39 protein-coding genes and 2 pseudogenes (1 of these 41 cut by a window edge) are annotated in these 57,671 nt (G+C 70.1%); 16 read left to right on the top strand and 25 right to left on the bottom strand.

Annotated features, from left to right (window positions below; all coding sequences use genetic code 11):
- The 3 genes from WMF24_RS44245 to WMF24_RS44235 form a co-directional block, all read right to left on the bottom strand.
- A protein-coding gene (locus WMF24_RS44245) for a GNAT family N-acetyltransferase (protein ID WP_437733509.1) crosses the window boundary here: on the bottom strand, positions 1-216 show its beginning. 261 nt of this gene lie to the left of the window's left edge; 216 of the gene's 477 nt are visible here — the first part of the coding sequence; it begins with the start codon at positions 214-216; its stop codon lies off the left edge, out of view.
- Between the two features lie 48 nt (positions 217-264).
- Positions 265-921, bottom strand: coding sequence for a hypothetical protein (locus WMF24_RS44240; RefSeq protein ID WP_437733508.1), 657 nt, complete (start codon positions 919-921; stop codon positions 265-267).
- 243 nt (positions 922-1,164) lie between these two features.
- A complete protein-coding gene (locus WMF24_RS44235; RefSeq protein ID WP_437733507.1) occupies positions 1,165-2,904 on the bottom strand; it encodes an ABC transporter substrate-binding protein in 1,740 nt (579 codons plus the stop codon).
- 711 nt (positions 2,905-3,615) lie between these two features.
- Here WMF24_RS44235 and WMF24_RS44230 point away from each other — a divergent pair.
- Positions 3,616-6,795, top strand: a complete 3,180-nt coding sequence (locus tag WMF24_RS44230) for a hypothetical protein (protein ID WP_437733506.1) — start codon at positions 3,616-3,618, stop codon at positions 6,793-6,795.
- Between the two features lie 236 nt (positions 6,796-7,031).
- Complete coding sequence (locus WMF24_RS44225; RefSeq protein WP_437733505.1) at positions 7,032-7,487, top strand: GNAT family N-acetyltransferase; 456 nt, start codon at positions 7,032-7,034, stop codon at positions 7,485-7,487.
- A 146-nt stretch (positions 7,488-7,633) separates the two neighbouring features.
- Here WMF24_RS44225 and WMF24_RS44220 read toward each other — a convergent pair whose 3' ends face one another.
- On the bottom strand, positions 7,634-8,344 hold the full coding sequence (locus WMF24_RS44220; RefSeq protein ID WP_437733504.1) for a glycoside hydrolase family 11 protein: 711 nt from the start codon (positions 8,342-8,344) through the stop codon (positions 7,634-7,636).
- On the opposite strand from WMF24_RS44220, the gene WMF24_RS44215 reads away from it, so the two are divergent.
- Both WMF24_RS44215 and WMF24_RS44210 read left to right on the top strand, forming a co-directional pair.
- Positions 8,343-8,693, top strand: coding sequence for a hypothetical protein (locus WMF24_RS44215; protein WP_437733503.1), 351 nt, complete (start codon positions 8,343-8,345; stop codon positions 8,691-8,693). The two genes, WMF24_RS44220 and WMF24_RS44215, sit on opposite strands and share 2 nt — an antisense overlap.
- A 655-nt stretch (positions 8,694-9,348) precedes the next feature.
- Positions 9,349-11,232: a hypothetical protein gene (locus tag WMF24_RS44210; RefSeq protein ID WP_437733502.1), complete on the top strand. Its 1,884-nt coding sequence runs from the start codon at positions 9,349-9,351 to the stop codon at positions 11,230-11,232.
- Between the two features lie 109 nt (positions 11,233-11,341).
- On the opposite strand, the gene WMF24_RS44205 is transcribed toward WMF24_RS44210, so the two are convergent.
- Genes WMF24_RS44205 through WMF24_RS44195 form a run of 3 tightly spaced genes read right to left on the bottom strand, consistent with a single transcriptional unit; the run spans position 11,342 to position 16,806 of the window.
- The gene (locus tag WMF24_RS44205; protein ID WP_437733501.1) at positions 11,342-12,751 is read right to left on the bottom strand and encodes a c-type cytochrome; all 1,410 of its coding nucleotides are present in this window, start codon (positions 12,749-12,751) and stop codon (positions 11,342-11,344) included.
- Positions 12,748-15,099: a PKD domain-containing protein gene (locus tag WMF24_RS44200; protein ID WP_437733500.1), complete on the bottom strand. Its 2,352-nt coding sequence runs from the start codon at positions 15,097-15,099 to the stop codon at positions 12,748-12,750. Before WMF24_RS44200 ends, WMF24_RS44205 begins: the two co-directional genes overlap by 4 nt.
- A gap of 3 nt (positions 15,100-15,102) precedes the next feature.
- Positions 15,103-16,806 carry an Ig-like domain-containing protein gene (locus WMF24_RS44195; protein ID WP_437733499.1) on the bottom strand — a complete coding sequence of 568 codons (1,704 nt, stop codon included), beginning with the start codon at positions 16,804-16,806 and terminating at the stop codon, positions 15,103-15,105.
- Between the two features lie 549 nt (positions 16,807-17,355).
- On the opposite strand from WMF24_RS44195, the gene WMF24_RS44190 reads away from it, so the two are divergent.
- Positions 17,356-18,642, top strand: a complete 1,287-nt coding sequence (locus tag WMF24_RS44190; protein WP_437733498.1) for a glycoside hydrolase family 43 protein — start codon at positions 17,356-17,358, stop codon at positions 18,640-18,642.
- On the opposite strand, the gene WMF24_RS44185 is transcribed toward WMF24_RS44190, so the two are convergent.
- From WMF24_RS44185 to WMF24_RS44165, 5 genes and pseudogenes are all read right to left on the bottom strand, one after another.
- Positions 18,594-18,944 carry a hypothetical protein gene (locus WMF24_RS44185; RefSeq protein WP_437733497.1) on the bottom strand — a complete coding sequence of 117 codons (351 nt, stop codon included), beginning with the start codon at positions 18,942-18,944 and terminating at the stop codon, positions 18,594-18,596. The two genes, WMF24_RS44190 and WMF24_RS44185, sit on opposite strands and share 49 nt — an antisense overlap.
- Before the next feature lie 89 nt (positions 18,945-19,033).
- The gene (locus WMF24_RS44180) at positions 19,034-22,051 is read right to left on the bottom strand and encodes a fibronectin type III domain-containing protein (protein WP_437733496.1); all 3,018 of its coding nucleotides are present in this window, start codon (positions 22,049-22,051) and stop codon (positions 19,034-19,036) included.
- 340 nt (positions 22,052-22,391) lie between these two features.
- A pseudogene (locus WMF24_RS44175) lies at positions 22,392-22,553 on the bottom strand (pectinesterase family protein); the annotation flags it as partial.
- 244 nt (positions 22,554-22,797) lie between these two features.
- Positions 22,798-23,322 carry a hypothetical protein gene (locus WMF24_RS44170; RefSeq protein WP_437733495.1) on the bottom strand — a complete coding sequence of 175 codons (525 nt, stop codon included), beginning with the start codon at positions 23,320-23,322 and terminating at the stop codon, positions 22,798-22,800.
- A 134-nt stretch (positions 23,323-23,456) separates the two neighbouring features.
- Positions 23,457-23,651 carry a hypothetical protein gene (locus tag WMF24_RS44165; protein WP_437733494.1) on the bottom strand — a complete coding sequence of 65 codons (195 nt, stop codon included), beginning with the start codon at positions 23,649-23,651 and terminating at the stop codon, positions 23,457-23,459.
- Positions 23,652-24,209: 558 nt separating this feature from the next.
- On the opposite strand from WMF24_RS44165, the gene WMF24_RS44160 reads away from it, so the two are divergent.
- The 3 genes from WMF24_RS44160 (at position 24,210) to WMF24_RS44150 (ending at position 28,595) form a co-directional block, all read left to right on the top strand.
- Complete coding sequence (locus tag WMF24_RS44160; protein WP_437733493.1) at positions 24,210-25,340, top strand: PEGA domain-containing protein; 1,131 nt, start codon at positions 24,210-24,212, stop codon at positions 25,338-25,340.
- Between the two features lie 212 nt (positions 25,341-25,552).
- A complete protein-coding gene (locus WMF24_RS44155) occupies positions 25,553-27,001 on the top strand; it encodes a hypothetical protein (RefSeq protein ID WP_437733492.1) in 1,449 nt (482 codons plus the stop codon).
- Positions 27,002-27,038: 37 nt separating this feature from the next.
- Positions 27,039-28,595 carry a hypothetical protein gene (locus WMF24_RS44150; RefSeq protein WP_437733491.1) on the top strand — a complete coding sequence of 519 codons (1,557 nt, stop codon included), beginning with the start codon at positions 27,039-27,041 and terminating at the stop codon, positions 28,593-28,595.
- Between the two features lie 117 nt (positions 28,596-28,712).
- Here the strand turns inward: WMF24_RS44150 and WMF24_RS44145 are convergent, their stop codons facing one another.
- Entirely contained in the window at positions 28,713-29,198 is a 486-nt protein-coding gene (locus WMF24_RS44145) for a hypothetical protein (protein WP_437733490.1), read from the bottom strand.
- 27 nt (positions 29,199-29,225) lie between these two features.
- Between WMF24_RS44145 and WMF24_RS44140 the strand changes: the two genes are divergently transcribed.
- Positions 29,226-29,417, top strand: a complete 192-nt coding sequence (locus tag WMF24_RS44140) for a hypothetical protein (protein WP_437733489.1) — start codon at positions 29,226-29,228, stop codon at positions 29,415-29,417.
- Positions 29,418-29,965: 548 nt separating this feature from the next.
- Positions 29,966-30,412 carry a DUF2147 domain-containing protein gene (locus WMF24_RS44135; protein ID WP_437733488.1) on the top strand — a complete coding sequence of 149 codons (447 nt, stop codon included), beginning with the start codon at positions 29,966-29,968 and terminating at the stop codon, positions 30,410-30,412.
- 59 nt (positions 30,413-30,471) lie between these two features.
- On the opposite strand, the gene WMF24_RS44130 is transcribed toward WMF24_RS44135, so the two are convergent.
- The 3 genes from WMF24_RS44130 to WMF24_RS44120 all read right to left on the bottom strand — a co-directional run bounded on the left by WMF24_RS44130 (position 30,472) and on the right by WMF24_RS44120 (position 39,377).
- Positions 30,472-31,071, bottom strand: coding sequence for a hypothetical protein (locus tag WMF24_RS44130; RefSeq protein WP_437733487.1), 600 nt, complete (start codon positions 31,069-31,071; stop codon positions 30,472-30,474).
- A gap of 91 nt (positions 31,072-31,162) precedes the next feature.
- The gene (locus WMF24_RS44125; protein WP_437733486.1) at positions 31,163-37,231 is read right to left on the bottom strand and encodes an AAA family ATPase; all 6,069 of its coding nucleotides are present in this window, start codon (positions 37,229-37,231) and stop codon (positions 31,163-31,165) included.
- 178 nt (positions 37,232-37,409) lie between these two features.
- Complete coding sequence (locus tag WMF24_RS44120) at positions 37,410-39,377, bottom strand: RecQ family ATP-dependent DNA helicase (RefSeq protein ID WP_437733485.1); 1,968 nt, start codon at positions 39,375-39,377, stop codon at positions 37,410-37,412.
- A gap of 106 nt (positions 39,378-39,483) precedes the next feature.
- Between WMF24_RS44120 and WMF24_RS44115 the strand changes: the two genes are divergently transcribed.
- Entirely contained in the window at positions 39,484-40,905 is a 1,422-nt protein-coding gene (locus tag WMF24_RS44115) for an IS701 family transposase (RefSeq protein WP_437733484.1), read from the top strand.
- 305 nt (positions 40,906-41,210) lie between these two features.
- On the opposite strand, the gene WMF24_RS44110 is transcribed toward WMF24_RS44115, so the two are convergent.
- The 5 genes from WMF24_RS44110 to WMF24_RS44090 all read right to left on the bottom strand — a co-directional run bounded on the left by WMF24_RS44110 (position 41,211) and on the right by WMF24_RS44090 (position 47,642).
- A complete protein-coding gene (locus WMF24_RS44110) occupies positions 41,211-42,650 on the bottom strand; it encodes a serine hydrolase domain-containing protein (protein ID WP_437733483.1) in 1,440 nt (479 codons plus the stop codon).
- A gap of 177 nt (positions 42,651-42,827) precedes the next feature.
- Positions 42,828-44,312: a hypothetical protein gene (locus WMF24_RS44105; protein ID WP_437733482.1), complete on the bottom strand. Its 1,485-nt coding sequence runs from the start codon at positions 44,310-44,312 to the stop codon at positions 42,828-42,830.
- Between the two features lie 8 nt (positions 44,313-44,320).
- Positions 44,321-44,959, bottom strand: coding sequence for a hypothetical protein (locus tag WMF24_RS44100; protein WP_437733481.1), 639 nt, complete (start codon positions 44,957-44,959; stop codon positions 44,321-44,323).
- Positions 44,949-46,409: a hypothetical protein gene (locus WMF24_RS44095; protein WP_437733480.1), complete on the bottom strand. Its 1,461-nt coding sequence runs from the start codon at positions 46,407-46,409 to the stop codon at positions 44,949-44,951. Before WMF24_RS44095 ends, WMF24_RS44100 begins: the two co-directional genes overlap by 11 nt.
- Before the next feature lie 201 nt (positions 46,410-46,610).
- Positions 46,611-47,642: an AraC family transcriptional regulator ligand-binding domain-containing protein gene (locus tag WMF24_RS44090; RefSeq protein WP_437733479.1), complete on the bottom strand. Its 1,032-nt coding sequence runs from the start codon at positions 47,640-47,642 to the stop codon at positions 46,611-46,613.
- A gap of 224 nt (positions 47,643-47,866) precedes the next feature.
- Between WMF24_RS44090 and WMF24_RS44085 the strand changes: the two are divergent.
- A pseudogene (locus tag WMF24_RS44085) lies at positions 47,867-48,073 on the top strand (DapH/DapD/GlmU-related protein); the annotation flags it as partial.
- A gap of 95 nt (positions 48,074-48,168) precedes the next feature.
- Positions 48,169-48,510, top strand: coding sequence for a hypothetical protein (locus WMF24_RS44080; RefSeq protein WP_437733478.1), 342 nt, complete (start codon positions 48,169-48,171; stop codon positions 48,508-48,510).
- Positions 48,511-48,525: 15 nt separating this feature from the next.
- Here WMF24_RS44080 and WMF24_RS44075 read toward each other — a convergent pair whose 3' ends face one another.
- Positions 48,526-49,095, bottom strand: coding sequence for a TetR/AcrR family transcriptional regulator (locus WMF24_RS44075; RefSeq protein ID WP_437733477.1), 570 nt, complete (start codon positions 49,093-49,095; stop codon positions 48,526-48,528).
- 120 nt (positions 49,096-49,215) lie between these two features.
- Between WMF24_RS44075 and WMF24_RS44070 the strand changes: the two genes are divergently transcribed.
- Entirely contained in the window at positions 49,216-50,331 is a 1,116-nt protein-coding gene (locus WMF24_RS44070; RefSeq protein WP_437733476.1) for a hypothetical protein, read from the top strand.
- Here WMF24_RS44070 and WMF24_RS44065 read toward each other — a convergent pair.
- On the bottom strand, positions 50,217-50,729 hold the full coding sequence (locus WMF24_RS44065; protein WP_437733475.1) for a MarR family winged helix-turn-helix transcriptional regulator: 513 nt from the start codon (positions 50,727-50,729) through the stop codon (positions 50,217-50,219). The two genes, WMF24_RS44070 and WMF24_RS44065, sit on opposite strands and share 115 nt — an antisense overlap.
- 111 nt (positions 50,730-50,840) lie before the next feature.
- On the opposite strand from WMF24_RS44065, the gene WMF24_RS44060 reads away from it, so the two are divergent.
- Positions 50,841-51,341 carry an SgcJ/EcaC family oxidoreductase gene (locus WMF24_RS44060; RefSeq protein WP_437733474.1) on the top strand — a complete coding sequence of 167 codons (501 nt, stop codon included), beginning with the start codon at positions 50,841-50,843 and terminating at the stop codon, positions 51,339-51,341.
- A 62-nt stretch (positions 51,342-51,403) separates the two neighbouring features.
- Here WMF24_RS44060 and WMF24_RS44055 read toward each other — a convergent pair whose 3' ends face one another.
- Positions 51,404-53,209, bottom strand: coding sequence for a CotH kinase family protein (locus WMF24_RS44055; RefSeq protein ID WP_437733473.1), 1,806 nt, complete (start codon positions 53,207-53,209; stop codon positions 51,404-51,406).
- A 415-nt stretch (positions 53,210-53,624) separates the two neighbouring features.
- Here WMF24_RS44055 and WMF24_RS44050 point away from each other — a divergent pair, with 415 nt between their 5' ends.
- Positions 53,625-53,972: an antibiotic biosynthesis monooxygenase gene (locus tag WMF24_RS44050; protein ID WP_437733472.1), complete on the top strand. Its 348-nt coding sequence runs from the start codon at positions 53,625-53,627 to the stop codon at positions 53,970-53,972.
- A 225-nt stretch (positions 53,973-54,197) separates the two neighbouring features.
- On the opposite strand, the gene WMF24_RS44045 is transcribed toward WMF24_RS44050, so the two are convergent.
- Positions 54,198-57,665 (bottom strand): AgmX/PglI C-terminal domain-containing protein, encoded by a 3,468-nt coding sequence (locus WMF24_RS44045; protein WP_437733471.1) that lies wholly within the window; start codon positions 57,663-57,665, stop codon positions 54,198-54,200.
- Positions 57,666-57,671 lie beyond the last annotated feature (6 nt).

The raw sequence follows: 57,671 nt of genomic DNA, 5'->3' as shown, positions 1-57,671 counted from the left end.
GGCGGCACACCCGCGCGGGATCTCGTCGACCGTGGCGAGCAGGAGCCTGCCGGACGGCGGCGCATACGAGCCCGGCAATCCGGCGAGCTCGTCGGCGAACCCCTGGAAGCAGAGGTCCACATCGAGCGAAGCCTGGTACTCCAGGAAGAGCGCCCGGACCTGCTCGATCTGCTCTGTGCCGTGGGCGTACTCGATCTCGATCATCGCACCTTTCACCGCGCGAACGTCGGCGCGTCCCGACGTTGCCCCGTTATCGGCCGAGCTTCAGCGCACCGGCTCGTACTCGAAGGTGGCCGTCGAGCCAGCGGCAACATCATACGAATCCCCGAGCACCCGGAGCCGGTAGAGCGCAGCATGCTCGGCATCCCACACAAGCAACCCGAGCCCGATGCGGTACGACTCGTCGCTCACATGGATCGATGTCGCGCTCAGGTAGGCGACAGGAGCCCACTCGGAGCAAGCAGCCACGTCGCTCGGGATGTCCGCCAGGCTGGCAAAGGACGTCCCCACCTCGCAGATTGAGCCGTCCGCAGGAGACCGAAGCGCGATCACCCTCGAGCTCTGGACACCGAGGTCTCCAGCATCGGACACGGCCCCATCCGAAAGGCGCACGTGTTCGCCGATCTCGCCGATGCCCTGCACCGCCAGCGTGACAGTCCTTGGCCACGCGGCAGTATCGGAGGGCGATGTCGTCCCGGGTTCGTCCTCTCCCTCCCCGATGGTCGAGCCGGGTTCGTCCTCTCCCTCTCCAACGGTCGAGCCGGGTTCGTCCTCTCCCTCTCCAACGGTCGAGCCGGGTTCGTCCTCTCCGATCACGGCCCCTCCACACCCCACGGTCACCGCCAGCAGCGCGAGGCATGCTCCAGTGCACAGCCGGCCGGCGTATGTTCTCGGTGTAGGCTTCATCGTCGGCGTCTCCATCTCTCTTCAGGACCGCTCGGCCTGTCCAGGTCTGTTGGTCGTGGCGGGACAACGAGAGCCCGCGCAAGGGCCTCCGCGCCGGCAGCAGCACGCGAGGGGAGCGCTGCGTCGAGCTCGGACCCACCACGTCGTTCCGCGCCCACGCATCGCATCGTGAAGGGATAGCGTAATCGACGGCCACCCCGCCCTGTCAAGGACGCCGCACAGGCGCGTACGGGCTGCACGCCGGACGAACGCGCACGCCTACGGGGCCGGCCTCGGCCTGAGCTCGGTGAGCACGAGCAGGTAATCCGGCGGGCTGCTGGGCGACAGGTCGGCGTAGGGGTTCTCCGGGCCTGGAAAGCCGATGAAGCGGCGGGTGTTCGACTCGCCGTACGACGGGCTGAGGAAGAGCGGGATCGCCGGCGCGGTCTGCACGAAGAGCATCTGGAGATCGTTCGCGATGCGCTTCCGCTGGGCCGGATCCGACGTCGATGCGAGCGCGCGGAGGAGCCTGTCGGCCGCTTTGCTGCCATAACGGTGCCAGTTCACCTGCGCCAGCTCGCCGACGGGCTCGACCCCCTCGGAGCCCATGAGATGACGGTACAGATGGTAGAGGTCGGGGCTCGTATCCGACCAGCTCATCGATAGATCGAAATTGCCCCGCTGGAGCGCGTCGAAGTAGTCCTGGAACGCCATGACCTGGAGCGTCACGTCCACGCCCAGCCGCCCCATCTGCTGTACCACCAGCTTGCCGGCGTAGATCCAGTCGCCCCAGCCGTCGACCACGTGGAGGTCGAGGCGCAACGGCGCGCCGCCCTTCGCGCGGCGCCCGTCCTTCCCCGCTACATAACCCGCCTTGTCGAGCAGCGCGCTCGCCCTGGCCAGATCGAGCTTCACCCAGTCGCCGGCCGCGACGGCCTGTGGATTGCGCCATCGAGCGTGGGCGTCGCTCAGCCCGGTCGCGTCCACCGCGCGGCTGTGGCCGCTCATCGCCAGCTCGGCCATCTGGTCGCGGTCGAGCGCCATGCTCAGCGCCTTGCGCACACGCACGTCGTCCAGGGGCTTCCGCGTGACGTTCGGATAGAGCATCACCGCTCCCTGGACGAGCGGGAACCAGTAACGGGGATGCGCCGGGTCCTTGTCCACGAACGTCCTCTTGATATCCGGGACGAAATTGCCAGCCCAGTCCACCTCTCCCCGCAGGAGCGCCGAGTTCGCCGCGCCGATGTCCGGGTACGCCGGGAACCGGAGCCCTGCGACCGCCGGCTTGCCGGGTTGCCAGTACCTCGGATTCCGGCCGAGCTCGTAGACTTTGTCGGTGAAGACCTTCACCTCGGTGAAGGGCCCTGTCGCCACCGGGTGCTCGTTGTCGAACGTCAACGGGTCGTCGACGTGCTTCCAGATGTGCTCGGGCACGATCGGCTGGTGCCCGATGCCGGCGAGCCCGGGGACGAAAGGACGCTGGAGCACGAATTCTACCGTGACATCGTCCAGCGCATGGACCGAGGCGACGAACATCCAGACGTCGTGCAGGTCGAGCACGCGGTGCTGCCTGAGCAGGTCGAAGGTGAACGCCACGTCCCTCGCGGTGAAGGGCCGGCCGTCGGACCAGCTCACCCCGCGGCGGAGCGTGAACGTGAGCCGTCGGTTCCCGTCGCTCCACGTGTAGCCTGTCGACAGCCACGGCGCGTAGTCGTCCCGCATCCTGTTGTAGACGATCAGCGGCTCATAGATGCCCGCCGTCGTGGGCCAGCGAGCGAGGGCTGGCGCCAGCAGCGGATTGAACTTCCGCTCCCATGAGGGGTACATCTCGGCCGCGACCGTGAGAAAGCCGTCCTGCCCTGCAAGGACCGGCGCGCTGCCGTAGGACGGCGCGCTCGCCGCAGAGGCGCCGGCCGGCGCCGCTTCCTCGATCGAAGGGGACGAGGACGCGGCCTGCGGCCGAGGCGCCGCCGCCTCCCTGCCCGTGAGCCCGTCGCCGCACGAGGCGGCAACGCACATCGAAACAAGCAGCGCCGGAATTCCGAGCGCCGGCCGTGACAAGGTCGTCATTCTCATGAGGTCGCGTCCCTTCGATATCTCGCCGGTGCGAGCGACGTATCACACCACCGCACGAAGACGGTAGCGCCGAGCCCGGGCGCGACGCGCAGGGACGGCCGACGCGCGCCTGCTCCCGGCCTCTGCTCGCCCCGGCGCTGCTCCAGCGAGCGGCGCCTCCCGTGGCCCGTAGCGACATGGCCAGCGCACGAGGCGCGCCGGGACGGATCGCCGCGCGCGGCGATGCCGCTGCGCTGTTTGAGCAAGCGCTTGCTCAAGATGCGCGGCGCTGCGCAGCCGCCTCTCGCCCCCCTCGCCGCGAAGAGAGGCCGCCGGCGCCGCGGTATGCGGCATTTCGCGCGCCTGGACGGTGCAAGCGCCGGAGGGACAACGCCCCGGAACGCCCCCGGAGCGCGCTGGAACGGGCCGTGCAATGCGCGACGCGCAGCCACCGGAGCTCGCTGCGCACGGTGCTCCCGACGCCCCGCGCGCCTCGCCAATTCCCACGTTCGGGCAGCGCGCGCCGGACGCGCCGCGACGGAGACCGGCGTCGAGGACGCACGGAGGCTGCGCTCTCACGCCGAGATCCATCGATCGGCATGCAGAGGCCCGCTGTCGCGGGTCGAGACCACCCCCGTTTCTCTCCGGCCCGAGCGCCGGAAGAGGTGAATCGACATGAGCCCTCGAATCGACAGTATCTCCCCTATCCCCGTCCCCCTGTTCCCCTCCCGCCGCCCGCCGGCGCGCCGCTTCACGGCCCTCGCGGCGCTCCTCGTCGCGGCCGGCGTGTCGTGCGCCCCGCCGCACGACGCCGACGATCTCGACACCGCCGAGGCAGGCGACGCCGCCGCCTCGCGGGCGGCCGGCGCCGATGCCCGCGGCGGCACGGGCCGCGCGCGGTCGGCCCTCGTGACGACCGCCGCGGTCCTCCCCGCGGCGGAGCTCGATCGGGTCGCGTACGCGGCCGCGGCCGCGAAGGTCAACGATCCAGGGCTCGACCTCCTCGCCGACGCCACGAGCCGGCTCGCGGCGCGCCACCCGGGAATGACGGCGGCGGAGTACCAGGGCGCCATCGCCGAGATGTGGACACGCATCGAGGCGAGCCAGCCGAACGCGCTGCACGACCTGAGCGGCCAGGAGATGCGCTTCATCACCCGGACGCTCGCGCGCCTGGTGCCCGCGCTCGGCAGCGGCGCGCCCGCGGACGCGCTGCGCGACGCCGCGCGGAGCTACCTGTCCGCCCTGCGCAGCGATCTCGACGAGATCCGCAAGGTCTCTCCCCTCGACTCGCTCCACGACCAGCACGGCGCGGCCCAGCGGTTCCGCGAGGCGTCCTGGGAGCGCCTCCACGCCGCGGCGCGGGACAGCGGCGCCCTGGCCACCGCCGTCGACGGCAGCGTCCTCCAGGAGCGCCTCGCCGTGAGCACGAGCGACCCGGCGAGCCACATCCTCCGCGTCCACCCCGTCGAGCCGCTGCGGAGCTTCGTGCTCGCCAACGCCCAGGCGGACGGGAGCCTGTTCGCCAGCCAGGGCGCCGTCGAGACGCTGATCGAGGCGGCGGGCGGCGCGGCGCTCGCGCAGACGAGGGCCTACGCGGACAACCTCTTCGCCCTCGACGCCGCCGAGCGGCAGTACCTGAGCGCGAGGCCGCCGGTGGGCCAGGCCGGCGCCGGCCCGTCCGCGCTCGCCGCGAGCGACGCGGAGGCCAAGCTGAAGAAGGCCATCGAGGACGCGACGAAGAAGCAGAAGGAGCTCGCCGACAAGCTCGACGACGTCAAATCCGGCGCCACCGGCGCCCTGCGGATGGCCGCGAAGCTGGCGTCGATCTCCAACGACCCCGACTTCGCAAAGGACATCGAGATCCTGAGCAAGACGACCTCGATCCTCCTCGACACCTTCTCCAAGCAATCGAAGGGCGCGATCGAGACGGCGTCGAAGCTCGCCGGCCTGCTGAAGCTGGGCGAGACCGGGTTCAAGGTCATCGGCGCCGCCGTGTTCACCGGCGACCTGATCGGCGCTGTCCTCCAGATCGCCTCGCTGTTCAACCGGGACGACAGGCCGTCGATCAACCAGAAGATCCTCGAGAACCTGCGCGACATCCGCGAGCTCATCGGCGATGTCCGCACCGAGATGCACGCGCGCTTCGACCGCCTCGATCGGAGGCTCAACGACATCTACGACGCGGTGATGGAGCAGTTCGAGCACATCAACTTCGAGCTCGGCGAGCTCGAGGTGGATCTCGAGGAGGTGCAGCTCGCCCTGTACACGGTGCAGGCCGACCTCAACCGGCTGGATCGCAACCTGTATGCGTTCCTCGACGCGGCGGAGCGGCAGCCGCTGGTCGAGGGGATCGCCGGCTTCCTCGATTACAAGCAGCGCACGGGGCTCGATATGGCGTACAGCCCGACCTACCTCGACGGCGAGAATCGCTTCTACACCTGGAGCTATTTCACCTCGAAGGACGCCATCCAGGCGGGCCCGGCGAACCGGAGCTTCGACGACGCGCAGATCGCGACAGAGCTCGGGAACTACCCGCTCGCGACGAACATCAATTACCTGAGCGAGCTGTCGGCCGTCCGGTTCGGCCTCTCGCGGCTCTCGTCGGAGCGGCTGGCGAACCCGCTCACCTGGATGACGGCGGCGGAGAGCTACGCGCAGCTCGGCGAGGAGTGGCCCGTGCACGCGGGCGAGATCGCCCCGGACCGGCTGGAGCGCGTCATCGACGCGGGGGAGGACGTGGCGGCGGGCCTCGACCGGATCGCCTCACCGGCGCTGATGCGACAGCTGTCGGAGCACTACCGCGGCAAGGTGACCGCGCTGCGCGACGCCATCGCGCAGCTCGAGACGACGTTCGAGAGCGCCCCGGCCCGCAAGCTCCACGGCATCGACCTGTGGAGCGGCGCCGACCAGGTCCCGACCACACACGACATCACGGGGAACAAGCCGCTCCCGTCGTGCCGGAACAAGGCCTTCAACGGCGGCCGGACGTCGTTCGATCTCGATCTCGGCCCCTTCGCCGCCGACTACGCGCCGCTCGCGCCGCTCATGATCGCGGACAACCTGGGCGGGCTCTCCGACCTGAAGCCGTGCATCCACGCGACGTGGGCCTGGGAGAGGGCGACGGAGGCCCCCTGGGGGTGGTTCTGGACCTTCCGGCTCGATTTCGCGGTCCGGGTGAGCTACGGCGCGACGGCGGTCCACGACGTCTGGTTCACGACGAACACGCGGCGGCAACGGCTCGTCCGGAGCTCCGAGACGTCGTTCGATCCCGACACCTTCTGGCCGCCCGAGAGCTCGCTGACCGAGGAGGCGTGGAACCAGCGGACGCTGTCCACGCGCCGCCTCCTGGCCACCTCGACGCTCCTCAACCAGGCGCGCACCGCGGTGCAGGGCAAGCTGGAGGACCTGCAGCGCGCGTTCTACGGCCAGGTGGCGGCGAGGCTCGGGCAGCTCGGCGATCCGATCCAGGTCGCCGGCAGCCAGCTCAGCGGCTCGAAGGCGCTCTGGGAATCGTACGTTGCCCTCGGGTTCCCGCTCTCGCTCGAGCAGAACGACGCGCTGCGCTCGCTCCTCTACGGCGGCGAGTCGCTGCTCACCGGCGCCGGCGGGGACGCGGGCTTCATGAACAGCGTGCGCAACATCTATGCTCACATGAGCCAGTCCGACGACCTCCCGGCGGACAACATCCTGCCGGCGGTCGTGTCGCTCGCGACGGGGCGCTCCGATCGGCTGCTGACGACGCTGAACGACGTCAACGCGGAGATCCGCGCGGCCCAGGAGCTCGAGGGCAGCGCGCTCGTCCGCGGGACGCTCACGCGGCTGTACCTGCTCAAGGCCCAGACGCCGGACGGCTGAGCGGGTGCGGCGCGGGGCGAATGCTGAGCTGGAGCCCCCTGAACCTGGCCCTCGGCTGCTTTCGTTCGTCGCTCACGCCCGCCGAGACGCACGAGCCGGGCAAAACGGATCGTCAAGACCGAGGCGCGGCACTAGAATGCCGGGGCCATGCCCTTGCGCCAGCAGACACCGCCCGGCGGAGACCGGCGCGCCGCCGTCCCCGGCGCGCCCGGCCGGCTCGCCTGCCTGAGGTCCCCGTGATCCGGGCCGCTCGCGCCGAGGAGGCTGAGCTCCTCGGCGCGCTCGCCCTCCGTTCCAAGGCGCACTGGGGCTACACGCGCGATTTCATGGAGGCGTGCCGCGCGGAGCTCTCGATCTCGCCGGCGTACGTGGCGCGGCACCCGACCTTCGTCCTGGTGCGCGGAAACGAGGCGCTCGGGTTCTACACGCTCGAGGCCCTGAGCCCGACCCGGGTGGAGCTCGGCCACCTCTTCGTCGAGCCGGAGGAGATCGGGCGCGGTCATGGCCGCGCGCTCCTGGCGCACGCGCGCGACGAAGCGCGGCGACGCGGGTACCGCGTCCTCGTGATCCAGGGCGATCCGAACGCCGGGCGGTTCTACGAGGCCTGCGGCGCGCGGCGCGTGGGCGAGAAGGCCTCTGCCAGCATCCCTGGCCGGATGCTCCCGCTCTTCGAGCTCGACCTGTCGCGCTGACGCGCCGTCGCTCGCGCTGGCCGAGCCTCCACGACATTGGCCACGTGCATCGATCTCCGGATCCTGTTCGTCCTCGGTGCTCCTTCTTCGCGTGCTCGGGTAGCCGGACGGCGATGGCGCCGTCGTCGATGGCCCCGTACGCTGATCTACCACACCGTCAGGTTGGAGCTGCCGCTGCTCGAGGGGTTGAACACCTCTGTTGCCATCACCTGGTAATTGTGCGCGCCAAGGTTCCACCCCTTTGACGCCCAGGCATTCACGTGATTGGAGAACGTGATGGTGCTGTTGGTCCCGGTGGGCCTCTTCGTCCTTCGGACGCTCCAGTACTGATAGAACGTCGCAGTGCCAATGATGGAGGGCGCGTTGACTCGCTGCATCCTGTACAGGTCGTAGGTGCCCCCGTCCGTGGTGACTGTGCCCGCCGACGCTCCTCCCGGCGGTCTCCAGCTGCCCCAGCTGTCAACGACGTAGTATTCCACGAGCGGGTTTGTCGTCCACCCGTAGAGGGTCAGGTATGCATTGCTGCTGCCCGTCGACCAGACGCCGGCATTGTAGCCAATGTTCCTGTTCGACGACCCAGTGCTCCAGCCCTTGCCGCCAACAAAATTATAGTTGCCGTTCGCCCAGTTGACGGCGTAGTTCCCGCCGCCGTTCAAATTCATGCTGACGGAACCGCCATCTTTCCAGAAAGTGTACCACCGGCCGTCCGTCCCGGTTTGATTCGTGGTTACCGTGAGAGCGCTTTGATCCGTGTCCAGATCGGTCTCGGTCGTGCCCACTTCTGCGCCATCCATGACGCAGTTGGTCAGTAGAAGCCCAAGGGCGGAGCACATGCTGAGCCGGATGATGTTGTTCATGGCGATCGCCTTTCTTGGCCTATCTATTGTTCGTGACTGGCAGTTACGTCAAGCCGATTGCGCATCGCAACCGGGCCTGGCCATCAAGAAGGTGCGATATTATCAGATGCAGAGTGACGAGGATGGCTCGACGCCGACAGCGGGGCCGAGGCCTCGACGGGCGCGACCGCCCGGCGCGCCAGGCGCGCGAATCTCGCCGAAGATCGCCTACGACCAGCGGGCCGCGCCGGCCGCGCTCGGCGGGCGAGCGCGCTCGAAGCGCTGGAGCGAGATGGACCAGGCGCCGCGCATCGGCAGGGCTGCACAAGGCCCCTCCCGGCGTGAAGCGACGCGATCTGCTCGACGCTGAGCGGCCACGCGAGAAATGCACAGTGGCCCTGTCGTGGAGGCCTGTGCGCGGCGACCGCGAACGCGCCATCGCATGTGTCCGCGACGACCGAACCATGGGAGCCGGTGAAGAGATCGATCCCGATCCCGATGACGGAGGTCCCGGTGCTCATGACGGCCACTCAGGGGAAAGCGTAAGGATGAGGTCTCAGTGTGAACGTTCACTTTGTGGATGTCAACGCCGATCCGCCGGCCGCGGCGACCCGCCAGCTCGACCACCCCGGTGACGAGCGCCCGCGCCACGGAGCTCGGGACGGCCGCGGGGCGCACGACGCCGCACGGGCAAGGGGACGACACGCTCCGCGGCGGCGGAGACGGCGGCGGCGGCGGTGGGCGCGGCGGGCGCCGGGCCGGGCAGGAGCAGCCGCGTGAGAAGGTCGCGAAACCGACCCGGACGCGACGCGTAGCACCATCGAACGACGCGCCACGGGCCATCGCAGGCCGCGGGCGGCCCCCACGCGGCCGCCCGCGGCCGCTCCGGTCCACGTGGCGCGTCGGAGGAACGATCGCTGCCACGCGGCTTGCGCCGCGACGCAGCGAGGGGCTGTCCGGCTCGCCGTCTCCAGAGATGGCGGAGGCGAGCCGCGGTCCGTCAATCCCACGAAGGAGATCATTTCATGCGACGTGTGAGCTTCATGATAACGACCTCGTGCGCCCTCGCGCTCGGCGCCTGCGCGCAGGCGCCCGACGCGGACGAGCAGCTTATCGATCAGGTGGGGCAGGCCCTCGCGACGCCGGCGTCGGTGCTCGGGTTCGAGAGCCCCGCCGACTGGACGGTGACCGGCGCCACGAAGAGCGCGAGCGCCAGCAGCTCGCAGGGCGCCTCCGCGCTCGCGCTGCGGAGCTTCAGCTTCGCGGAGCTCCGGTCCGCGCCGCTCTCGACCGTGTCGGGCGTGACATCGACCCTCGCCTTCGACCTGAAGCCGCCGGTCTCGCCCGCCTTCGGCGCCGCGCAGCTCTATGTCGATATCCCGTCCCGCGGCGTCCACAGCGTCTACCTGGGCCAGGTGAGCCTCGCCGGGCTCGCCGCGGGCACGTACGCGCCGCTCTCGTTCAGCGTGCCGGCGAGCGTCGTCACCGCCCTGCAACAGACCTACAGCGATCTGACGTTCAAGATCGCCCTGAACGTCCCGCACACGACCGTCGACTACCTGATCGACAACCTGCGCTTCGTGGGCGGCACGTCTGGCGGTCCCTCGAAGGTGGAGCTGCGCGTGTCGGGCGCCGACGACCGGATCGCCGTCTCGGTCGGCGGCATCCAGCGGAGGATGTTCCACTTCGGCGAGTCGGACATTGACCAGCGCATCGACGTGAGCGACTGGTTCGGGAGCGGCGCCAACGATCTACGCGTTCAGCTGCTCAACACCGGAGGCCCGGCGAGCGCCGGCGTCGAGCTCTGGGTGGACGACGCGCTCGTCGTGAGCGAGTCGTGCCCGGCGACGCTGTGCAACGGGTCGGACGTGTGGCAGGGGATCGTGTGGGATCGGACGTTCTCCGTGAGCACCCCGAACCGGCCCGCGCTCCAGCCCGTCACCGTGACGGCTCAAGGCGCGACGCCCGGCAAGGTGTACGTGAACGACGTCTTCACCGGTCGGACAACGCCCACCACCCTCTCGCTCCCGCCGGGCGATTACACGATCGGCGTCGGGGTTGGCAGCGAGCTGCCGCCGGCCGACTACACCGGCTCGTTCTACGAGCAGGACGTGACCGTCGGCTCCTCGCCCGTGAACGTCAACGCCACGGCGAGCGCGCCGCTCGGGATCCAGGAGGTGACGCGCATCGCGATCCTGCCCATCCGGAACAGCATCAACTACGTCTCCTCGCTGGGCGGGCCGGACGCGTCGAACACGGGCGTGCTCTTCGATGAGGACGTCGATGACCTCGTGGCGCAGGCCGAGGCGACCAACGATCTGTGGTTCCGGCCGCTGTCCTACGGGCTCGCGACCTGGGAGCTCGAGGTCCTGCCCACCATCGAGGACGTGCCGATCTACGAGCAGAACCACGACGGGTGGGACACCACGCGCTTCCTGGCGGAGGCCGGGACCGCGCACCTGGCCAGCCAGTACGACATGATCGTGTATTTCTTCTCGCAGCACCGGGCCGACGGCTCGTCGGTCGATGACGTGTGCAACATCGTGTGGGCGTTCGACGGCACCAACGTCGGGTTCTCGACCAGCTACACCGCAGGGAAGCCGGACCTCCTGAACGCCGAGCTCCTTCACGAGGTGATGCACAACTACGAGCATTACAACGAAAACGCGCTGCACCTCTACAACGGCATCGACGGCCTGCACGGCGGCCATCAGCACGGCTATTACGACGGCTCCAACGGCGAGGTGAATTTCGTGCACTTCTATCGCCACCTCCTGCGCGGCCAGGTCGCCGAGCTCGGCGGCATGCGGATCGACCTCCAGTGGCCTGCCATCGGGGCGGTGTCGGGGAGCTCGGACCTCTACCTCGGCTTCTTCCCCGTCCTGCGCCACGGCTACCGCGTGCCGTGACGCTGGCGGCGGCTCCGCGCCCCGGCGCGGCGCGGAGCCGCCTCGAGCCGCTCCGCCTCGAAACGGAGGACCTCGAAGAGGCGCCGCTGCGGCGGTCGCGCGGAGGGCGCTACCTGGCCAGCTCCTCGATGGCCGCGGCGAGCTCCGCGGGGGGCAGCTCGTCGGCGGCGCGCCACGGCGGCATGCGCAGCGGCGAGGTCGCTGGCTCCTGCAAGCGAAGGATGGCCCTGTCCTTCGTCTCTCGCGACATGCCGTCCAGGTTCTTCACGTTGAACCTGGCGCGGCTCAGCGCCGGGTTCCCGCGGCCGTCGTGACAGCGCGAGCAGAGCTGCGTGAGCACGGCGCGCCCGCTCGCCCCCGGCGGCGGCACCAGGCCGAGCTTCACCTTGGCGTCCGCGGAGAAGAGGTCGCGCAAATCGAGCAGGGATTGTCGCGGGGCCGCGCCCGTCACCACGTCGAGGTAGGACCGGACCCGCTCCGCGCGGAGCGCGGGATCCGTCACGTCCACGAGCGGGTAAGGCACCGAGATCGAATCCCCCGCCTGCGACAAGGCGAACTGCTCCTCCCAGATCGAGCTCGACGCGCCGGCCTTGGCCTCGGCCTCGATGCGCGGGTCGAACGCGTTCGGCTGCGCCGCCTGACCTTCGGCGACGAGCAGTGCCTCGAGCTGCGCGCCGCTGCCCTCGTCGATGGCATTCTGGATGGTCGCGATGGGGATGCCGCCGTACTGCGCGTCCTCTGCGTGGGCTTCCAGGAACTGCGCCGTGAGCACCCGGTCGGACTCCGTCCGCTGCACGAAGCGCTGCGGGAACCAGTGCATCCAGGGGAACTCCAGCTCCTGCATGCGCAAGATCTTCTTCGTGCCATAGCCGTCGGGCTGGTGGCACGAGCGACAGTCGAACGACGTGTTCTCGACGTCTTCCTCGCTGTAAATGCTGAACGCGGTCCAGCCGTGCTCTATCTCTTCGGTGAGCAGGCTCGCCAGGTCGCAGCTGCCGTCGTAATCACACTGCCGCTCGAACGTGAACAGGTAGAAATTGTAATCACCGGTCGAGAGGTCGCGGCTCACGATCTCGACGAAGGGCTCGCCGCGAACGAAGCCGAGCGCGGTCATTTCAGCCGGCCGCTCGCGCAACTCGGTCACGCGCGGAAAGACGATGAGGCGCGGATTGACTGCAGAGACGGCGCCCTTCACGAGCGAGGTGGAGTTGCCGGTGAGCGCGAAGGCGCGATCTTCGTCGAGCTTCGCGACGCTGAGCAAGCTGGCGAAGTCGGCGATGTTCGGCCGGGGCGTGGCGCACACCGCCTGCCAGAAGCTGTCGCCGCGCGGCGTCGCGCACAGCGCGCGGTGCTGCGCCTCGCGCCTGGGTAGGGCCGACAGCTCCGGGTCGGGAGCACTCACGGACGGCAGCGTGTCCCAGTCGGTCGTCGCCTCGTCCGCGGCAGCGCCCCCGCCGATCTCGCCGACGCACGCCGCCAGCAGCAGCAAAACCAGGCACAGGCTCTGCGGGCGCCTCACGCGGGCCTCCCTCGGCGGGTGCCGAACGTCATCAACCCCGCCACGAGCGCGAACGCCAGGAGCGGCGCGTGGCGGTCGCCGCGCCCGCCCGCCGCGCTGCAGCCAAAAAGGTTCTCCTCGCTCGTCTCCTCATCACCCGCGCCGTCACCCTCGCTCGGCTCCAGGTCGACGGTGCCGTCCAGCTGCTGCACGTAGGCGATGAGCTGCCCGAGCTCGGCTTCGCTGAGCGCGCTGGTGAAGGCGTGACGATCTTCGGGGTTGGCCGTGACGAGGACATCGCGCAGCGTCGGCGCGGAGCCGTCGTGCAGGTAGGGCGCCGTCTCCCAGACGCCGTTCAAGGTCGGCGTGTCGATGCCGAACAGCGGCTCACCAGCGCGCATACCAGACGACGCCTTCACGGTGCCGACGTCGTGCAGCTTGCCACCCGCGCTGTCGGTCCCGTCGGCACCCGTGTGGCAGAAGCCGCAACCCAGGCGCTTGAAGATGGCGCGACCCGCGACGCCGTCCTGGGTGAGCGAGCCATCGGCGTTGCGAAAGGGGCTCGGGCGGTGCGTGTCGAGCGAACCGAGGAACGCCGCCAGCGCGTCGAGCTCGGGGCTCAGGCCAGCCTTCTTGTCGCCGCGCGGCGTGGCGACGGTTCCCACGGCGAGCTGCTCGGCGCTGAGGAAGCCCTTGCCGCCGAACAGGTCGCGGATGTTGTCGTCGGAGTCCTGGATCTCGTCGAAGCTGCCGCTCCAGTTGACGTTGCCGTGGCCCGTGCCGCGCCGTCCGAGCAGCGAGACGGTGTTGCGAAGCCCCTCCCCCACGCTGCCGAAATCCCAGACTCGCCCGTCCTCCGCGCCGTCGAAGTGACACGACGCGCAGCTGATGTAGCCCTGGTCGCTCATGCGGATGTCGGCCGAGTTGACGAACAGCTGCTTGCCGCGCAGGACCTGCGCATCGAGCTTCTCCACGGCGACGGTCGGAATGTCGGCCAGCTTCTTGGTGATGAGGTCGTGCGAGCTGACGATGTCGGCGACGTCGTAGACCGCCACCGTACGGCTGAGCGACGCGTGCACGAACAGCCTGTCGGTCTCGGTCAGCGCCAGGCCGCGCGGAGCGAAGCCCGTCTCCTTGAGCGCGGTCACGAATTCGCCCGTGTAGGTGTCGCGGACCTCCACCAGGGCCGAGCCGGCGACGCTGACGAACGCATAGTCGCCGAGCGGCGTGAACACGACCTGGTTGGGCAGGTTGCGATCGTCCAGGTCGATGCGCCGTGCGACGTCTTCGACGCCCTCCGCGACGTTCAACAGCGCCACGAGCGGCCGCACCGTGTTGTCGTCGGTGAGCGCGAGCTGATCCCGGAATGGACCGCGAAAGATGTTGTCCTTCTTGCCCGGCACCCACGCGAACAGCCCGTCGGGCGAGAGCCCCACCGAGAACAGGTAGTTCGGCAGGCCGCGCCCTTGTTGATCCGTGTCCTCCGTCGTGGTGTCCGCCGCGAGCTCGAAGCGCGCGCTCACCTGGAAGGTCGCCGCGTCGATGCGCGCCACCTCGCCGTGACTGTCCTCGGAGATGAAGCGCGTGACGTAGATCTGCGAGCCGTCGTGCGACACCGAGACGCCCCGCGGCGTACCGCCGAGCACGAGCTCGCTGAGGACGGCGCCGCTCGCCACGTCCAGCTTCAGCAGCTTGCCGACCGCCATCAACGTCACGTACGCGGCGTCCCCGGTCGGGCTTATCGCGAGGCCCATCGGCTGCGACGCGTACGGCAGCATGACCTCGCGCTCCACCGCCAACGACGCGGTGTCGACGATGGAGAGTGAATGTGCGTCGCGGTGCAGCACCCACAGCTTGCCTTGCGCCGTGAGCGCGAGCCCGACCGGGCCGCGCGCCACCGGCACCTCCGCGAGCCTGGTCAGCGCGCCCGCGTCGAGCACGCTCACGCTGTCGTTGTCGTAGTTCGCCGTGTAGACCTTCGCGTTCGGCTGGTCGTAGACGAGGTCGGTCGAGCCCGCCGCGCTGCCCGTCACGAGCGGCCGGTGCGCTGTGTGCACGAACGCGACGCTGGTGAACCCGACATCGTCTTTGACCGTCGCCAGCACCGGGTAGTGGCCGGGCGCGGCGTAGGTGTGAACCTGCTGCACGTCGCCGATCGTGAACTCGGTGCGTGTCTCGTCCCCCATGTCCCAGCGCACCTGCACGGGGCCGACCGCGTCGCCGATCGTCAGGTCGAACGTGACGGCCTCGCCGGCGAGCGAGGGCGCGCGCTCGGCGACGCTGGCCGTGATGGCGTGCGCCACCACCGGCCAGGCCGCCACCGAGCAGATACCTCCGAGCAGGCCGAGGAGCTTCGGGAGCGAGCGCATGACTCAGGGACCGGTCGTGAACGTGGACTTGAACTCGGCCGCGATGCCGTTGCCGACGAGATCCTTGATGCCGTCCTTCGGCAGGATGACCTCGTAGGTGGTGTTCGGCATCAGGTCCTCGTCGGGGTCGAAGTTGACGATGCCCATGTACAGGCCGAACTTGCCCTTCAGCTGCTGCCCGCCCATCGGCCTCACGATGAAGCTGCCGTGGTGAACCGTGGCGATCTCGACGTTGTCGGTGAGGCTGAGGCCGATGCGCGATTTCCTGGACAGACCCGTCGCCCCGTTCTTTGGCAACACGGTGTCGACCGCCGGGGGCGTGGTGTCCGGATCCGTGGAGTGCGCGGCGATGACCATGCCGCGGTAGGGCAGCTCGTCGTCGGCCAGGACCAGCAGGCTGCCGACCGGGATCGAGAACTGGTCGTCGCCGTTCTCGAACTCGAGCCGGCCCCAGATGCGGCTCTCGATCGACATCTGGTTGACGTCGCGAACGTCGATCTTGGAGACGCCGGCGTCCGGCCGCAGGTGACCCAGGAACAGATGGCCGTCGGAGAAGCTCATGTACTCGGACCCGGCGGGGTAGCCCTTGGCCCTGAACGCCGAGTCAGGCAACGTGGCGAGGGGCGCGTTGGCCGCGCCGATGTCGGTGGGATCGGTCAGCACGTCCCACACGCGCAGCGGCGACTGCACGTAGATGTGCTTGCCGTACAGGCCACAGATGTAGCTCTTGCTCGGGGTGATGAAGTCGAGCGCGACCGGGTTCATCGGATCGCTGATGTCCATCGTCGCGATCCCGCCGTTGTCCTTGGGCGTCGTGATGACGAGCGTATTGCCGACGGCCCACAGCGGGCCGGCGCTCACGCCGCCGAACTGCGAGATCGGGATCTTCCTTACGAACTTCACGTCTTCGGGATCCGTGGCGTCCAGGATGTGCAGGCCCGTGTTGGTGCCGCCGACGTAGATGACGCTGCCCTGCCAGTACATGCCCCATACCGAGTCGGTGAAGTCGCCATAGTTGATGCCATCGAGCTTGACGAGCTTCACGTGACGAGGCGCGCGGGCGTCCGTGACGTCCCAGATATCGACGCCGGTGCCCGAGGTGGTGACCTGGTAGAACGTGTCGCCGTAGCGACCGAGCGACGTCTGGTGCGACTCCGCCTCGCCGACGCCCTTGGGCCCTCCCCGGGGATCGAAGCCGGGGCTCACCATGCGCGAGAGCAGCCTCGGATTGGCCGGATCGGCGATGTCGTAGAAGACGATCTCGGCGTTGCCGGCACCTTGAACGTAGCCGTTGATGACGATCGGCTGGTTCTGGTGATGGCCCGCCTCGAGCGTCGGCGACACCAGGCCGTCTCGCCAGTTGTTGCGCGGCAAATTGATCTTGTTCGCCGGCATGGGCATGTTCGGGATCTTGCCTTCCGGGGCGGTGATCGTGTCCGGATCGATTCCGCCCGCGCCGGTGCTCCCGGTCGTGGCGCCTCCACCGGATCCGCTCGTGGCGCTGCTGCTCGTGGCGCCGCTGCTCGTGGCGCCGCTGCTCGTGGCTCCTGCCGCCGGCGTTGGGGCTGCGCCGCCGCTGCCCGTCACCACGGAGGTGGTGTCACCGGAGCCACCGCCGTCATTGCCTTCCGGTGAGCTGAGGTCCCCGCCGGAACACGCCGCGAGCAGGGCGGCGAACGAAGGAAAGCCGAACCAACGTAGTCCCATCCTCTTCGAATGCATCCCTGACCTCTTCTCTGGCGTGTGGGTCATGACAGGCGGCCACCCCGCCGGAACTCGGGGCCGACAGCCCCCGCCACGCTCGCGCGGACACACGGGCACACGAACGCGCGACAGGCGACGCGCCCCCTTGAATAAATCGGTTAAGTCGTGGACCAATGTGAACGTTCACATTTTGGATGTCAAGCGCGATCGGCCGCGCTCGTTTTGACGCGATCCGGCGGCTCGCCCCCCCAGGCTGCGGCGCCAACGCGGCCCCTTCGTGGTCGAGGTCGAGCAGGTTCTGCCGCCCCACGTCCACCAGAACCGACGAGAGCCGACAAGCCCGTGCGAGAGCTCACGCAGGCCCCGCGGCCGGACGCCGCTGCGCCCTGCTCGGGATCGAGGGCGTTCCCACGCCGGTTTCTATTGACGTCGAAAACGTGAACGTTCACATTTGTTGCCGGGAACCGGCCTTCACACGGTGCAGCTCGGCGTGATGGTGCTCGCCGTCGCTGTCGTTGTCGTGTTGGACAGGCTGATGAGTAGGTGCTCGATATGGACTACGCTCGTTCGAAGCTGATGGCTGGTCTTGTACTTTCGGCATGGCTCGGGGCTTGCGACGGTGACGGTGGGGAGGAGAAGCCGGACGCGGCGGCCTCCGGTCCAGGAGCGTCGTCATCGAGCTCCAGCGAGAGCTCGAGCAGCAGCGGCGCAGGCGGCAGCGGCGGTGAGGGCGCCAGCAATGGCGCGACGGGCAGCGGCGGCGCAGGCGACAGCGGCGGCGCGGGCGGCAGCGGCGGCGCGGAAGGCGGCGGCGGCGCAGGCAGCACGCCGCCCCCGACAGAGTTCGACAACCCCGTCATCAAGTACGATGCGCCAGATCCGACCAGCGGTCCCGGAGACTACATCTTCACCGCGGACGGCGCGGCCATGGTCTGGAACAACAAGGTTTACCTCTATACCGGCCATGACGAGCAGGCCGAGGGGGCAGAGGGCTACCGCATGTTCGACTGGCGGCTCTGGACATCGTCCGACATGATCCGCTGGGAGAACAAAGGCGCGGTGATGCGCTACGATGTGTTCCCCTGGGCTCGCGGCGGCGGCTCGACGGGCAACGCCAATGCGGCTCAAGTGGTCGAACGCGACGACGAGGACGGCAACCCGAAGTTCTACTTCTACGCGCCGGTGGAGGGCGGCCAGTCCAGTTATGGGATCTCGATCGGTGTCGCGGTCGCGGACAAGCCGGAAGGGCCGTTCAAGGACGCACGGGGGATCCCGCTCCTCTTCCTGGCCGACACCGACGGCACGGCGGACCATTCGTGGCGGAACCTCGATCCGACGGTCTTCGTCGACAACGACGGGCGGGCCTACATGTACTGGGGGAATGGGATCCTGTACTGGGTCGAGCTCGAGGACGACATGATCCACCTGAAGGGTGAGGTCTACACGACCGACGGCAGCGGGAAGATGCAGGACCGCAGCATCAGCGGCGTCCAGATTCACGTGCTCAAGAACATCCCTGGCTATACCGAGGCGCCTTTTCTGTCGAAGCACGGCAGCCTCTACTACTTGACCTACGCGTCGGGGTTCCCGGAGAGCATCTCCTACGCGACCAGCACGTCGCCGGAGGGGCCGTGGCAACATCGAGGCGTCATCCTGGACCCGGTGCCGAACAGCAGCACCATTCACCAGTCGCTCTTCGAGTTCAAAGGGGCCAGCTACCTCACGTACCACAACGCCGCGCTGCCCACCGGCGGTAGCTATCGGCGATCCACGTGCATCGATCGCGCCTACTACAACGACGACGGGACGATCCGGAAGATCGTCCCGACACACAGGTGATCTGTACAGCGCACGAAGCGCCGACTCCAGAGCAGCTGCTCGTCGCCAGCACCGAGCCGCCGGATCCGCTCGCTGGGTAGGAGCTCACGGTGGCCGAGGAGCCGGCCGCGCGCGGTCGCGGGGACGGGCGTCGATGCCGTGATCCTCGCGAGGCGCGTGTCGTGACCGGTCGTGAACCCGCGGTAGGGGAACCAGCATCGGGCGCGGATTACACCGGTGAACTTCACCGGATCACCGCGGGTCGCCGCGATCATCTGCCCCGTCGAGGTGGACGGGGACGTCCACCTCGACGGGGCGCTCAAGGTGCGGGCTCCAGCGGGTCGCAGGAGATGAGAGGCCTACGAACGATGACACGCCCACCGCTCGGGCGCGCTCCCTCGACCCGGGAACATCAGAACGTCGAGAAGTACGCCCACGGCTGGTTTCCGGCGCTGGCCTGCATGCAATAGCCGCCGTTTCGCTCGGCCGGCAAGGTGACGTTGGCGCCGTTGCAGGTCACGAGCACGCCGTTGATGTGGAACGTCCGCCCCGCGGCGAAGTTGCCGCAGTTGAGCCCTTGCAGGTTCACGGTGGTCTCGTGGCAGGTGGCCGCGGTGCCGAGGTTGCCCGAGTGGTAGCTCTGCGTCGAGAACACGACGGGGCTCGAGCAGAGGCCGCCGCAAGGCGTGCTCCCGCCGGGATCGCCGCACTCGTTCGCCGTGCCGCCGCCGCCGCAGGTCTCGGGAGCCGTGCAGCTTCCGCACGAGCTCACGCTCCGCGACGCGCCGCAGTTGTCGACGTCGCTCAAGCTGCCGCAGCCGGCGCCGAGGCGCGCGCAGAACTGGGCGTCGCTCTCCGGAGTGCAGGTCCCGTCCGTCACGTCGAAGACGAGCTCGACCGTGTCGAAGAGGCCATCCTGATCCGTGACCCGCACGACGGCCGTGCTCGCCCCGACGGACGGGGGCGTGCCGCTCAGCGTGCCGTCGCTCGCCACCGTGAGCCAGCTCGCGCCGCTCTGCTTGGAGTACGTCAGCGTATCGCCGAGGTCCGGATCGGTGGCCGTCCCCGCGAGCGTCTGCCCGGACAGCGCCACGTTGAGCGTGGCGCTCCGCGTGATCGGATCGAGCGTGAAGGCGGGCGCGCGATTGCCGAGGTAGAGCGCCGAGACGCCGGGGAACTCCGTCTGCGCCTTGGCGAGCTCGAGCTCGAGCTGCGGAGTCCAGCGGAAGGCGAGCCGGGCCTCGTCCTCGAGATCCACCCCCGCGGCGCCCGCGCAGAAGTGGATGAACTCGCCGAGGTTGAGCGGGCGATTGCCGTACGTGCTGTTGATCGTGGGCAGGTGCTCGGCGAGGAGCTGGAAGAACCTGGACAGGAACCGGCTGCCTTTGTGGTCCGCGCCCGTGTTGCCGAACTCGCCAGCATAGAGCGGGTAGTACCAGTCGCGGAACCAGTAAACGCCGAATCCGTCGGTGTGGGACAGGTTGTCCTCGTAGATCACTGGCGCGAGGTTCGGGGAGATCGTGGTCAGGTGCAGGAACACGTCGTAGCCGAAGATCTCGGCCCACTTGCTGTCACCCCAGGCATTGAAGCCGGGCGAGCCCGCGATGCCGTTGTTGTTGCTCTCGACGATGTGCCCCATCTCGTGGATCAGCGACTGCACGACCCAGCCGTAGTCCGGCACCGACCAATCGCTGCTCACGGTGAAGATGATGTTTCGATAGGAGGCGGCGCTGTCCGAGGCGTACACGACTCCACCGACGTTGTAGGCCAGGGTGCCGGGAACCTCACCCGGAGCGTTGTCCTGGTTTCCGATCATGTGAAGGATCGGGTCGACCATGCTGCCGTAGGTGTCCTTCGCGTAGCCCCAGGCTTCGCTGACGATCGGGGCCACCCAGGTGGCGCCGGACGGGTTCGGGACGTACTGGTCGAAGTACGCGGCGAGGTTCGCGTCCGAGTAGGCCAGGGTGACCGTGCGGTTGTGGCCGTCGTACCAGCCGTTCTCCACGAAGGACGCGGGCGGCGTGTTCGCGGTGGTGGTCGCGCTCACGGGTCCGACCTGGATCGAGCTGCCCGCCGCGTTCTGCGCGCTCACGCGGAAATAGTACGTCTGGCTCGGCGAAAGGCCCGTGGCGCGGAATTCGGTGCTGCCGGCGCCGGTGGTCCCGACCACGAGACCGGAGGTGAAGCTCGAGTTCGTGGCTCGCTCCACGCGGTACGACGCTTCGGGGTTGAGCTGCCCGGCGTTGTCCGTCCAGGTGACGCGGATCTGATTGCCCGACAGGGCCTGCGCGCTCACGCTGCCCGGCGCGGCGGGCGCGGCGAGCGAGGCGCTGCTCGTGCCGAAGAGCCGCCACTCTGCGAGCTGCGTGTCACCAGCGCCGTGATTGGCCTGGATGTGCAGGCGGTACTGGCTGAACTGCAGCCGCCCGGGGTTGCAGGAGTACGTGCGCGCGCTGTGGCGGTTCGTGAACGACTGGTTGGCTCGCGTGTCGAGCGGGGTCCAGATCGTGCCGTCGTTCGAACCTTCGAGCGTCCAGTCCTTCGGATCGCGGTCCGGAGCATCGTTGGCGGACGTCAGGCTGTAGCTGGTGACCACGGAGCTCGGCGTCTCGAGCCGGATCCAGGTGCTGGAGCTCGGCTCGTAGTACTTCGAGAACGGATTGTTGTCCGTGACCTTCGTGACATCCTCGCCGACGACTCCGTTTCCAGGGTGCTGCTCGACGGGCACGGACGAGGAGAGCGCGGTGATGTCCTGTTGCACGACGACCTCCGCCGTCGTGGCGCGCGCGGAGACCTCGGACGGGAACCCGCGCAGCGCGCCGTTCACCGCCTGCACTTGATAGAGATAACTCGTGCCGGGAGCCAGGTTCGTGTCGGTGTAGCTGGTGGAGCTCGTGAAGATCTCCGTGGTGCCGCTGCCGTCGTCGTTCACGCGCTGGACGTAGTAGCCGGAGGCGTTCGCGGCGGGCGTCCAGGTCAGCGTGACGGCGTCGGCGTCCACGCTCGGCGCGTCGAGCACCGGAGTGCCGGGCACGGTGCCTGCGGCCAGCGAGCCGCCGACGCGCAGCTCGGCGAGCTGCAGCGCGTTGCCGCCGCCGAGGTTCTGGCTGACGTTCAAGCGATGGTAGAGGTATGCGTTCGAGTTCGAGAAGGTGAAGGACCGGGTCTGGTGCCTCGCGGTGAAGGACTCGTTCGTCCTCGTGTCGAGCACGTCCCAGCTCAGGCCGTCGTTGGAGCCCTCGAAGGTCCAGCTGCGCGGATCGCGCTCCGGGAAGTCGTTGGCCGAGGTGATGTCGTACGAAACGATGATCGACGGAGCCTGCATCCGGTACTGGATCCACTCCGTGCGGTGGGACATGAAGAGCTTGGTGTTGACGTCGCCGTCGTGCACCTTGTCGATGCCCTCGACCCCGGGGGGAATCCCCCGCATGTCGCTGACGTTGGCCGTGGACGCCGGGGTCAGATCCGCGCCAGTGAGGGCCGCTTGCAGCGACGCGGTCGCCTCGTCGGAGTCGGGCGAATCGAAGGATACGCAGGCGGGGAGGAGGAAGAGCGGGAGCCAGAGATGCGCGCGTGTACGGTGTTGCCGCATTGCCAGTTGACCTCGTCAGGGATGAAGCGAAACGGATGGGGAGGCGACGCAAACGAAGGAGCGCCGTTTCGAGGGCATGAGAAAGCACACAATCCGAGGCCGTCAAGGACGAATCTCCACGCTCGCTTCAGACGACTGATGATTTCTTATGCAATCTGCTGCCTCCTTGGAGACGACATCAGGGCGACGATCCAATGACGCATCCCTCGACGCTCCCTTCCACGTAGCAGCCCTTGACGTGCTGCTTGCCCTTCCATACGTAGAGGGTGTCCTGGCGGCTCGTGGAGCGGCAGCTCCTGAGCTGGGCTCGGCCTCCCGTCACGAGCAGCGCCACGGCTTGCGAGCACCGAGCGGCGTGCTGTTCGCGACCGTCGTGTTTTCAGCCGATACGTCGTTGCTCGAGACACCTGCCCAGTGGATGCCCCGAGCGTGCCGGTCCTTCATGCCATCGTCAGCAGCTGGCTCACTCACCTCGCGTCCTGGAGGCGCCCTGACCAACTTTCCCTACACCCAGGCAGCGGCGCAGCCCTCGGGACAGCTCACAGGGTGTGCAGTAGCGACTCCAACGATCCAGGCGAGCTGCGTCACGCGATGCGGCGTGTGTGGATGCCGCGGCTTGGCGGGCCCGGGTGATACACCCCGATCCTCTTTCCGAGGACGAGCGCGACCATGCCAGGCACCGCGGGCCCCGTCGCTTGAATGGCCACCGTGTCGACCCCCGTTGACACGCGCCAGACCTGGAACGTCCCGTGGCGCGTGTGGACCCTGCCGTCGCTGATCCTCGCGGGCGATGGCACGCCGCCCATCGCGAGCCGCAACGCGTGAACCAGGTTGAACGTCGCGTATACGACCAAGAAAAACAACGGCACCGCTGCGATCACACCACCGTAAGCTAGCTTGTAGCCGTGCGCGGCGCCCCAAAAGCCACCGACCACGAGGATGACCTCCAGGAGCACCATTCCAAGCCAATTTTCGATCTCGGGACGTGCATGGCGGCATGTCGCAAACCGTCGCGGCGTTGGTTCGCGCAGGTCCTCGGGGAGGAGCTCGGCCAAGCTGGTCGGCGATGCCGGCACCCGCGAGGTCGGTCGTTCGATGTTCGAGGTCATCTGAATCCCCATTTCGTCCCCGCCGGTCTGCTGTCGGACGCGTAGGTGAAGCGCCCGCGGAAGGGCGCCTGGGGCGAGGGCCCGGGCCGAGCCGGCAGTCGATGCGCTCGCGGAGCCAACGACACGGGCGGCCCTCAGCGCAGCCGCTCCCGCTCCCACCGCACCTGGTCCGCGAGCGCGTCGTCCGCGGCGCGTACGCCCTCGACGAAGAGCTCCGCGTGGGCGGGGTTGTCCAGATCGAGGCCGAGCCGGAGCAGCAGAGCGCGGTCGCGCTGCGGCACGGAAAGGAGGATCGCGGCGGCGGAGCGGGGGTAGCGAGCGGGACGCACGCCGCGAGCATACCAGGCGCCCCCGTGAAGGCCTCGATCCGTCTCGCGAGGACGGGCGTCATCGGGAGGGCGCTCTTCAGCAGCCGCTCCAGGTCCCTCGGAACCAGCCCGGTCGTGCTGCCCGAAAGCATCGCCAGCGCCGCCGCCTGCCAGCTGTCGATCGACGTCGATGCGTCAGCGAATCTGCTCGAGCAGCGCTTCGCGCTCCAAGGCGAGCCACCCCTGCGGGAACTCCTGCTTGTGCATCTCCAGCAGCGCCGAGACGCCTCGCGAGGCGCCGGAAGAGCTCGAAGCTGCTGGCGATGCTCGACGGGTTGCCCACGCTGGTAGCACGTCGGAGCGACCTCCTCGGGGTCAGCAAAATGCACGGCCGCGCTCACCTTGGTCGGACAATGTAACACATTGCACCACGTCTCACCTGGGTGGGCCAGGAGGTTCGCCGACATACGGGACGGACGACCCCATTGCGTTATCTACCTGTAAATTATCGCCAAAGCGCTACTGCCCTGCATTCTCTCCCGGTTGACGTCGCGCGCTCGGCGTACGTACCGTCGTTGCATGCGTTGCGGTGCGCACCTGTTGTTCATATTGCTCACGCTTGGCGCTTCAACGGGCTTGTCCAGCTCGGCCGATGCTCAGCAGCCGTCTCCGGCCTCGGGGAGAAGCGACGGGCTGACGGTGAAGGACCTTGTTCGCCGAGCTCGAAAAGCGCGCGACCGCGGAAACTGGACGGAGGCCTGCGAAGCCTACAAGGCGGCCCTCGATGCCGCAGATGTGCCGCCCGGCATGAAGCCCGACCGCGCGGAAGTCGACCGCGCGGCGTTCGATCCCGCCGAGATCGCCGGCGAGCTCGGCCTCTGCGAGCTCGAGCTGCGCAAGTACCGCGACGCGGCGGAGCACCTGACCTGGAGCCTTGAGCGGGATCGGGCGCTGCCGCGCCAGCTACAAGGACGATTCCTGAACGGCCAGCGGAAGGCCGCGTTTTACGTCGTGGAGCTCGTGCTCTCCGTCGACCCGCCGGACGCCGAGATCCTCATCGACGGCCAGAAGATCGGTCGGACCGCGCGGACCTACAAGCTGTTCCTCGAGCCCGGACGACACATGGTGCGGGCCCGGGCGCCGGGTCGCGAGGATGGCTTTCACGCGTTCAACGGCGATCCGGGTGGTAAGCAGGAGATCTCGATGAAGCTCCCGGGCCCGGCGGTGAGCAGCGCCAGGGAGGCCCCGGCGGTGCCGAAGACCGCGCGCGCTGTGCCCACGGCGCGCGCGAAAGAGCCCGACCCGTGGGCTTCCTGGCCGGGGACGCTGCGCGTCACAGGGATCGCCGCCGCGACGGCCGGCGTGTCGATCGGCACCATTTTCGTGATTCGAGCGGGCAAGCTCGATGACGACCTGACGGCCCGGCGTAACCGGCTCCTGCGCGAGCCGTCTTCGAGCTCGTCGATGTGCTGGCGCGCGCCTCCGGACTCGCCGTGTGCCGATCTGGCGCGCTTGCAAGACGCGCGCAACATGTCCGGCCGCGCCGGAGTGGCCATGGTCATCGCGGGCGGTGTGGTCGGCGCGGTGACCGCCGCGTCCTTCTTCACGGACCTCTCCTTCCTGGGATCCTCGCCGGCTCGGGATCGGATCCATGTCTCGCCCGTGGCCACGAGGAACGAAGTCGGCGCGCAAATCGAGGCGCTCTGGTGAGCGTGCAGGAGGCCAAGGGGATGGGGTCGCTGTCGCGCCGATGCGCGGTGACGTCGGTCGCTGCTGTCGCAGTCGGCGTGTGGGGCGCCAGCATCCTGACAGCATGCAGCTCCTACTCCGACGATTGCGGGGAAAGGCTGGATTGTCCTTCCGATCCAGAGCCTCCGCCCGACCCGTGCGAGGGACCCCCCGCTACGGCGCCGGCGCTCGACATGTGCGGGGTGTTCGTCAGCGAGCAGGGCGACGACGACCATCCAGGTACGATGGACGCGCCGGTGAAGACCCTGCAACACGCGATCGGGCTCGCGGCACACGGGCGAGGCGGCGGCGAGAAGCCGACCGGGCGCGTGTTTGCGTGCGGCGGCTCGTTCGAGGAGGAGATCACGCTGCCCTCGGGGGTCGACCTCTGGGGCGGGCGTCGGTGTGACGACGGGGACTGGTCATATCAGGGATCATTCGGCGGGCCGGATCACGCGACGATCATCGCTCCGCCAGGGGGAATCCCGCTGCGGGTCCTCGGGGCGGAGGGTACGGCGCTCGTGGGGGACAACGCGACATCGGTGATCGCCGGCGTGCGAATTGTCGCGGCGGACGCCTCGGCTCCCGATGGCAAGTCGTCGATCGCTGTGATTTTGAGCACGGGGGTCACGGCGATCGTGCAGGACAGCGTGATCGTCGCGGGCAACGGCAAGGACGGGGAGCCCGGAGAGGACGAGCTCACCATCAGGGCAACGGACGGCATGGAGGGGAATGACGGCGCGTCCGCCTGTACCTCGGACGCCGTGACGGGCGCGCTGCCCGTCGTGACCGTGTGCGAAGACGGCACCAAGTCCATTGGTGGATATGGAGGCGACGGCGGGCTTGACGCCGGCGGCGATGGCGCACCGGGACAGCCGGCGCCCGCGGAGCGTTCCGTGCGCAATGGCCACGCGGGGCTCGGCGCGGACCTCACGCGATGCGAGGACGGAGGTGATGGCGCAGACGGCACCGACGGTGGTCGTGCTGATGGCGCCTTTGGCGCAGGCTTCCTCAGCGACGATGGATGGATCGGTGTTCGTGGTGAGGACGGGAAGCGAGGCGGCCCCGGCCAGGGGGGCGGCGGCGGGGGCGGCAGCAAGTCGCGCGGGCCGATGTTTGCGTGTCCGACAAGCGGCCCAGAACGTGGTGCGGCCGGCGGCTCGGGGGGGAGCGGGGGTTGCGGCGGCAAGGGAGGCGGGGGCGGCGGCTATGGCGGTGCGAGCATCGGTATCGTCGCGCTGGAGGGCACTGACCTGACCGTCGCGAACACGGACGTGTTCACGGACAAGGGCGGCAACGGCGGGGTTGGCGGGACGGGTCAACCGGGTGGCATTGGTCAACGGGGCAGGTACGGTGGGCTGGGCTTCGGTCCAAACGGCATGTGGGAAGCTTGTCGTGGCGGCTCTGGAGGCGCCGGCGGCCGCGGAGGCGATGCCGGCGGCGGGCTCGGAGGCGCGTCCGTCGGCATCGCCTACGTGGTGCCCAACTTCGCCATCAGGCCCGGGACCACGATTGTTCCCGGCGAGGCCGGTGCAGGCGGCCCGGCGGGGAACGCCCGACCGGAGGACAAGGTGGGCAGAGGGCAAACCGGCCCACGAGGTGCTCTGCATGCCTTCCCTGCGGCAAGCGAGCCGCTCCATTGAATCGCGCCTCGCGACACGCTGCCCTCGAGGGATGCCCATGAACCTGAATACCACGATCCTCCTCGTCTTTGCTCTGCTGCTCGCCTCGGCTGGCTGCGGAACCGCACCGGGGATCGACGACCCAAACGGTGCGCCGCCGTGTGACGATCCATCGACGTGCGCAGGCGATCCGATCCCCGAGTCCGTCTGCCTGGAGCAGCTTGCGAACGGCCACGTGGTCAACGGCTGCGGCGTGTTCGTCAACCATCCGTTTTTCGGCGGTGACGACGCGAACCCCGGCACGAAGGACAGACCGGTTCGTTCCATCCGGCGCGGCATCGAGCTTGCACGCACCGGGCGCGGTCGCGTGTTCGTCCCCAGCGATGGATTCGAGGAGTCCATCACGCTGCCCTCCGGGGTCGACATTTACGGAGGCTTCAATGTCGTCGGATGGGAACGCCTGGACGAGACTCCACGCCCGGTGCAGGGCATGGCCACGGTCGATCCCCCCTCGGTCGGGCAGATCGCGCTGATCGTCGAGCCAGCCCGCGCCGGCGACACGGGGGCAGCGGACGGGGTCTCGATCATCCATCGCGTGCGCATCCGCAGTTCAACGTATGTCGGGATGATCGTTCAGGCGGGCACCGCGGTGGAGATCGTCGGGAGCATCATCGAAGCCGACTACGGATCGGGGGGCGGCGATGGGGAGAAATGGCCTGGCCGGGCAGCGTCGGGGCCGGACGGGCAGTATGGGGGAGACGCGTGCTCCGCGGCGATGGTCCCGGGCGGGGCGCGGGCGGTGAACTCCTGTGAGGGAGGGCTCCCGAGCGTCGGTGGCAAGGGTGGTGACGGGCTCGCCGACGACGCTGGAGGTGGGGAGGACGGCGAGCCAGTACCGCAGCCGAACCCCAACCACGGTGGGACAGGCGGGCTTGGCAACCGGGCAGACGGCGATTGCAGCAGCGGCGCGCCCGGGAAAAGCGGCATGTGGGGCGCCGCCGGCGCAGCGGGCAAGGGCCGCGGGCGGATCGACGAGACCGGATGGCACGGCGACGGGGCCGGCGACGGCGCCCGGGGGATGCCGGGCCAGGGCGGCGGCGGGGGCGGCGGGCGTCGCGGTGGGCTCGCGGTGTGCGGCGTGGCCGCCAAGGGCGGCGCCGCCGGCGGCTCCGGAGGCGCGGGCGGTTGTGGAGGGCGGGGCGGCCGAGGTGGCGGGAACGGCCAACCGAGCATCGCGATCGTGGCGCTCCACGCCAACGTGACGGTGCGCGATAGCACCATCATCAGCGACAACGGGGGCCAAGGCGGCGACGGCGGGGAGCCGGAGGCAGGCGGCGACGGCGGCCGAGGCGCGCCAGGCGGCGCCGTGGGGGACGGCACGTGGTCCTGCCAGGGTGGCAGCGGCGGCCGCGGAGGCGACGGCGGCTACGGCGGCCCCGGGCGCGGCGGCGATTCGATCGGCATCGCCTACCTCGGCGAGGACCAGCTCACGCTGGATGGGGTCACCTTCGAGCTGGGGCTGCCGGGCCCAGGCGGCACGAGCTGGGACTGGTCTGGCGAGACGATCACGGGAGAGGACGGGATCGCCGTCGAGACGCAGCGCTTCCCTGAATAGGAGCGGCCTGATTCGGCGAGATCAGCCCGACGCCCAGATCCGAGATCGCGCGGCGCGCTCGCTGCGCGTGACGTTCAGCGTCGGGTGTCTTGAATCATCGTGAACGGGAGGCACCAATCAGTTGACGATTGTGGTCTCGACGATCTGCGCCGAAGTCTCATCAGCATCCGGCGCCCGCAAGAGGGCTTCCTTCATCTTCTCGAGGGATTGCTCGCCGGATGCGGCTCCGAGCGAGCGGCTGGGGATCATGGCAGGCTGGGTGATCATCGTGCTGCCGTCCTCGAAGGTGACGAAATACTGTACAATGGCACCCAGATTCGCGTCACAGCCAATGTCGGAGAAACCCACCAGGACGGCGCGCGCGTTGAACTTTCCATCGCGCTCCGTCATGTCCAGGTCCTGGACATGCAACCAGTAGATCGAGTCGTCGCAAGCGCGCTGCAGCGCCCCTGCGTGCACCTTCACGGATTTCACCTTCTTGCCAAACGCCTGCCCGGTGAAGTGAAACTGCGTAAAATAATGCAGGACAATGCTGGCATGCGTGGCGAATGCGGTAACGGAGACGAGGAACAGCGCGAGCGCACCCAGAGCAGTTCGAAACATGGTTGCCCCCCCTGCATCCAGGACGTCATGGGCTGCACGACGAAGAACGTCAACAGTGACGGGCTCGTCAGCTTGAAGGGTATCGACGAGCTCGAGACCGTCAGGCTCCTGGAGCCGTGGGGGAACCCGAATTTGAGCTCGCTCGAAGGGCTCGAGAAGCTCCGGACCGCCGGGCAGGCCGTCATCGACGGGAATCCGGAGCTCACCTGTTCCCCCTGACTGCCGGTCGTTGGCGGGGAATTCTTGCCAGGTCGGAATGGCTTCGGGTTCGTGGCATCACCGGTCCCACCGTACGACCACGCTGCACGCGCTGGTTGACCTAGAGCACCTTACATGACCGCCTCGGTCGGCGGGATCGAACCGACGCAGGACGGACGCGTGCGGCCGAGACGCAGGCCATGGGCAGCGTGGCCACGGCGGGAGCCAGCCCCATAGGATCAACCGTTAGCTGGCCACCCAATGTCCCGGCGCCCCGCTGCACGGCGCCGTTGCGCTCCACGAGCCCGCTCGGTACCCTCGAGGGAAACATGACGTCCACCGCGCCGCAGGGCTGCTGCGAGAGGAGCCATGTCCCCCGTTCGGCTCCCCCTCTGACCAGAGCCCTGCCTCCCGCCGCCGCTCCCTCCGGCCGATGAACAACCGGCGCGGCGCCCCATCCCTTCTCCAAGGCAAGTTGCACACAGCGGCGCACACCGACACGCAAATCAAGCACCACGCCAGGGCCGAACGCCGTGGCTCCGCAGACCGATGAAAGGAGTTGTGACGACATGAAGAGGTTCTTGGCTCTTTTTGCCGCCCTGGGTTGCTCCCTCGCCACGTCGCTCGCGCTCGCGGCTCCTCTCCCCGTGACCGGCCAGTGGCGGACGATCGATGAGCAGGGGGTCGAGCAGTCGGTGGTAGAGATTTACGAGAAGGGCGGGAAGATCTTCGGCAAGATCGTGAGCCTGAAGCAGCCGCTCGACGAGAAGGGGAAGCCGAAGCTCTGCACCGCCTGTGAAGGCGCCGACAAGAACAAGCCCGTCGTGGGGCTCGTCATCATCAAGAACATGGTCCGCGATGACGACGAGTACGATGACGGTACGATCCTGGACCCGAACAACGGCAAGACCTATAGCTGCAAGCTCGAGGCGATCGAGGGCGGGAAGAAGCTGAAGGTGCGCGGCTTTCTGGGCATCTCCCTCCTCGGCAGGACCCAGACCTGGGTGAAGAAGTAAAATCTTCTCATACACCGGTCGTGGTCCACCTTGGCCGAAGGTGAACTGGTCTGACGAGGCTATGATACCGGGGCGTCTGGATTCACCACCACCTGGTACCGACGTCCCGTGGACAGCACGCTCGGATCGATGCCCTCCTCGAGCGGTACGCGCGTCTGCGTGAGCTGGTGGCCGGGTAAGCAACACGCGAGGGTGAAGGCCGCGTCCCAGCGCAGCCGATCGAGCACCCTGTCCATGTGCACGTGGGCGTGGACGAATGTCACGAACACCGGCATCGGGGGCAGGGCGTTGAGCTGATCCGCGACGTCGTCGATGCTGGCCTTGTGCCACGCCAGACGCCGGACCCCGAAGCGATCGCGCCACGCCTCCACCAGGGCCACGTTGAGCAGCGGATCGACGCTGATGTTGTCCGCCTCGCTCTTCAGCGAAAAGAGCGCCCCGGTCCGCGCGTGGGCCCCGTCCCCGACGTGAATGACGCGACATGGGCGGCCCCTGGTCAAGAGGGGCCGAAGATGACAGAGGGCAGAGTAGCTCTCGGTCATTTCCTTGGCCGGCCTGGTCGCTTTGGCGAACAAGGGCCACAGCGCTTCGAAGGAATTCCTTCGCATCAGCCGGTCCAGGTAGTCGCTGTTCGGGGGCTGCGCGTCGGTGCTGGCCATGGAGGCTGCTTGTAGCAGAGCTGCCGCGATGCGCGCGGACCTCCCGTCGGAGGACCGAGCGGGGCCGCCTGCTCCCGGCGAACCGCGTGCCCTAGTCGACGGATCCGGCCGGCGGGGCGCTGTCCGGTGGGCTCAGCGGGAGCTCCACCAGGAACGTCGCGCCCGCGCCCGGCTTGCTCTCCACCCGGATGGATCCGCCGTGCGACGCCACGATGGAGCGCGCGATGTACAGCCCGAGGCCGAGGCCGCCGAAGTTCCGCACCGACACCGCGCGCTCGAAGCGCTCGAAGATCCTGCCCTGATCGGCCTCCGCGATCCCGATCCCCTCATCCCGGACCACGAGCAGCGCGCGATCGGCCTGCCGCCGCACGCCGACAAGGATGGACCTGCCTGCGCCGTACTTCATCGCGTTCGACAGGAGGTTGATGACGACCTGCTCCAGGCGATCCGCATCCCACTGCCCGACCACGGGCGCCCCCAGATCCAGCTGCGTCCGGCAGCGCGACGCCGCGAGCTGCGGGCGCATCCGCTCGACGATCTCGCCCGCCAACGCTGCCAGGTCGACCGGCGCCCGCGCGAGCGGAAGCCGCCCGGCGTGCAGCCTCGTGACGTCGAGCAATTCGTCCACCAGTCGCCCGAGCCGCGACGTCTGGCGGTCGAGGACCTGGAGCATCGCCTCGATCCGCGCCGGGGGGACGTCCGCGAGCGCGCGGCGGCGCAGCAGTCGCTCGAAGCTCTGCGCCTGCATCTGCAGCGAGGTCAGCGGGGTCTTGAGCTCGTGAGACGCGACGACGAGGAACTCGTCCCGCCGCTGGATCGCCTCCTGGGCCTCGGCGTACAGGCGGACGCTGTCGAGCACGAGCCCCGCGCGGCGCCCCAGCTCCTCGGCCAGCCGCAGATCGGCGGGGCCATAACGGCGCTCGGGCGCGGTCGCCAGCAGGGTCATGACGCCGAAGTACCGGTCGCGCGCGAGCAGCGGAACCCGCAGGAACGCGTGGACGCCGAGCCGCTCCCAGGGTGGCCTGACCCGCGGGTCGAGCGAGCGCACCTGCTGTACCAGCGGCGCGGCGCGGCCATCCTCCGCCTCGGATCCGGCCGGCGGCGCTCCTGCCAGGGCGCGCATCGCGTCCTTCAGCGCTCCCAGCTGCTCGCCGGGCACCCCGGCGACGGCCGTCGGGCCCGGTGTCCCGTCCCCCGAGAGCACCTCGACGACGCACCGATCCGAGAGATCGGGCACCGGGAGCTGCGCCACGCTCTCGAAGGTGGCGCTGTACCCCAGCGTCATCAGCTTGCGGCTCGCCTCGGCCAGGAACCGCTCGGCCTGCTCGGCCCGCTTGCGCTCGGTGATGTCGGTGGAGATGCCGCAGACCACGCCGGGCATGCCCCCCTCGCCGAGAGGGAACTTGATCGACAGGAACGTGTGCAGCCCGTCCTCCAGCGGCACCGTCTCCTCCGACTCGATCGGCGCTCCCGTCTCGAGCACCTTCCGCTCGTGCTCGCGGACCATCTCGGCGATGGGAGCAGGGAAGAGGTCGGCATCGGTCTTCCCGAGGAGCTGCTCGCTCGGCACGCCCAGGAGGGCGCCTACCTGCCGGTTGGCGAGCAGGAACCGACCCTCGTGATCCTTGACGTAGATGCTCGCCGCCGAGTTGTCGAGGATGGCCTGGAGCATCTCCTGATTGGCCTTGAGCGCCTGCTCCGCCCGCCGGCGCTCGGCGTTCTCCTGCTCCACCTCGGCATAGAGCATCGCGTTCTCCAGCGAGATCGCCGACTGCGAGGCGAGCAGCTCGACGACGCTGAGCCGCCCGGGGGTGAACGCCCCGGTGGCGAGGTTGTTCTCCAGATAGAGCAGGCCGATGAGCCGGGCCTGGCGCACGATCGGGAGGCACAGCGCCGATCTCGGGCGCTTTCGCCGGAAGTACTCGTCCTCCATGAAGGGGTGCCGGGCCGCGGCGTCGTCGAGCAGCACGCGCTCGTGGCTCCGGCGAACATAGTTGAGGACGGACTGCGGCAGCGCAGCCGGAGGCGCCTCGCCCGCGTCGAGCAGCCGCACCGCGCCCCCTGGGTCCTCGATCGCCGCGATCCAGAGCTGCTCATCCCGGACCAGGAGGACACAGCCCTCCTCGGCGCCCGCGTGCTCGACCACGATGCGAAGCAGCATCTCGAGCAGCCGCGAGAGCTTGAGCTCGCCGGAGATGCTCTGCGCGGCCTTCACCACCGAAAGGACGTCGAACTGCTCGGCCCGTACGGCGAAGGTGACGGTGGGGGCGATCGGCTTGCGCGGGGCGAGGTGGGGGTAGCGCCGATCGAGCTGCTCCACCTTGGCGTGGGCGCCCCAGCGGAAGTAGCCGGCGCGGGCGTCTCGCAGGTAGCTGTCGGCGGGCGTCGCGAGGCCGCGCGCACGACAGAACTGCGCGGCGAGCTCGCAGGCGATGGCCTCGTGCTGGACGAAGCCACCCTCGCGCGCCGCCGCGATGGCCTGCTCGTAGAGCCGGCTGGCCTCCGGCTCGCGCCCCAGGAGCCGGGCGATCTCGGCGCGGACCAACGCGTGCTTGTGAAGGTAGTTGTCGGGGCCGCTCCTGGCCCACTCGCCGAGCTGCCGCTCGCACGCGACGAGCTCCTCGGGGAGCACCCACGGCGGGGATGGCTGCGCCTCGTCCGCGCCGTCACAGAGGGCCGCGAGCGCGAGCGCGCGATAATAGAAGCTCTCGGCGATGAGCGCGTGCGGCCCGACCCTGGGGGGGTGCTCGGCGATCGCGCGGGTCGCCGCCGCGAGCGCCTCTCGGTGAGAGCCGAGCACGAAGAGCGCCTGCGCCTTCAAGCTGTGATAGAAGTCGCGCGCGGTCTCCAGCTCCCCCCCCTCCTCCAGCCGCGCCTCGAAGGCCGGCGGATCCAGCTCGGACCCGTCCGGCATCGAGAGGCGGACCGGCCTCCCGCGCAGCGCCTGGATGATGGCGTGGCCGCCCAGGAGGGCGTTGTGCGCGAACGTGTAGCCGACCCTGCGGACGAAGCCGAGGCGCTCTTCGACCTCGTGGAGCACGTCCTCCAGCGGCTCGCCAGCGAGCAGCGGGAACAGCGCGGCCCAGATGCCGTTGAGGCACGCGTTGTTCACATCACCGGACTCGACCGCGGCGCAGAAGCCGTCGCGCGTATAGGGATACGTCTCTCGGTAGTGGCGTGTCCAGAACACGACATAGTGTCCGAAGAGGATGACCACCACCGATTTCGTGGTGAGGAGACCGCTCCTGTCCGCCAGGTCGTGGCCGAGCCTGCCGAACAGGTAAGCCTCACGATATCGCCCGAACCTCGAGCTCATCACCATCGCGAAGGCGGCGTACGCGACGGCGGAGTGCTCGGCGTTGCCGTGGCGCAGGCTGAGCTTGACCATGCGCATGACGGCGAGGTGGTACAGGTTCACGTCCACGAAGAACGAAGGGAGGGACACGCTCTGCAGCACGCCCATCGTGATCTTGATCTCCGGGTGCGTCATGGGGGGCAGGTGGATCAAGCCCTCGATGGCCCGATCGCCCAGGGCCTGCCAGACGCTCTCGGTCTCCTCCTCGATCTGCGCGTCGGTGGGGTGGACCGGCAGATCGACGTCGCACGCGCGGAGGCACGAGAGCCCGATCTCCACCGCGCGCGCGTAGTGCCCGCGGGTGACGTTCAGCGCGGCGACGAGCTCGACGACGGCGGCCGTCTCGTGCCGGGTCCTCGCGCGATCCATGAGCTCTTCCAGGCGCCGCTCGGCTTCATCGAAGCTGCCGGTGATGTACGCGATGTGCGCGCGCTCGAAGGTCAGGCCGTAGGTGAGCTCGTGACGTGTCTCCCAGGAGGCCGGCGCGAGCAGGGAGAGGCCAGCCGCGAAGAGCGCGGCGGCGGAGTGGAAGGCCGCGGCCGCCTTGGCCTTCCTGCCGGCGCGGAGGTTCAGCGCGGCGACCTCCTCCTGCTCCGCCTGGGAACGCAGGAGCGTGGCGCCGCGGTTGAGGTGGCCGACGACGTCGAAGAGCGCGTCGTCGCGCTCCTCGGCGCGCTGCGCCGAGAGGAGCAGCCGCCCGATCCGGAGGTGTGTCTCGGCGAGCTGTCCCGCCGGGATGAGCGAGTGAGCGGCTTGCTGCACCCGATCATGGAGGAATCGATAGGCGCCGTCCCGGCGGAGGAGCAGCCCCTCCCGCACGGCCTCCTCGAGCGCGTCGCGGAGCTCGGCCGCCGGACGGCCCGCGACCACCGCGAGCGTGTCGAGCTCCAGGCTGCTGCCGAGGCACGCGGCGAGCGTGAGGGCGTCCCGCGTCGGATCCGAGAGCCGCTTCAGCTTGCCCGCCATCAGCTCGACGACGTTGTCGGTGAACTCCTTGTCCCGGATCGCGGCGATGTCCCACCGCCACCCGCCCTCCTCCGCGTCGAAGGTGATGAGCCCCTCCTGATGCAGCGCGATCAGGAACTGGAGCACGAAGAACGGGTTGCCGCCGGTCTTCTCATACACCAGCCGCGAGAGCGGCTCGGCCTGCTCTGCGGGCGCGTGCGGCGCGTGGACCGCCTCGGCGACGAGCGCCCCGACGTGGGTGGCCGAGAGCGGCTCGAGGACGAGCTCGGAGACAGCGGCGCCGCGCTTCCGCGTCTCGGCCAGCGCGAGCCGCAGCGGGTGTGCGGGGCCGACCTCGTTGTCGCGGTAGGCGCCGATCAGCAGGAGGCGCTCGGACCCGGCGTAGGTGGCGAGCTGCTCGAGCAGCTGGAGGCTTCCCGCGTCGGCCCACTGCAGGTCGTCGAGGAAGAGCGCCACGGGGTGCTCCTTCTGGGCGCACGCCGAGACGAAGCGCCGGAGCGTCGCGTGCAGCCGGCTCTGGGCCTCGGCCGGCGGCAGCTCGGGCACGGGCGGCTGGGGGCCGAGGAGCAGCGTGAGCTCGGGGAGCACGTCGGCGAGCAGCCTGCCGTTCTGGCCGAGGGCCTCCCGGAAACGCTGTCTCCAGCGCTCGACCTGCTCCTCGCTCGCGCGGAGGATCTCCTGAAAGAGCGCCCGGAACGCCTGATGGAAGGCGCGGTAGGGGACGTCCCTCGTGGCCTGATCGAACTTGCCGGAGAGGAAGAAGCCCCGCTCCCTCACCACCGGCCGCTGCAGCTCCGCGACGAGCGACGACTTGCCGATGCCCGAGTAGCCCGACACGAGCACGAGCTCTGGCCGGCCCTGCGCCACCACCCGCTCGAACACGGCGAGCAGCGCCTCCACCTCGCGCTCGCGCCCGTACAGCCGCTGCGGCACCTGGAACCGGTCCGAGAGGTCGCGCTGACCGAGCGCGAAGGGCGGAATGGCGCCGCTCGCCCGCCACCTCGCGAAGCACTCGTCGAGGTCGTGCCGCAGGCCGGCCGCGCTCTGGTAACGCTCCTCGGCGGCCTTGCTGAGCAGCTTGAGCACGAGCTCCGACAGGAGCGGGGGAATCGAGGGGACGAGCGCGCGCGGCGGGGCCGGCTTCTGCGCGATATGGCAATAGATCCACGCGACCGGATCGCCGGCCTGGAACGGCAAGGTGCCCGTCAGCATCTCGTACAAGACGACGCCCAGGGCGTAGAGATCGGTCCGCTCGTCGACCCAGCGGTTCATCCGGCCCGTCTGCTCCGGGGCCATGTAGGCCAGGGTCCCCTCGATGAGCCCGATGTGCTCGAGGTGCTGGAGCTCGCGGGGTATCCGGGACGCGATCCCCAGGTCGGTGATCTTCACCTCGCCGGTGGCGGGGTTGAGGAGCACGTTCTGAGGCTTGATGTCCTTGTGGACGACGCCGTGCCGATGCAGCCCGGCGAGCGCCTCGACCACGCGGAGGGCGAGGGGGAAGAAGCGCTCGAGCGGCATCGGCCCCCTCTGGAGCCGATCGAGCGACACGCCGCCGAAATCCTCCAGGATCAGCGCCGGCTGATCGCCGAGCATGTCGAGCCCATAGGGCGTGACGATGGCGGTGGTGTCGAGCGCCCGAGCGACCTCGTATTCGTGGCGCAGCCGCTCGCGGGCGCGAGAGCTCGCGTGGTCGCGCCGGAGGACCTTGAGCACCACGGGACGGCCGTCGTCCTCGCGTACACCCCGGTAAAGGACGGTGTCCGACCCCTCGTAGAGGACCTCGATGATGGCGAAACGGGACGAAGGCCCGTGATCGGACGAGACGGGATTGGTGCCCACGGGAGCCCTGATGCCGGTGACGCGCGACCCATGCTGCCATGGCCGGCGCGCGTCGCCAGCGCTTTGCCCCGGGGAATCCGGCCGATCGCGACGGTTCGCCCCCGCGGGACCTGAGGAGCCCTGGCCTCCTCACTTCCCGCCGGCTCCGCCGATCAGGCCGGGGCGGCGCCGGCCTTTTTCAGGTCGCCGCTGCGGCGCCGGCGAGGCGGGGGAGCCCTGCGCACCAGTCGAGCACCTCGGCGAACCGGCGCGTGATGAGGACGCCGAAGAGCGGATGGCGCGCGAGCTTGGCGTGGGTGGTCGCCGGGCTCGAGAGGCCGCAGAGGAAGCGCGCCGCCTGGCGAGGATGGCCCAGGGCGCCCGGGTGCGCCGCGCGCAGCGCCGTGAACGCGGCGACGTCGAGCCCCACCGGCATCGGCGGCGCGTGCGCCGGCTCCGGCACCGTCACGGCGACGCCGGTGCGGCAGAAGGTGCAGCGCCCGCACGCGGCGTCGAGGCGCTCGCCGAAGTACGCGGCGAGCGCGGCGGCGTGACAGCGCGCCGAGGTGAGCAGCTCGATCACCTGCCGCACGCGCCCGATCTCGGCGTCCTCGCGCTTCGCGAAGCGCGCGAGGAGCTCGCCGACGAGGGCGCCCGCGTCGCCCGTCGAGGCGACGCGCACGAAGCGGTGCCGGATGTCCGACGCCTTGAGCTCCGCGAGCCCCTGCCGCTCGAGGTACTCGAGCGCGCGCACCACCCGCTCGCGCGGCTGCTCCAGCGCGGCGGCGGCGGCCGCCGGGTCGATCGCGTACAGGACTCGCCCCTTCCTCGCATGGCCGAAGAGCGCCTCGAGGAACCGCGCCGGCTCGCCCTTCACCGACGCGATGACCTCCTCGAGCCTGCGGTGGAGCCGCACCTCGTAGCCGGCGTAGTACGGCGTGAGCTGCCGGACCGCGCCCATCAGCTCGAGGTAGGTCAGCGCGGTGCGGAGCACGAGCGGCCGGACGTCGTGGCGCGCCCCCAGCGCGTGCAGGCCGAGCTCCACCTGGGGCGCGGCGAGCACGGCGCCGACCACCCCGCGGAGCGCGTCCTCGGTCGGCGTGTCGCCGTAGGCGAAGTTCTCGAGGACCGGCAGATCGTCGCCGCACACGAAGACCTCGACCACCGAATGCGCCTGATCCCTGCCGGCGCGGCCGATCTCCTGACTGTAACTCTCGAGGCTCTTCGGGAGATTGTAATGGTCGACATAACGCACGTCGGGCTTGTCGATCCCCATCCCGAACGCGATGGTGGCGACAACGACGCCGCGGTCGCTCTGCATCCAGTCGTCCTGCACGCGCGCGCGCGCCGCCGCCTCCATCCCGGCGTGGTACGCGCGCGCCGGCAGCCCCGCAGAAGCGAGCTTGTCGGCCACGTGCTCGGCGGTCTTCTGGAGCGTGACATAGACGATGGTGGAGCCGGGCGGCCGGGAGCGCAGGCGCTCGACGAGGACCCGGTCGCGCGCGGTCGCGCTCACCGCCGTCGCGCGGAGCTCGAGGTTCGGTCGGTAGAAGCCGGTGATGACCGTGTGCTCCTCGCGGATGCCGAACGTGGCGCACACGTCGCGCACGACCCCGGGCGTCGCGGTGGCCGTCAACGCGAGCACGCGCGGCACGCCGAGCGCCCGGGCGGTGTCCGCGAGCCTCAGGTAGTCGGGGCGGAAGTTGTGCCCCCACTCGGAGATGCAGTGGGCCTCGTCCACCGCGAAGAGGGCGATCTTGAGATCTTTCAGGAGCGCCATGAACCGCTCGCTCACGAACCGCTCGGGGGCGACATAGAGCAGCTTCGTCTTGCCCGAGCGCAGATCCCTGTGCGCCTCCGCCGCGTCGTCGGCCGACAGCGACGAGTCGAGCCGGACCGCGGCGATGCCGCGCGCGCCGAGGAAGTCGATCTGATCCTTCATCAGCGCGATCAGCGGAGAGATGACGATCGTGACCCCGTCGAGCAGGAGCGCGGGGAGCTGATAGCAGAGCGATTTGCCGCCGCCTGTGGGGAAGACCGCGAGCGCGCTGTGGCCCGAGAGCAAGGCATCCATGACGGCGCGCTGGCCCGGGCGGAGCTCGCGGAAGCCGAAGCGCGCCTCGAGGACGTCGAGCAGATCGGGGCCGGATTGTGTGGGCTGGTTCAAGGGGGCATCCTACACCTCGCTCGCGCCGAGGCACACCCCGCCGTGGCGCGCGGCTAGTACTACAGCCGCACCTCGACATCGATCTGGTTGGACCCAGGATCCGCCCATGGTTCCGGGGGCAAGCGGGCTGCCAGCAGCGGCCGCGTGGGACGCGCTGGCAGCAGATTTTGAGGCATTTCACGCGCGATTCGCGGGGCTGTTTGCGCGCAGCGAGCCGCGCGAGCAGGCGATCAAGTACGTGCGCTCGCTGATGGGGCCGGCGGCGCGGCGGAACGGTTGGCAGCTGGCCGAGGCCATCGGGGATCCGACGCCCGATCGCGTGCAGCGGCTGCTGTACAGTGCGGACTGGAGCGCGGATGCGGCGCGCGATCTCCTGATGGACTTCACGATCGAGCAGTTCGGCGATCCGCAGGGCATCGGCGTGCTGGACGAAACGGGCTTCCTCAAGAAAGGCACCAAGTCCGTCGGCGTGGCGCGGCAATACAGTGGGACGGCAGGCAAGATCGAGAACTGCCAGATCGGTGTGTTCCTCAGCTACAACGGCCCACGTGGACATGTGCTCCTTGATCGTCGTCTTTACTTGCCAGAATCGTGGTGCAGCGATCCGGAGCGGAGGCAGGACGCTCACGTTCCGGAGGATGTCGCGTTCCGGACCAAGCCGCAGCTGGCGATGCAGATGCTGCATGGCGCCTGGCAGCGAGGTGTACCGATGGCGTGGGTCGCTGGCGATGAAGTCTACGGCGACGACCCTGTGCTTCGCGACGGCATCGCCGCGCAGGGCCATCGGTATGTTCTCGCGGTCGTCTCGAGCACGCCGGTGTGGCCCGAGCGACCCGAGGTCGCAGAGCCCCCTACCGAACGCGAACACCCTCGTGGTCCGCTCCGCACGCGCACTCGTCTTGCACCGGGGGCGCCGCACGCCTCCACCGTGGCCAAGGTGGTGGCCCAGTGGTCTCCGAAGCAATGGCATCGCCTCGCCATCCATCAAGGCGAGAAGGGACCCATCGAGTACGACTGGGCCTGCGCGCGCGTCGTCGACAGCCGTCGGCGCTTGCCGGCCGACGACGTCTGGCTACTGGCCCGCCGTTCTGTTTCGAAGCCGTCGGACGTGGCCTACTACCTGTCCAACGCCGGAGCCGACACGCCGCTGACAACGCTCGCGCACGTGGCCTCCACGCGCTACACGATCGAGCAGTGCTTCGAGGAGGCGAAGGATGACGTCGGCCTCGACCACTACGAGGTCCGCTCGTGGCCGAGCTGGCATCGGTACATCACGCTCGGGATGATGGCCCTGGCGTGGTTGGCTTTCGTGCGCGCGAAGCTTCCCGCGGAGGGCGCCTTCCCGTACGCCCCGGCGATGAACCCCGAACTCGTGCCCAAAGCGACGCGCCCGGGACCGGGGAAAAACGTCAAGCCCATGCAGAAGACGGCGCTTGACACGTCGGGGAAAAAAAGCCTGCCGCGCCCGAAGAAAGCGACGGTCCGCCGACGCTGGCGCCCTGGAGCATTCCCGAAGTCCGCCGCCTGATGGAGCTGGTACTTCCGCTGCCCGCCCATTCGCCCGAGTTCCGCTGGGCATGGTCGAGGTGGCGACGCCGAAAACGCGCCCAGGCTCGCGCCTGTTGCTACCGGCGCCGCCGCAACCGGCCGAGCGCTCGCGCCCGGGCTCCCTAGCCGCGGCTGTAGTACTAGAACAACGATCACGTTGAGCGAGCGAGAAATGAACCGCCAAGACGCCAAGGACGCCAAGAAGAAGACAATGTCTTGGCGTCTTTGGCGTCTTGGCGGTTCGAAGTTCTGCTCGTTTCAGGCGGGTTCAACCCGTTTGCTGCTCTAGGCGACGTCGGGCCGTGTCATCAGCGGCGAGCGCAGGTGCAGCCTCAGGTCGGAGGTGGTCAGGGGCAGCGTGACCCAGGTGGCCGTCGCGGTCCCGGCGTCGGCGTCGACCGCCACCCGGACCCGGTGCGGGCTGGTGATGACGTGGAGCTCGGCGACGAACGCCCTGCCCTGCCAGGCGCCGGACGCGACGACGGGCCGGCCGAGCGGCGAGCTCTCCCGCCAGGCACCGTGGCCCACCTCGAGGTCGAGGAGCGACCCGAGTCGCAGGAGCCACCCGCCGTCGGCCGGCTCGACGACCACCGTGGTTCCGTCGGGCAGGGCCGAGCTCTCGGCGGAGGCGTCGAGCCGCGCCGTGACGGGGCGCTGCGGGCCGGCCGAACCCCGTACCTGCGCGAGGGACAGGCCTCCCAGCCGGTCGGCGAGGAGCTCGTCGTCGTGCGCGCCGTCCGGATGGCCGACGCCGGGGAGCAGGCACTCCCCTATGGCGTCGAGCACGTCCTGCGCGTGCTGGACGGCCTGCTGGGCGCCGGTCACGGCGACCACCAGGTCATGCGAAGGGACGACCACGCAGTGCTGACCGAAGGCGCCCTTGCCGTGATAGCCGTGGCGCGACATCCAGAACTGGTAGCCGTAGCCGCAGAGGAAGTCGGGGCCGTCGTCTCCCTCCGCCTGGTGCCGGCCGTCGATCTGCCGGCTGGTCGCGAGCTCCACCCACGCGCGGGGGACGAGCTGCTGCCCCTTCCAGAGACCGTCGCGCAGCAGCAGCTCGCCGAAGGCGGCGACGGCTTCGGTCCGCAGGTGCAGACCGTGGAACCCGAAGGCGGCGCCGCTCGCGACGCGGTCCCACTCGGCGTCCTCGATTCCCATCGGCTTGAAGAGGCGCTCGTCGAGCAGCTCGGGGAGCCCGACGCCGGTGACCCGCTCCACCATCCGGGCCAGGATGAAGGTGGTGGCGTTGTCGTAGGTGTGCCGCGTTCCCTCGGGCGCGTCGAACGGCACGCGCAAGAAGCCCTTCACGAGGTCGTGAGGTTCCAGCCTCCAGGCCTTGGTGAGGCTGTCCGTGTCGTGTCCGGCCGTCATGGAGAGCAGGTGGTGAACGGTGATGCGGCGCCCCTGCTCCGAGACATCGGAGGGGACGTGGTCGGGCAGGACGTCCACCACCCGGTCGCCCAGCGCGAGCAGCCCGTCGGCGATCGCGAGCCCCACGGCGATCGACGTGAACGACTTGGTCAGCGAGTAGAGAAGGTGCGGGCGCTCGGCCGAGTACGGCGCCCACCACCCTTCGGCGACGACGTGCCCGCGGTGGACGACCATCACGGAGTGGCACTCGACGGAGCGGTCCTCGAGGCGGTCCAGCATCGCGGCGATCGAACGGGACGACACGCCCGAGGCGGCCGGGGTCGAACGCGGCAGCAGCGCACGCTGAGACGACATCCCGGCACCATAGCCGCACGTGGGCGCCATGATGGAGGATTTGTCGAACGCCTTCACACCGGGCCTCCAGCGTCGCGGGGTCGAGTCAGGCCTCGATGAGGGCGATCACGTTCCCGGAGGGGTCTGCGACCATCCGGTCGTCGGTCCCTGGGACGGGCGCTGCTGCATGACGCGAGATCAACCTCGCAGCGCGGTCACCGCAGGCAGCCCGCTGCCAGAGGTGTCGACGCGCATCACGTCGAGGATCCCGCTGAAGATCTCCGCCTCGCTGGTCTGCCGCCCCCTGTCCGGCGCGCCCGTCGTCGGATCGAACCCATAGGTCAGGCCCGTATCCGGATCGACGCCGCCGAGGACGCGATTCCCCTTGAGCATCGGCGACACCAGCAGAACGCCGTTGTTCAGATCGTGCGAGCTGCCGAATTCGTCCTGCCCCCCGACCCGGGCCCTCGTGCGCCCGAACTCGGTGGCGACATAGATCAGCGTGCGGTCCCACAGCGATGCGCCGCTGTCGTCGGCCGGCGTCTGCTCGAGCAGCCCGATGAGCGCGTCGGTCACCTTCAGGATCCGGGTCCACATCACGGCCTGCATCGAACGATGGTAATTGTGAGAGTAGTCGAAGGCGACCGGCGCATTGACGAGACTGCTGGAGCTCTCGTCGATGAGGACGCGGGTGGTCGGCCAGATGGTCGCCGTCACGCAGACCTGGTTCTTGAACAACAGATAGGCCAGGGCCGCTTGCGCCTCCAGAGGATCGGCGTCGAGCTGCGGGAAAGCCTCTCGCAGCATCGCCGCTTCAGGGGATGACTCGACGTTGTAGTCCGAGAGCGGGTAGTCTCTCGAATCCTGCAAGAGGCACAGCTTCTCGAGGAGACCGCGAGCTTCGAGGTTCGTCCGCGCCTTCGCGCGCTGCGCGGCCCACAGCCGGAGCGGCTCGGCCTGGCCAAACGCCTGGAGGAACGGGCTCTGCGGCTCGATCTGCTCGTCGCGCAGCCGCCGGGCCGCGTCGAGCAGCGATGCCGACGGCGCCGCCTTGATGCCCTTGCGCGCGTCGAGCCCGAGGGACCAGGTCGAGGGCTGGGCGATCAGCTCCGAGAAGCAGTGCGACGGCAGCGTCTCATCGTGGCCCCGATCCGCGAAGCCTCCAGACGTCATGTTGATGTTTGGAATGGGGAAGTCGTCGCCGTACTCCTTCGCCACACACTCCTGCAGGGTGCGCCCACGCCACGCCTCGTTGCCCGTGATCGAGCGGCGCTGACCGACGAAATGATTGACGCTCGATCCCGTCAGCGTCGCCACGAGCATCTGCTCGCGGTGGGCCTGTACGAACGGCGACTGCTTCGCCCGCAGCGGAAAGGGGAACGGACCCGCCGTCGGTCGCTCGAGGTCGACCGCGCGCAGCGGCGAGCCGTCGAAGCCCTTCACCTCGTCGTCGGGGAACGCGTTGATCGTCTCCCAGCGCGCCGACTCGCTGTGGCGCACGGCGAGCATGCTGTCGACGATGGAGGCGCCGCCATGAGCGCCTATGACGAGCAGGTAGCGCGGCGGTATGCCCGCCGCGCGGCCGCGGGATGAGACGAGGCTGGAGACGCCGAGCGCCCCGCCCGCCGCGACACCCCACTGGAGAAGCTGTCGCCGCCCGATCTTGGATTGGACTGATTTCATGGCGCTCCTCAGTAGAAAAGAAACTCGGTGCTCGTCACGACGGCGAGGCAGGACAGCGTCGCCCAGCCCGTCTCCGCCTCGGCGGCGTCGGGGCCCTCCGCCAGGGCCTTCGCATAGAGCGACTCGAAGCCGTCGCGCTCGCGCGCCCCCGGCGGCCGCCCGAGCGCGGCGGCGTAGAGCGCATCGAGGCTCGCCGCGCGGCCCTCGGAGGTCGCCACGTCGCGCCAGATCAGGGGATTTGCCTCGCCTCCGGCCACGTCCCGCTCAGCGCGTCGACGGCAGGCTTGAAGGGCAATGCGCTCGACGATGAGCGTCGTGCTCAGCCCGGTCGTGGGGGACGGTTTGAAGATCTGGTTCCGATACGGGTCGAGGCCGCCGAGCGCCACCGTGTGGACGCTCTCCGAGCACGACATCGCGCCGAACTCGTTGCACACCTCTCCCGCGTCGAGCTGGAGGAGCTGCGCCAGGTCGTTGCGCAGGCGCGTCCCGCCCTTCCAGTGCACGCGGGGGTTCCGTGAAGCGTGCTGCGTCGCGGGCGCCGGCTCGCGCTCGGGGTCGTCGCCGGCGCACGACGCGGCAGAGACGGCGAGGACGAGCGCGAGCGACCGCGCCGCGGCGAAGAAGAGCGTCGAGAGATCACGGTACACCGAAGGCCTCCGTGCGAACGAGGTCGCGCAACATGGGTTCGATGGCGAAGGCGTGCTCGGTCCGGAATGCCTGGACCAGCGCGTCGAAGGTGGCGAGCTCCGCGCCGGACGGCTCGGCGTGGAAGAACACCTGCCAGTAGTCAGAGACGCGGGAACTCGCGAACTCCTGGCTGTTTGTCGCGACTTCGGCCCACTCGGTCAGCGAGCTCACGGGTCCCCCGAGCAGCATCCCTGCCTCTGGCATCGCGCTGACGCCCGGGAGCGAGGCTTCATAGGAGTCCTCGAGTCGGGTCGGCAGGTAACGGCCTTTTTCGCCCAGGTTGGTGACGGTCACGCCGTCGTAGCGGCTGAACGGATAGCTGAGCGGATCGAGGGTCGAGTGGCAGCCGGCGCAGGTCGGGGCGGCGACGCCCGAGTAGTCGTAGTCGGCGGGCTCGCCGGGAACGGGGTGGAGGCCTTCGCCCAGCGCGATGTCGAGGCCGAGGTAGGCTCGGTAGGCCTGGGCGGCGGCGGTGCGCGGCAGCGCCGTGAACATGTTGTTGAACAGCAGAAACCAACGTGTGGTCAGCATGCCGGCGCGGCGCTCGGTCGGCATGTTCTGCCTGCTCGGGAGGTCGTCGACCGGCTTGTACACGGAGCGCCCGTCGACGATCAGACGCTGGACATAGTAACGGGCGTTCAGCAGATCACGGCTATCGTGGCCATCGATCTGCGTATAGACGAAGAGGGCATAATCGGGGAAGTAGTCGAAGTCCTCTTCGCTTGTGTAGTGGCCGTCGGTGTTCTCTTCTGGCTCATCGACGAAGATGGCGGGCCGGATCTTGGCGTGAGCGATGTTCCACACCACGCCGTCGCGCCCTCGCCAGAACTCGCTTTGCATGCAGGTGGTCAGCGCGTCCGCGACGGCATCCGGCTGCAGCTCGAGCGGGGTGTCGGCCATGGCCGCGAGCTCCGCGGGCGTCGGCGATCGACCGCACGCCTCGAGCGTGACCTTGCGCAGCGCATAGCGACCGTCATAGCGGCACACGTCATAGGTCGTGGAGGCCTCCGCGGGTCCGCAGGTCGCCTCGCTCGCCGGAGCGCTGGCCGCGTCTCCCGGGGACGTGCCCGCCGCGATCTCGTCGCTGTTGGACGCGCCGTCCCTGTCCGAGTCGCGATCCTCCACGGCGGCGAGCGCCTCGGGCAACGCGTCCGCGAACGTCTCGTCCGACGTCGATGGGCTCGAGAAGGCCGACCGCACATCGTCGCCATAAGCGTTCCAGGCGACAGGCGCTTCCGTGCGGGTATGGCACAAGGAGCAATCGACGCGGCTGGCCGCGCACAGCCGGGCGTCAGGATAGCTCTCGCAGAACAGTTGAATCGCTGGAGGCCGGGCGGACGCGTCACCGCCGCTGAGCAGCGCGGTGAGCACGACCGCCGTGGCGACCAGGCTCGAATGGCCAGGTCTCATGCGCTGAAGGTTGGCTCTCCGGGGACACCGTGCCAGGACGCCAGACGTCAAAATGAGGACCGGATGCGCCAGTCGGTCCGGGAGCCGCCCGCTCTCGCTCGCCTTTCGACGGGAGGTCTTGAGAGGTGCTCCAGGAACCAGCGCCTGGCACGGAGCGCAGCCTGCACGCCCCAGGCGCGCGGGCGGCGCCGGGCGCGGCGCTCACGAGCCGGTGTCGTCGCGATCGTGCCGCAGGAGCTCCGAGGGCGTCCGGCCGGTCCGCCGCTTCAACGCGCGGCGGAGAGAGCGCACGTCCGAGAAGCCGACGCGCTCGGCGACGTCCTTGAGGCAGCCGTCGGGGCGCTGGAGGAGCGCGATGGCCCACTCGCAGCGGACCTGATCGAGGAGGGTGGTGAACTGGACGCCAGCCTCGGCGAGGCGCCGCTGCAGCGTGCGGCTCGTCGTCTTGAAGCTGCGCGCCACGTGGCCGATCGACGGCCTCTCGCCCTGCTCGAGCGCGTCGCGCAGGCATCGCCGGACCGCGGCGGCGAGATCGACGCCTCCCGTCGCCTCGATCAGCGCATCCGCCTGGCCGCGCATGTACGCCGCCAGGGCAGGATTCGCGTTGCAGTGCGGGAGATCGAGCGTGTACGCCGGGAGGACGACCTCGGTCGTCGGCGCTCGGAAGCGCAGGTCGGTCGTCCCGAAGAGCGCTGCGTGCTCGGTGACGTCGACGGGCGCCGCGTGGCGGAAGCTCACCCAGCGGGCCTTGATCTGCGCGCCCGTGAAGCGGCGCAGCGTCAGGAGGCCGGCAGCGAGGATGGTCTCGGCGAAATGGCGCAGCCACGCCGGCTCCGGCGGCTCGGGGCCGACGCGGAGGTGGAGCAGGCCGCTCTCGTCCACGTAAAACGTGGTCGTCGACTGCTTCGGGTCGAAGCGGCGAAGATAGTCGGTGCAGATCTCGAGCGCCTCGCGGACGTTCGTGAGGCTCATGCCGAGGACGCCGAGGATGCCGATGCTCGAGGTCGCCTCCAGCGCGAGGTGGAGGCCGAGGTTGTCGTCGTCGCTGGCGGCGCAGATCTCCTCGAGCAGCGCGAAGGCGGCGTCCCGCGGGACGCGGGCCGTGATGCTGTCGACCGCGGCGCGACGGACGCCGTGGCGCGCGCACAGGTCGGCGAGCGCGTCCTCGGACCAGCCGGTGCGCGAGGCGTACCGCACGAAGGGGGAGAGTCGGAACGCGTTGATGGACCCCACGGGGTGCAGCGGGGCGCCGCGCGTGGCTGCCCGTGCATGGACGTCGACGGACGCCGCGCGGGCTCTTGGAGCCGAATGGCTCGACCCGCGCGGTCTCTCCTTGGGCTTTCGGACGGCCTGTCGCGAGCTGTTCGAAGCGTGACGCATCGGGGCCTTCGAGGGTTCCACAGGGCTGTCCAGGGAGCAAGGCGCCGCACATCCTTGCCAGTAAACCTCGATTCAAGATCGGCGATAACGTGTGGCTCGGCGCCGGGGTCATCGTGCTGCCAGGGGTGACGATCGGGGACAACACCGTCGTGGGCGCCGGCGCTGTCGTGACGCGCGACCTGCCGGCCAACGTGCTGGCCGTCGGCAACCCCGCTCGGGTGATCCGCTCGATCGACAGCGCCGAGTCGAGGGCGGCGGCGGTGCAGGGCCACACGCGAAGGTGACGGAGGAGGTATGATCACGATGCCGGACCACGGGGTCAGGCAGCAGGTCACAGCTGGCCGCGACGCCGGGAGGCAAGCCAATGGGAGCCGGATACATGCTCGTCAACCAAACGAAGAAGGAGAAGATCCTTTTTCTTCATATCCCGGCGAGCAAGAAGCGGGAGCTCGCGGGTTGCCCTGTCTCCGCCGCCATCACCACCTGGTATCTCCTGGAGAACGCCGGGGATGACATCGCTTTCGTCTCGGATACTCATGGGGAGTGGCCATTCAAGTCCGGCTCCCCTGAGGATCTGTCCGGGTACAGAGAGGTCACGGGTGATGTCGTCGCCTCGCTCATCAGCGCCGAGATACTGAAAGATGAAGGCGTCGAGGTGTTCGACCAGAGCGAGCCAGACGTCTACGAGCGCAGGCTTCGTAATGTCTGGTGGCAAGAATAGCCCCTTGACAGTGTCCTAGCCCGGCGGGGCGCCGCGGCCGCGGATCAGCGGGAGGTAGACCTCGTCGACGATCTCGACGAGCACGCTGTCGGGCACGCTCGGCGCGCCGCGGGTGATGAACTCGTTGCGCAGCAGGACGACGGCCACCGTGGCGACGCGCGGGTGCAGCGCCTCGGGCCTCGCCTCGCCGCGCGCGACGGCGCGGCCGAGGATGGTCAGCCACACGGCGCTGCCGCCGTCGTTCGACGCCTCCTGGACCTGCCGCAGCAGCTCGGGGTCGTCGCCGATCCCCGCCAGGAGGCCGCGGAGCACGTCGCCGAGCGGCGAGGACCACTGCCGGTTCGCCCCCCGCAGCAGCTCGAGCGCGTCGGCGCGCAGCGAGCCCGTGTCGGGCAGCTCCACGTTGCTCGCGGCGAACTCCCTGTAGGCGGCGACGGCGAGCGCCGCCCGGCTCGGCCACCGGCGGTAGATCGCGTTCTTGTTCGTCCCCGCGCGCCTCGCGACCCCGTCCATGGTCAGCCCGGGGAAGCCGACCTCGGCGAGCTCCTCGGCCGCGGCGCGCAGGATCGCCTGCTCAAGGACCACGCCACGCCGCCGCTCGGCCACCACGCTCCCACCGCCTCCAGGATGTGATCCAGACAACGTTGCGCACACGCCGGGGCGACTTAAGGTACCGTCAGTACCTTAACTGGAGACGCGCCGACGATGCGAGCCTACGGCATTTGCTACGATACGGGCTTTCTCAACAAGGGGAGCAGCACCCACGAGCCGTTCGACCCCGAGCGCGTGCGGCGGGACATGCGGGTCCTCCGCGACGAGCTGCGCTGCACAGCGGTCCGCGTCACGGGCGGCGCCCTGGACCGGCTGACGATCGCCGCGACCCACGCCGCCGCGGCGGGGCTGGAGACGTGGATCTGCCCGTTCACCACCGACCTGACCGGCGACGAGCTGCTCGAGCTGCTCGCCGCGTGCGCCGACCACGGCGAGCGGCTCCGCCGCGAGGGGGCCGAGGTCGTGATCGTCACCGGCTCGGAGCTCGGGCTGATGAACAGGGGCTTCGTGCCCGGCGAGACGTTCGTCGACCGCAGCAAGGCGCTCGCCGGGCGCGGGCCCGAGGTCCGCGAGGCGCTCGCGGCGCTGCCGGCCCGCCTGAACGAGCTCCTCGCCCGGGCCGCCGCGGTGGTCCGCGCGCGGTTCGGCGGCAAGATCAGCTACGCCTCGCTCCCGTTCGAGGGCGTCGACTGGGCGCCGTTCGACATCATCAGCACGGACGCCGGCTACCGGTACGCGCAGATCGCCGACCGCTTCCCCGAGCTCATCCGCGCGTTCGTCGCCCAGGGCAGGGCGCAGGGCAAGCCCGTCGCGATCACCGAGTTCGGCTGCGCGACCTACAGGGGCGCGGCCGACGCCGGCCCGCGCGGCGGCGACGTCGTCGTGTGGGACGAGGCGACCGCCGCGCCGCTCGGGCTGAACGGCGCGTACGCGCGCGACGAGGCCGAGCAGGCGACGGCCCTGCGCGAGGTGCTCGAGATCTTCGAGGCCGAGGGCGTCGACGCCGCGTTCGTGCACGTCTTCGCCCACTACGCCCTGCCGCACGACCCGGGCGACCCGCGCAGGGACCTCGACCTGGCCAGCACCGGCGTCGTGCGGGTGCTCGGGGACGGCACCTGGGAGCCGAAGCAGGCGTTCTCGGTGCTCGCCGACCACTACCGCCGGCGGGACCCGGCCACGCCGCCCTGCATGCGGGCGATCTCCTCGGCCATGAGCGCGGTGGCCTCCTCGAAGAAGCCGCAGATGAGCCGCAGCTCGTCGAGCGAGTAGCGCGCGCAGAGCACCGCCCAGCGCTCCCGGAACGGCGCGAAGATCGCGCCGATCTCGGCGTAGCGCTCGACGACCGGCTCGACGACGAGCTGCCGCCGGTCGGTCGGGTGCTTCACGCGGCGCACGAACCCCGCCGCCTCGAGCCGGTCGAGCACCCCCGTCACCCCGCCCGAGGTGAGCCCGGTGAGCTGCACGAGATCGCCCGGCGTGACCGGCCCCGCCTCCGCCGCCCGCCCGATGACGTCGAGGTACTTGTGGTCGGTGCCCTTCAGCCCGAGCCGCTCGGCGATCGCCTGGTGAAACAGCACCGACTGGGTGCTCAGCTCGCGGCCCAGCCGGTCGCCGAGGCTGTCGACCAGCTCCCTCACTTCCTTCGCGCTCGCCCGTCTCGCGGCCATCGCCTCTCGCCTCGACCCGCCCGGCACGCACTCTAGCCGCGCGGCCGGCGCCTTGACAACCCAAGCTGACTATCTTACTTACTAAGAGAATTACTTGCCAGGAGGGTTACCGTGGATCGATCGACCGACGAGGCGGCCATTCGGCGCATGTTCGAGGCCCTGAGCGAGGCGTGGGCGCGCGAGGGGGCGAGCGCCGTGGACGCGTTCTACACGCCCGACTCCGACTACGTGACGTTCGACGGCTCGTGGCTGCGCGGCCGCGAGGAGAACCGCAGGACGCACGAGGAGCTCTTCGCCGGCGTGCTCGCCGGCACGCGCCTCGTCGGCGAGATCGAGAGCGTGCGCTTCCTCGGCCCCGATACGGCCGTGGTGGTGAGCACCGGCGCGGTGCTGTGGCCCTGGCAGAGGACGGCGCCCGCGGACCGGCGCTCGCGGCAGACGCTGGTGGTCGTGCGGGGCGACGACGGGCGCTGGCGGGTGGCGTCGTTCCAGAACACCCGGGTGCGGCCGCTGCCCCCGCCCGGCAGCCTATCGATGCGCCTGTTCGCGGCCGTGATGCGCCTGCGCCTCGCCTTGTGGCGGCGGCGCCACCCCGCGGCCCTCGCGGCCTGAGGCCCGGCGCCGGCAGCGCTCACGGCGCCGCCGAGCGCACGTTCAAGGTGTCCTGTTCGGTGTCACTCCAGGGCGCCACCGCCCGCGCCGCCGGCGCCCGGGGCTTCACCGCCCGCGCCGCCCGCGCCCGGGGCTTCACCGCCCGCGCCGCCCGCGCCCGGGGCTTCACCGCCCGCGCCGCCCGCGCCCGGGGCTTCACCGCCCGCGCCGCCGGTACCCGGGTCTTTACCGCCCGTGCCGGGGTCCGCACCGCCCGCGCCGGGGTCCGCACCGCCCGTGCCGGGGTCCCCACCGCCCGCGCCCACGCCGACCCAGCCGCACTCCTCGGGATAGCCGCAGTAACCACCGCAATCGATCTGGGGAGGAACGCAGGGCTGCGGCTTATCACGGTTCCTCTCCAGCTCCACCGGCAGGATCTGGAGGTGCTCGGTGATCCAGGCGTCCAGGAGCGCGTACCGCTCCTCGTCGCCCGGGCGGAGCATGCCCTCCTCCGAGAGCTGATCGTAGATGCCCTTCAGCACCGCGTTCGGGTCCGCCGCGGCGAAGTCCTCGATCACGTCCTCGCACGCCGCGATGGTGTCGGCCCAGCAGGCCGGGTCGCTCTGGCACCCGCGCGCCAGCGAGTTCGAGCCGGCCAGCGGGACCAGCGGATACCAGCTCTGCCCCAGGCTGATGTCGACCGAGTACGGCAAGTACTGGAACAGGCCGTCTTTCCGCTCGACCAGCACGACGTTGTTGCTGTTGTGGAGCGCGTCGTCGCCGGTGGCGAGCACCCACGAAAGGCACTGGAACCGATGGAACGACGGCCAGTCGATCCAGCCCTCGAGCGCGGCCTTGAAGCCCTCGCCGGACGGCGCCTCGGCGACCGCCACCTCGAGCTCCTTCGCGCGGGTGTTGTCGCACGTCTTGAGCTGGCAGCTCCCCGGGTCGTCGAAGACGCTCGCGCCGGGCAAGATGTCGATCGGGATCGGGAACCCGGGTCCCCCCGGGAAGTTGCCCGCGAAGTCCCCCACGAACTCCCACATGTTCGAGCAGCCGCCGCCGAGCTTGTCCTCGACGCGCTGGCAGAACGCCTTCTTGTAACGCTCGACGACGATGTAGGGAATGGACACGTCCGCGCCCCACACGTTGCTCGACACCCAGGCGTAGCTGGTCAGGGGGGCCGGATAGCCGAGGCGGTTATAGAGCTCGAGCGTGAGGCGCTCGCGGAAGATGCTCCCGACCTGGCCGTTGTTGAAGCGCACGTGCTCGAAGCCGCCGAGCCGCTGGTCCTCGACGAACTCGTCCGCGTCGATGTTGAGGTTGGGGATCGTGCGCTTCGTCCAGGGCCGCATGGTCGACTGCCCGACGACCCCCACCTGGACCTTGCCGTAGTCGGCCGTCTTGCCCTCGGCGCCGGCCGTCGTCACCCACAGGTGATCCACGAACGTCGCGTCTTCCCCGGTCGGAGAGTAGATGTCTCCGAAGGGGTCCCGTATGGGGATGCCGACGCCGCCGGTCGCCTCGTTCATCGCATCGAGCTGCTCTTCCGAGACGGCGAACCAGTAGCGGTTGCCGACGGCGCCGAAGACGTCGAGCGCGAGATCGGCCACCTCGGTGTCCGCGACGGGCGCTCCCGGGTACTCCTCGCCGGGCACGCCCCCGGCTCCGCCGTCCCCGCCCGCTCCGCCGTCACCGCCGGCGCCCCCGGCCCCGCCATCTCCGCCCGTCTCGATGGTATAGTAATAGTTGTAGTATTTGTCCGGCTCGTCGGCGCAGCCCACAAGGCAGACGGCAGACGGGACGGCCAGGAGGGCGAGCAGGGAGCTCGCTCGCGTGCGCGACGACCGGAGACGAACGGAACGAGGAGACGGCGGCGGGTTGAACATGAGGGTGACCTTTCCGGGGCACGCCCACTGCAAAAGCTGTACCGTCCTCAGCAAAAAAGTTCACGCCTCGACCTCGATGTCCTGAAGCCCGGTCCGCCGCGCAGGTCCGGTGAGGTCGTCGACGGGCGCATCCGGTTCGCCCCGCGGGGCGCCGACGCGATCGGCGCCCCTCATGACACGAGGATCAGACCTGGCACACTGCCCTGGCGCGGCGTCCGTCTGTGCCAGCCTCGCGGTGCGACATCGGGCTTTCTCGCCTCCGACTCGCGCTCACGCGCGCACGCCCCCTCTCGCCCGCGGCGCCGCGCGACGGATCCGGCGGCGCGCTTGACACCGGCGCGCGTCCCTGCATTCGTGGGCTCCGCAGCGCGGAGCGTTGATCCGGCGCCCTCCTCGCGCTGCCGCAGGAGGTCCCATGATCGGACGGATCTGGCACGGCTGGACGAGACCCGAGGACGCAGACACCTACGAGGCCCTGCTCAAGACGGAGATCTTCCCGGGGATCCTGGCGAAGCAGGTGCGGGGTTTCCGCCGCATCGAGCTGCTCCGGCGACCGCTCGGCGACGAGGTCGAGTTCGTCACGATCATGTGGTTCGACGCGATCGAGGCGGTGAAGGCGTTCGCCGGCGAGGATCACGAGACCGCTTACGTGCCGGCGAAGGCGCGCGCCGTCCTCGCGCGGTGGGATGCCCGCTCGCAGCACTACGAGCTCCGTGAGGTCCGGGAGAGCGCGGGGCCCGATCGGCCCGCGGAGGCGGGCTGAGGCTCCAGCTCGCGGGCAACGAAGTAGAGCAACGATCACGTTGAGCGAGCGAGAAATGAACCGCCAAGACGCCAAGGACGCCAAGGACGCCAAAACATTGTCTTCTTCTTGGCGTCCTTGGCGTCTTGGCGGTTCGAAGTTCTGCTCGTTTCAGGCGGGTTCAACCCGTTTGTTGCTCCAGGCGGTGATGGCGGGGAGCGGTGATGCTTCCAGCGCGCCGCCGCGTCAGCGCGCGACGGCGCCGAGATCCACGAACGCCCGGTCGGTCATCACGACGAACGGCCGCTCCTCGAACGTGAGGCCGCCCTTGCCGTCGTGATCGACGATCTGCAGCTTGCCCATGCCGTAGCCCATCGGCCCGCGCGCGTAGTAGTGCGCTTGCAGGGTATACCGGCCGGCCCGCTGCGCCCGGGGCGCGCGGATCGTGAAGCACTCGGGCCCGTAACCGCTGGTGACGTCGGCGTACAGGCGCCCGCCGCCGGGCAGCGTCGGCTTCTCGTAATAGGCGTGGCCGCCGCGGTCGTCCCGGATGTGGAAGTCGACGTCGTTCGCGTCGGTCTCCCAGCTCAGCACGAAGCGGAGCGAGGGCGCGCGCTCGAGCGCGGCGCCGGCCCTCGCGAGCCGGGCCAGGATGTCGGCGCGGCGCGCCGGGTCCGCCTTGATCCACGCCGCGGCGACGAGGCCGAGGTCCTCGCGCAGGACGGCCTGCACGCCGTCGAAGCGCCCCTCCGGGTAGCGGCGCGCGAGGCCCGCCGCGAGCGCGTCGAAGGCGGCGGCGTGCTCGCCGCGCTTGAGGCGCGCGAACGCGAGCAGGCGGTGGCTCGTGGGGTGGTCGGGGCGCTGCTCGCGCGCCTTCTCGTACGTGTCGACCGCCAGCTCGAGGCCCGCGCCGGCCGCGAGGCGCTCGAGGTGCCCGCCGGCGAAGCGGCGGAGGTCGGCGCGCGCAGGGAACAGGTCGATGATCGCGCCGTACGCGCGGGCGGCGCCCGGCGCGTCGCCCGCGGCCTCGAGCGCCTCGCCGAGGGCGACGAGCGCGAGCACGTCGCCGGGGGCGTCGGCGCGCCAGCGAGAGGCCTCGCGCGCGGCGGCCTGCGCGTCGCCGCGCGCGAGGAGGTCCTGCACCCGCTTGAAGCGGCCGGTATACGGATCGAGCGGCGGCGGCGGAGACGGCGGCGCGGCGGCGGCGCGCGCAGCCGACGTCGCCGCGGCGTCCGGCGGCGCGAACTGCAGCGGGTACAGCACGTCGACGCTGCCGCCCTCGGGCGCGGGGAAGCTCAGGCCGTGGAAGGCGCGGATCACGCAGGAGACAACGGCCCCGTCGGGCAGATCCGAGCCGCCGTCGCGCGCGCTCGCCACCGCGCCGCTCGCGTCGATGGTGAAGCGGACGGCGACGCGGCCCTGCAAGGCGGCGTCGCGGTGGAGGCCCTGCTCGTAGCAGAGGCGGAAGCGGCCGTAGCCCTGGCGGACGATGCGCTGGATCACCTCCGGCGGCAGCCGGCCGCTCACCTGGGTTGCGCCCGCGCGGACCGACGGCGCCGCGGCCCGGTGATGGCCACCGAGGCGGCCGCTCCCGCTGCCGAAGCCCTGGCCGGCGCCCGCGCCCGGCGCGGCGCTCGCGGCCGGCGCGTCGGCGCTGCCGTGGCCGAGGGTCCCGATCGAGCCGAGGCCGATGCCCTCGCCGCGGCCGCCGCCGCCCTCGCCGACGCCGCTCAGCCCCAGCCCGCCCGCGCGGATGCTCGGGGCCGTGCCCCCGCCGGCAGGCAGCTCCGGCGGCGCGGGCGGCGGCCGCAGCACGGCGCCCGGTTCGGCGGCAGCCCCGGCGCCCCCGCCGGCCGACGCTCCGTGGCCCGGACCGGCGGAGCCGCCGTCGCCCCGGAAGGCGGGCGGCCTGGCGTCCCACGGCTTCTCGGCCGGCGGCCACGAGCGCCTCTGCACGGCGACGCGGCCGCCCTCCACGGTCAGGATGTCGGAGAGGCCGCGCCGGGCGATGTCGTAGCGGGCGTAGTCGCCCTCGGTCTCCAGCACGAGCAGCGCTGTGTACGGGCTCAGCACCCGGTGCGCGATCGACAGGTCGACGATCTGCCGGCGAAGGGCGCCCTTGTCGGCGCCCGGGGCCTCCTGGGCGAGCAGGCCGTCGATCTTCGCCCGCGCCCAGGCGCGCTCGAGCAGCGGGCGCTCCACGCCGCGCAGATCGGGCGCGGCGGTGCGGCCGTCGACCGTGATCCGGACCGGCAGCTCGGCCGGCACCTCGGCGTAGACGAGCGCCTCGTCGCCGGGCTGCACGCCGTGGAGCGCGCGGGGCCATACCCAGCGCGCCCCCTCGACGCTCACCGCGATCCCCGAGCGCGTGGCCGAGGCGAGGCGCCGCTCGACCTCGGCGGCGCCGCGCGCGCCGTCGATCACGGCGCCGTCGCGGAGGAGGCCCGCCGTGACGAGCTGCCGGAGCGCGGCCTCGTCGCGGATGCCGCCGAGCGCTACCGCGTCGAGCCGCTCGACCCCCGCGTCCCGCAGCGCCGCCGCGGCGGCCCGCAGCGCGCCCGGCGCGACCTCGCCCGCGGTGGCGATGCCGTCCGAGAGGAGCACGACGCGCCGCTGCCCGCGGGCGCGCGCGCGCTCGCCGGCCCAGCGGAGCGCGCGCCCGAGATCCGAGGCGCCGAGCGCCTGCCGCGCGCGGATGCGCCGGATCTCCGCCTCGCCGAACGCCGAGGCCGGGCCGTCGAAGACGGGCTCGACGGCCTGGTCGTAGCAGGCGACGGTGAGCGGCGCGCCCGGCCCGCCCGCGCGCGCGACCGCCTTCGCGACCGCCGCGAGCAGGTCGAGCTGCTCCTCGAGGCCGAGCGCGCGCGAGGCGCTCGTGTCGACGAGGATCAGCGCGGAGGCGAGCGGATCGGGGCGCGCGTCGACCGGCGCGGCCACGCGGGCGAGGACGAGCTCGCCGCTGCGCAGGCCGCCCCGCGCGCCGAGATGCGCGGGCGCCACGACGAAATCGGCGTCCGGCGCCGCGTCCCTCCGGTGGAGCGCGTGGACGGGCGCCGCGGCGCCCGCGACGGTGGCCTCGAGGTCGAGGCGGCTCACGACGGGCAGGCCGCGCAGCGGGACGGTGAAGGGCGCGCCGTGGCCGAGCTCCTGGGAGTACGCGACGACGATCTCCTTCACGCCGCGCGGCGGGATGGGGAAGACCCGCGCGCTCACCTGGTTGCCCGCCGCCTGCTCGAGGAGCGCGGGGTCCTGCTTGCGGTGGAGGAAGTCCTCGTACACGGCGCGCGCGCGCTCGCGCTCGACCACCTCGCCCTCCTGCCAGCGCTTGCCGATCCGCATGGCGAGGCGGCCGAGGCTCGCGCCGGGCGGGAGGGTGACGCTGAAGGTGCCCTCGAGCACGCGATCCTCGGGGTTCTCGAAGGTGAGGTGGAGCTCGGTGAAGGCGAGCGGCGCCTCGATCACCGCGCGGCCGGTGAGCGCGACGAGGCGCAGCCCCGTGCCGTCCGCGGCGGTGAGCCGGATCGGCGCGGCCTCGCGGCGGGGCGCGCCCAGGGGCGGCGCGTACGGCGCGGCCGGCGCGGCGGAGGCGGCCACGATCGAGGGCGGCCCGGGGGCGGCGGGCGGAAGAGGGCTGTCGGCGCAGCTCGACAGCGCGGAGACGAGGGCGACGAGGGCGGCGAGCGCAGCGCGGCCGCGGAGGAGGGCAGTTCGCACGGGGGC

Source organism: Sorangium sp. So ce1335, from assembly GCF_051521615.1.
Classification (GTDB): Bacteria; Myxococcota_A; Polyangia; order Polyangiales; family Polyangiaceae; genus Sorangium.
The sequence above is the reverse complement of the archived record's forward strand: the minus strand, read 5'-3'. Positions and strand labels throughout refer to the sequence as shown.

Excerpts from the sequence above, each read along its gene's own strand:
- WMF24_RS44240 (WP_437733508.1), bottom strand. The coding sequence starts at position 921 with ATGGAGACGCCGACGATGAAGCCTACACCGAGAACATACGCCGGCCGG.
- WMF24_RS44235 (WP_437733507.1), bottom strand. The coding sequence starts at position 2,904 with ATGTGCGTTGCCGCCTCGTGCGGCGACGGGCTCACGGGCAGGGAGGCG.
- WMF24_RS44230 (WP_437733506.1), top strand. The coding sequence starts at position 3,616 with ATGAGCCCTCGAATCGACAGTATCTCCCCTATCCCCGTCCCCCTGTTC.
- WMF24_RS44215 (WP_437733503.1), top strand. The coding sequence starts at position 8,343 with ATGGCGATCGCCTTTCTTGGCCTATCTATTGTTCGTGACTGGCAGTTA.
- WMF24_RS44220 (WP_437733504.1), bottom strand. The coding sequence starts at position 8,344 with ATGAACAACATCATCCGGCTCAGCATGTGCTCCGCCCTTGGGCTTCTA.
- WMF24_RS44210 (WP_437733502.1), top strand. The coding sequence starts at position 9,349 with ATGCGACGTGTGAGCTTCATGATAACGACCTCGTGCGCCCTCGCGCTC.
- WMF24_RS44200 (WP_437733500.1), bottom strand. The coding sequence starts at position 15,099 with ATGCGCTCGCTCCCGAAGCTCCTCGGCCTGCTCGGAGGTATCTGCTCG.
- WMF24_RS44195 (WP_437733499.1), bottom strand. The coding sequence starts at position 16,806 with ATGGGACTACGTTGGTTCGGCTTTCCTTCGTTCGCCGCCCTGCTCGCG.
- WMF24_RS44190 (WP_437733498.1), top strand. The coding sequence starts at position 17,356 with ATGGACTACGCTCGTTCGAAGCTGATGGCTGGTCTTGTACTTTCGGCA.
- WMF24_RS44180 (WP_437733496.1), bottom strand. The coding sequence starts at position 22,051 with ATGCGGGGGATTCCCCCCGGGGTCGAGGGCATCGACAAGGTGCACGAC.
- WMF24_RS44170 (WP_437733495.1), bottom strand. The coding sequence starts at position 23,322 with ATGACCTCGAACATCGAACGACCGACCTCGCGGGTGCCGGCATCGCCG.
- WMF24_RS44160 (WP_437733493.1), top strand. The coding sequence starts at position 24,210 with ATGCGTTGCGGTGCGCACCTGTTGTTCATATTGCTCACGCTTGGCGCT.
- WMF24_RS44155 (WP_437733492.1), top strand. The coding sequence starts at position 25,553 with ATGTGCGGGGTGTTCGTCAGCGAGCAGGGCGACGACGACCATCCAGGT.
- WMF24_RS44150 (WP_437733491.1), top strand. The coding sequence starts at position 27,039 with ATGAACCTGAATACCACGATCCTCCTCGTCTTTGCTCTGCTGCTCGCC.
- WMF24_RS44145 (WP_437733490.1), bottom strand. The coding sequence starts at position 29,198 with ATGTTTCGAACTGCTCTGGGTGCGCTCGCGCTGTTCCTCGTCTCCGTT.
- WMF24_RS44140 (WP_437733489.1), top strand. The coding sequence starts at position 29,226 with ATGGGCTGCACGACGAAGAACGTCAACAGTGACGGGCTCGTCAGCTTG.
- WMF24_RS44135 (WP_437733488.1), top strand. The coding sequence starts at position 29,966 with ATGAAGAGGTTCTTGGCTCTTTTTGCCGCCCTGGGTTGCTCCCTCGCC.
- WMF24_RS44130 (WP_437733487.1), bottom strand. The coding sequence starts at position 31,071 with ATGGCCAGCACCGACGCGCAGCCCCCGAACAGCGACTACCTGGACCGG.
- WMF24_RS44115 (WP_437733484.1), top strand. The coding sequence starts at position 39,484 with ATGGTTCCGGGGGCAAGCGGGCTGCCAGCAGCGGCCGCGTGGGACGCG.
- WMF24_RS44110 (WP_437733483.1), bottom strand. The coding sequence starts at position 42,650 with ATGTCGTCTCAGCGTGCGCTGCTGCCGCGTTCGACCCCGGCCGCCTCG.
- WMF24_RS44105 (WP_437733482.1), bottom strand. The coding sequence starts at position 44,312 with ATGAAATCAGTCCAATCCAAGATCGGGCGGCGACAGCTTCTCCAGTGG.
- WMF24_RS44095 (WP_437733480.1), bottom strand. The coding sequence starts at position 46,409 with ATGAGACCTGGCCATTCGAGCCTGGTCGCCACGGCGGTCGTGCTCACC.
- WMF24_RS44080 (WP_437733478.1), top strand. The coding sequence starts at position 48,169 with ATGCTCGTCAACCAAACGAAGAAGGAGAAGATCCTTTTTCTTCATATC.
- WMF24_RS44070 (WP_437733476.1), top strand. The coding sequence starts at position 49,216 with ATGCGAGCCTACGGCATTTGCTACGATACGGGCTTTCTCAACAAGGGG.
- WMF24_RS44065 (WP_437733475.1), bottom strand. The coding sequence starts at position 50,729 with ATGGCCGCGAGACGGGCGAGCGCGAAGGAAGTGAGGGAGCTGGTCGAC.
- WMF24_RS44055 (WP_437733473.1), bottom strand. The coding sequence starts at position 53,209 with ATGTTCAACCCGCCGCCGTCTCCTCGTTCCGTTCGTCTCCGGTCGTCG.
- WMF24_RS44050 (WP_437733472.1), top strand. The coding sequence starts at position 53,625 with ATGATCGGACGGATCTGGCACGGCTGGACGAGACCCGAGGACGCAGAC.